Consider the following 56220-nt stretch of genomic DNA (forward strand, 5'->3'; position numbering starts at 1 on the left):
GGCGGGGGTCGGTGGTGCGGCAGATCGCGCACCTGGCCACCGGCCTGGACGACGACGACGCCTTCGTGATCTTCCCGGAGGGCGGCAACTTCACCCCGTCGCGGCGGCTGCGCGCGATCGACCGGCTGCGGTCGCTCGGCCTGGAACGGATGGCGCGGCGGGCCGAGCGGATGCAGCACGTGCTCGCCCCGCAGCCGGGCGGGCTGCTCGCCGCGCTCGACGCCGCGCCGGACGCCGGGGTGATCTTCGTGGCGCACACCGGCCTGGACCAGATGCTCACCGTCGCGGACGTGTGGCGCGAGCTGCCGATGGACAAGCGGATCGTGATGCGGTTCTGGTCGGTGCCGCCGGAGGAGGTCCCGGCCGGCGAGCAGGAACGCATCGACTGGCTGTTCGACTGGTGGGCCCGCATCGACACCTGGATCGCGGCCAACCGCAACGGCGCGGCCGACGACGCCTGAGCGGAATCGCCGCGCGTGTTCAGCGCGGTGCCAGGTCCGCCGCGTAGGGTGCGCTGGTGGACCAGATCTGCGTGGTGACGACTGTGGTGGACGCCCGCGGGGTGGCGGACGTGCTGGCGGCCGCGGCCGTCGCCGGCCGGCTCGCGGCCTGCGCCCAGGTCGGCGGCCCGGTGGACAGCACCTACTGGTGGCAGTCGGCGATCCAGACCACCGCCGAGTGGCAGGTACGGTTCAAGACCGCACCGGACCGGGTCGACGCCCTGGTCGACCAGCTCCGGGCCAACCACCCGTACGAGGTGCCGGAGATCCTGGTCAGCCGGGAGGACAGCGGCAACCCCGCGTACACGACCTGGGTACACGAGCAGACCCGGCCCTAGGTACTCCTACTCTGTCCGTCCGCCCCGCCGCTGACGAAGCTGGCGGGGTGGAGAACACCGGCTACCCCTGCCCCGGTTGCGGCGCCCCGGCCGACCTCGTCGCCGGATGCCGCACCTGCGGCCGTCCGCCCTACCCGCCCGCCGCCGAGGTGGTCCGGCTGGACCGGGAGATCACCGAGCTGGCGCCGCGCGTCGAGGCGGCCCGGCTCGCGTACCAGGATCTGTCCGGCCGGCTGGTCACGGCCCGGCAGCGGCGGGCGGCGCTGGCCACCCGGATCCGCCAGGAGATCCCCGCGCCGCGCGCCGCCGGTCCCGCGCCGCTGCCGGCACCGACGCCGCCGCGTCCGGTTCCGGTTCCACCCACCCCCGCGGTACGCCCCGGCGGTGCGGAGACCTCCACCCGCGCGGTCCAGGGCCTGCTGTTCGTCCTCGGTGGACTGCTGCTCGGCACCGCCGCCGTGGTGTTCACCGCCGTCGCGTGGGCCACGTTCGGGGTGGCCGGCCGGGCGCTGATCCTGCTGGCCGTCACCGCGCTCGCCCTGGTCGCGCCGCTCGTCGCCCGGGCGCGCGGGCTGCGCGGCACCGCCGAGACGCTCGCCTCGGTGGCGCTGCTCCTGGTGGTCCTGGACGGGTACGCCGCCTGGTCGGTGGACCTGTTCGGGGTGACCGGCCTGCCCGGCAGCCGGTACGCGGCGCTGGTGACGGCCGTCGGTGCGGCGGTGGGGGCCGGGTACGCCCTGGTCAGCCGCCTCACCGCGCCCTGGTTCGCGGCGTGGCTGCTCGCGCAGCCGGTGCTGCCGCTGGCCGCTGCGGCGTTCCGGCCGACTGCCGCCGGCTGGGCGCTGGTGCTGACCGCCGTGGCGCTCGGCGACCTCGCGGTGGTGGTCGCGCTGCGCCGCCGTACCTCCGGCACGCGCGCGGCGCTGGTGGCCGGGCGGGTGCTGGGCTGGACCGGGCACGGCGTGGCGCTGGTCCTGGCGGCCGGCTGCGCGCTGGTGCCGCTGGCGCTCGGCCGCGCGGCGGGCACCCCATTGCTGGCCGGCGGTCCGCTGCTGGTGGTGGCGCTGGCAGTGGTCGCCGGCGCGCTCGCCGCCGGTGGCCGCCTCTGGCGCGCGACGGCCGGCGGGCTGCTGGCGCCGGTGCTCGCGGTCGCGTTGGTCCGGCCGGTCGGCGAGCTGCGTCCCGGTCTGCTGCTGCTCGCCGCCGGCGTGGTGGTGGCGGTGCTCGCCGGTGCGGTCCGGGCACTGCCGGAGCCGGTCCGGACCGGCCCGCTCGTGGGCGCGCTCGCGGTGGCCGCCGCGCTGGGCCAGGTCGCGGTCGTGCTCACCGGCGTGGTCGGCGCGGCCACCGCGAGTGCCGGCTTCCCGGCCTGGCAGGGCGGCCGGGACGTGCCGGTGCCGTCCTGGAGCTGGCAGCTTCCGGTGGCCCTGCTGCTGACCGCCGGGGCGGTCGCGCTGCTGACGCCCCGGGCCGTCCGGCCGCTCGCCGGCGTGGCGGCCGCCGGGCTGGTCGCCCTCGCGGTGCCGGCCGTGACGGCGACGCCGTGGCCGCTGGTGCTGGTCGTGGACCTCGCGGCGGCCACCGCGCTGCTGCTGGCGGCGGTGGTCCGGCCGCGCGGGGGACGGGTCGTCGTGCCGGCCGCGGCGTCGGCCGGGGCGGTGCTGCTCGGGCACGCGCTGCTGGTCGGCTGCGCCGCCCCGGCCGGTGCCGTCGCCGTGCTCGCCGTCACGGTGGTGCTCGGCGCGGCGCTCGCCACGCTGGGCCGGCGCGGACAGGACGCGCAGCCGGTCGTCGGCGGCGTCGCGCTCGCGGTGGCGTTGCTCGCCGTACCGGCGGGCGTGGCGGTCGCGCTGCTCGGCCTCGGCGCGCCGGCCTGGTGGCAGCTGCGCGGTGCGACCGCCGCCGTCGTGGTGCCGGTGGTCGTCGTCCTCGCCGTCCGTCGCCCGTGGACCGACCTGAGCGGGTACGCCTCGACGGGGCTCGCCGTGGCGCTCGCCGGGGTCGGCCTCGGGCCGCTCGTCGCGCCGGGCGGGGAACCGGTGGCGCTGTACGCCGCGGTGGGGGTGCTGCTGGCGCTCGCCGCCGGTGCCGGCTCCCGGCCGGCGGCCGCGCCGCGCGCGGTGGGTGCCGCGCTTGCCGGACTGGCTCTGCTGGCCGGCGCGTGGACCGCGCTGCTGGTGCTCGCGAACCTGCCGGTGCGGCCCGGGGCCGGGGTGCCCGCCGCCGCGACGGCGTCCGCCGAGACCGCCCGCGCCGGGCTGGTGCTGCTGCTCCTGGGTGCCGCCGCCGGGACGTACGCCGCGACGGATCGCCGCGTCGCGTGGTGGCTCGCCGCGTCGCCGTTCGGCGCGGTGGCGCTGCCCGTGCTGGCGGAGGCGGCCGGGGCGCCGTGGCCGGTGGTGCCGGCTGTGGCGTTCGGGATCGGGCTGGCCGCCCTGCTGGCCGCCGCGCTCACCGGTGCGCACCGGGCGGTGCTCGTGCCGCTGGGCGTGGTGCTGGCCGTTCCCGGGTTCGGCGGCCTGCTCGCCACCCGCGCCGCGACGCTCGCCGCGCTCGGTGTGCTGGTGGTGGCCGGTGCGGTGACCGGGGTGGCCGGACGGCCGGCCGTGGTCCGGATCGTGGGGTGGCTGGGCGCCGTCACGGCGGCGACCGGGTTCGCTGTCGTCGCGTCGCTCACGGCCGGGCAGCCGCTGCGTACCGGAGCCTTCGCGGTCCTCGCCGTTGCGGCCGTGACGCTGCACGCGGCGCCACTGCTGCGCGTGGTCCGGTCGGGCGGCCCGGACGGCGCCGGCGCAGGGCGGGCCGGCGCGTGGGCGCTGGAGGCGTCGGCGCAGGCCGTGGCGCTGCTCGCGCTGCTGCTCGCGGGCGGCTCGTTGCGGCACGCGGCGGCGGTCTGCGTGCTGTGGGGCGTGGCCGTCGCGGTCCGGGTGCTGCGCCGGGGCGAGTCGCCGGCCGGGCGTCGCGCGCTGGCGGCGGTGGCCGCGGGCAGCGAGCTGGTCGGCGGCTGGCTGGTGCTCGCCGCGCGCGGGGTGGTCGTGCTGGAGGCGTACACGCTGCCGGCGGCGGCGCTCGCCCTGGGCGCCGGGGTGCTGGCGCTGCGGCACCGGCCCGGGCTGACCAGCTGGCTGGCGCTCGGCCCCGGGCTCGGCGCGGCGTTGCTGCCGAGCCTGGTGTCGGTGCTGGTCCTCGGTGAGCCGCAGCCGTGGCGGCGGCTGGCGCTCGGCGCGGCGGCAGTGGCAGTGGTGTTCGCCGGGGCGGCCCGGCGCTGGCAGGCGCCGGTGGTGCTGGGTGCGGCCACGCTGGTGCCGCTGGCGCTGCACGAGCTGGCCCGGGGCTGGGACCTGCTGCCGCGCTGGATCTTCCTGGGCCTCGGCGGGCTGCTGCTGATCGGGTTGGCCGCCACCTACGAGCGGCGCCGGCGCGACGTGGTCCGGCTGCGCGACGCCGTCGCCCGGCTCGGTTGAGCCGACCGGCGAAGCCCTCTCACCCACTGTGGTGAGAGGGCTTCGTTGCGCCAAAATTGATCGACGGCAATTATTGCTCCGCAACATCGAAGGTTGTTAGATTCCTTCCGGCACCCACGGGGGGCGCTGAACCGACTCGCTCACAGAGCTTGGTCGCGGTGTCGGCACACGCATGCGCGTGCGCGGATTCTCCTTCGCGGCAGTACGAACGGCACGTCACGTGCCGGGATTCGTCACGCCCTTTTCGCGCGCTCCGCATGGAGGACAACGCATGCGTCAACGTCATGCCCGCCGTCTGCTCGCGGCGGTGATCGGTGCCGTCCTGGTCGTTTCCGGCGCCCCGGCACAGGCCCGGCCGCCGAGCCAGGTGAAGCCGGAACCGCGCCCCGGCACGGTGCTCCGCCCGCCCGCGGTGAAGGGCCGGGACCTGCCGGCGACCCCACCTGGCCCGGGCAAGGTGCTGCCGGCGGTGGCCCGGCCGGTGCCCGCCGCCCCGTTACCCGCGCCCCGGCGGGTCCGCGAACTCACGGACCGTCGTACCGCCACCGGCAAGGTCTTCCGACTCGCCGACGGCCGGACGCAGGCCGAGGTCAGCCGCGAGCCGGTGCACTACCGGGACGGGAACGGCCGCTGGCAGGACATCCGGCCCACGATCGCGGCCGGCACCACGGCGGGATATCCGTACGCCGCCACCCGCAACGCGTTCGTCACCCGGTTCGGTGACCGCAGCGACCGGGTGCTGTCCTACTCCACCGGCACGCACGGACTGACGCTCGGGCTCGCCGGGGACCGGCGTGAGCTGCGGCCGACCGCGAGCGGTACGCGGGTCAGCTACCGGGGTGCGGTCGGCGGCGCCGACCTCGTTTACGAGGTGACCCGCTCGGCGGTCAAGGAACAGATCGTGCTGGCGGCTCCGCCGAGGGGACCGGCGACGTACTCGTTCACCCTGGACACGCAGAAGGTGCGGCCGGTCGCGCACGCCGACGGCTCGGTGTCGTTCTACGCGACCGACCGCGAGGGTCCGCCGCTGTTCACGATGCCGCGGCCGTACATGTACGACAGCGCCGACGACCCGGGCTCGGTGGTCGGCAAGCGGGTCAGCTACCAGGTCACGCAGCGCATCGAGCAGCAGGGCGGCCGCACCGTGGTGACGGTGAGCGCCGACGGTGCCTGGCTGCGCAGCCCGGACCGGAAGTACCCGGTGGTCATCGACCCGACCATCAAGATCCAGCCGACGCTCGGCCAAGCGCAGGACGTCATGCTCGCCTCCGGCGGCCCGGCAGAGAACTTCGACAGCACCTGGCGGCTGTCCGCCGGTGCCTCCAGCGGCGGCACCTTCCGGTCGTTGACGAAGTTCGACCTGTCGAAGGTCCCGGCGAACACGGTGCTGGACTCGGCGCAGCTCGAGATGTACTTCGACCAGACCCACGGCGGCGCCGACGACTACTCGATGGCGTTCGAGGCGCGCCGGGTGACGGCGGCGTGGAACGAGAGCACCGCGACGTGGGACAGCATGGGCGGCAAGTTCGCCGAGGTGGGCGAGAACCGCGAGCAGATCGACGAGGCGGACGCCGCGAAGGTCAGCGCGAGCGGTGAGTGGGCCGGAGCCACCGGCACCGACCGCACCCAGGCGCTCAACGGCGCCTACCGCTACAACGCCGACGCCACCACGGGACAGACGTTCACCTGGGTGCCCCGGCTCACCGAGACCGGCCAGTACGAGGTGTTCGTGCACTACGTGCCGGGCAGCAACCGGGCGACGAACGCGCCGTACACCGTCCACTACGACGGCGGGTCGGTGGTGAAGACGGTCAACCAGACCACCGGCTCCGGCAACGGCGCGTGGGTGTCGATCGGCTCGTACGCGTTCAAGGCCGGCACCACCCACAAGGTGGTCCTCGGCGACGTGGCCGGCAAGACGGTGGTGGCCGACGGGGTGCGCTTCGTCAAGCGCGCCGAGGTGACGAAGCCGGCGCACCAGACGAACGCCTGGCACAGCTACAGCGTCCGCTCGATCGTGCAGGGCTGGCTGGGGGACCCCGCGACCAACCACGGCTTCATGGTCAAGGGCAAGGACGAGTCGAACAAGAACGGCGGCCCGCGCTACGAGTCCGGCGACTTCTCCTACGGCGGTGAGGACGACCACGGCCCGAAGCTGGTGCTCACCTGGGGGCGTCCCGGGGTGGCCCTGAACCCGGTCACCACGGTGCGGGCGACGGGCGCCGACCTGTCCTGGTCGACCTACGCCGACCCGTCCTCGTCGCCCGACGACGACCTGCTCGAATACCAGGTGCACGCCAGCCGGACGCAGAACTTCATGCCGAGCGCGGCCACGCTCGTCGCGCCGGTACGGCCGGGTCGCACCAGCTACGCCGACACGCACGCGACGCCGACCCCGGCGAACTCGTCCGGCCAGTTCGGTGACGCCTACTTCTACATGGTCGCGGCCCGGCTGCGTGACGGCACGGTGCTACCGGCGCAGACCCAGATGGTCCGGCTCCCCAAGGCCGGCCAGGTGATCAAGTTCTTCACCGGCGCCGACGACAACACGCTGACCAGCGCCAAGCCCAACAACAACTGGGACACGCTGGATGCCGGCGGCGAACTTCAGGTCGGCAACAAGGGCTCGATCTACGGCACCAGCCGCGCCGTGCTGAAGTTCCCCAACGTCACGGGCCTGCCCGCCAAGACCAAGGTGATCAACGCCCAGGTCGGGCTCTGGGGCTGGTACAGCGAGGGTACGGGCGTCGGCCAGCAGCAGTTCCAGCTACGCGGGCTGACCCGCGACTTCAGCGAGACCACCTCGACGTGGAACAGCGCCCAGACCGGCACCGCCTGGACCACGCCGGGCGGTGACGCCGAGTCGACGGTCCGGTCCACGGTCGGCTCCCTGAACGGGGATCCGGGATGGACGAACTGGGAGGCCGGGCCGCTGGTGCAACGCTGGATTGACGACGCCGCCACGAACAAGGGCGTCCTGATCCGGCAGGCCGACGAGGCCGGCGCGGAGCAGCGGATGCTGTTCCTCTCCGCCGAGGCGGCCGAGCCGTCGCTGCGTCCCCGGCTCCGGGTCATCTTCACCGCGCCGACCAGCGACCGCACCTACTACGCGCCGACCACCCCGGGACGGATGGTCCCGGGCGACCAGTACCTGGTGCCGGTCACCGTCACGAACACCACGTCGGCGGTGTGGTCGCCGTCGGACTGGGTGCTGTCGTACCGGTGGACCCGGCAGGACGGCACCGCGGTGAGCGCGGACCCGATCGAGACCCCGCTGCCGTCCGCGCAGGCGCCCGGTGGCGTGGTTACCGTCACCGGCACGGTGAAGGCGCCGATGTCCGGCAGCGACGGTGACCGCCGGGAGCCGTACGTGCTGAAGTGGGAGCTGCGGAACAAGACCACGAACCAGTGGTTGTCGCAGACCGCCCAGATCGACCCCCTGGACCAGTCGGTGGCCGTGGAGGACCCGACCTCCGACCAGCTCGGGCTGGAGAAGTTCTACCAGTACACAGGCGGCAGTGCCGGATCCGGCGCCTCGCTGATGGTCAACCAGTTCTCCGGCAACGCGGTCGTCGGCTACAACCCGCTGTCCAACCCGAGCCGCGGGGTGTCGACCTTCGTGCGGCTGACCTACAACAGTCAGGACACGTCCACCTCGTCGACGGGGCAGGGCTGGTCGCTGTCGACGTCGAGCACGGTCCGGCTCGGTTCGCCGCTGCAGTTCCGCGGCGGCGACGTGACCTGGCCGCAGCAGGTGGCGATGACCGACGGGGACGGCACCACCCATCTGTTCAACCTCGACAAGCACAGCAGCGGCAATCCGGCCGACTGGCGGTACGTGCAGCCCGCCGGGGTCCACCTCTACCTGCAACGCACCAACAGCGGTGACACCAGCCAGGCGTGGACGATGACCCGGCCGGACCGCAGCCAGTTCGTCTTCGACGAGCAGGGCTACCAGAGCGCCGTACGGGACCGAAACGGCAACCAGCTCCTGTTCACCTACGAACGGATGCAGGTCGGCAACCGCAACACCGCGGTCCTGCGCTACCTGACCGACCCGGACAATCGGCGGACGCTGAGCCTGGACTACTACGCCGCCGGTGACAGCTACACCGCGTTCGTCAACGGCACGAAGCAGTCACTGACGAACCTGCAGAACGCGCGCATCATCGATCAGGTCAAGTCGATCACGGACGTCAGCGGGCGGACCCTGTCCTTCGTGTACAGCGACGGCGGTCTGCTGCGGGAGGTGACGGACGGCTCCGGCACGGCCGAGGCCAAGGTGTTCGGCTTCGCGTACGACGAGTCGCAGGGCCCGCAGAACGCTCGCCTGAACCGGATCACCGACCCGCGTGCCGCCAGCACGAAGGTCGCCTACAACGATGCCGGCGACGCCTTCCTCCAAGGCAAGGTGGCCACCGTCACCGATCGGCTGAACAAGACCACCTACGTCGACTACCAGGACCCGGACGGCGGCGCCAGCAACGCGGTGATCACCACGGTGACCGACGCCAAGGGGCGGGCCACCGAGAGCATGATCGACGGCTTCGGGCGGGCCACCCGGATCACCAACGCCAAGAACCAGGCGACCATCCTCGGTTGGGACGCCGACAACAACGTCACCCGGCTGGAGGAGGCCGGCGGCGCGGTCAGCACATGGCGGTTCGACCAGGTGACCGGCTACCCGCTGGAGATCAAGGATCCGGAGGCCAACAAAAACAACACCGCCGGTCTGCGGATGGACTACCGGTACGGGCTGTCCGGGCACACCGCCGAGCTGACCGACAAGTACTCGCCCGAGGGCCGGCACTGGAACTTCGGCTACGACGCGGTCGGCAACCTCACCTCGGTGACCGATCCGAAGGGCACCGCCACGGCGACCGCCGGTGACTACACGTCGAGCTACACGTACGACGCGGCCGGGCGGATGACCACGGCGACGGACGCCAACGACCACGTCACCCGCTACGCCGACTACGACCCGGTCGGCTACCCGAAAACGATTACCGACGCGCTGACCAAGGTCACGACGTACACCTATTCGTCGGTCGGCAGCGTGCTCACCGTCACCGACCCGAACCAGCGCACCGCGACCTACACGTACGACAGCCTTGCTCGGCCGCTGACCCAGCGGGTACCGAAGGACGCAGCGAGCGGCGTCTACATCACCACCCCGGCGCCGGTCTACGACAAGAACGACAACGTCACCCAGCAGACCACGCCCACCGGGGCGGTGACCACCGCCGTCTACGACGCGCTGGACCGGCCGAGCACTGTCACCACTCCGAAGGACACGGCGACCGCCGACGCGCCGACCACCAAGTACGAGTACGACCAGGTCGGCAACGTCATCAAGGTGACCGAGCCGAAGGGCATGCTGACTCCGGCCGACATCACGGACTACACGACCGTCTACGTCTACGACGAGCTGAACCGGCCGACCGAGGCCACCGACGCGCTCACCGGCCGGGTCAGCATCGAGTACGACCTGGCCGGCAACGTCAGGCAGCAGACCGACCAGCGTAAGAACGCGACCCCGCAGACCAACGACTGGACCGCCCAGTTCCTCTACGACCTCAACCACCGGATCAAGACGACCGTCGACGCCAAGGGCAACACCACAGGCGTCGAGTACGACCGGGACGGCAACCCGACCGTCTCGATCGACCAGGACGGCAACCGGGCGTTGATGACGTACGACGAGCGGTCGGCGCTGACCGAGGAGAAGGTGCCGTACCAGTCGGTCAACGGCGCGATCACCCATCGCACCACCAAGTACGAGTACGACGAGGTCGGCAACCTCACCCGGCAGGTCAGCCCGCGGGGGGTGGACACCACCGACGACCCCGACGACTTCGCGACCGTCACGCTCTACGACGCGTTGAACCGGGTCCGTGAGGTGCAGCAGCCGTACGACCGGGACGACGTGCGGTTCACCACGCCGCCGGTCACCACGTACAGCTACGACGCGGTGGGCAACCTCGAGCGCATCTCCGCCCCACCGTCGAACGGGCAGTCGACCCGCAACGACACCGTGCAGACGTTCTTCGACAACGGCTGGATCCGCACCTCGAAGGACGTCGGCTGGAACATCACCACCAGCTACGGCTATGACGACAACGGTGCACAGACGTCGCGGTCGGTCGCCGGTGCCAGCGGCACGCCGCGCCAGATGAGCTGGACGTACTTCCCCGACGGCAAGAAGAAGAGCCAGACCGACAACGGCGCCGGCTCCGGCACACCCAGTAAGAACTTCGCCTACGAGTACGACGTCAACGCCAACCTCGTCAAGATGCTGGACACCAGCACCGGGGCTGCCGTCGACAACTACGCCGTGTCCTACGACCCGCTCAACCGCGTCGCCAGCGTGGAGGAGAAGAACGGTACGACGGTCAAGAACACCACGACGTTCGCGTACGAACCGAACGACCTGCTCAAGAAGCGCACCCACGACACGCAGATCTCGGAGTACACGTACGAGGCCGAACGGGACCTGGCCACCGAGATCAAGAACATGACGTCGCCGACCGACCCGAAGCCCAAGCACACCCGCTACAGCTATACCAAGCGCGGGCAGACGGCGACGGAGACCAAGGGCAACGGCAACGTCGTCACGACCGACTACTTCCTCAACGGCTCGATGCAGAGCCAGGTGGAGAAGAAGTCCGGCGGCGCGGTGGTCAACCAGCACACCTACGAGTACACGGCCAACGGGCAGAAGTCGAAGGACGTGTCGCACAAGCAGAACGCGGACAACCGCACCGCGTACCTCGACACCACGAGCACCTTCGCCTACGACCCGCAGGACCGCATCCGGTCGGTGACCAAGACCGGCAGCGGCGCCGGCACCGAGAGCTACGTGCACGACGCCAACAGCAACGTGGTCACCCAGACCGTCGGAGGGATCCCCACCGAGTTCACCTACGACAAGAACCGGCTGACGACGGCCAAGGACACCGCCAGCGGCATCTCGGCGAGCTACGCCTACGACCCGTACGGCCGGCTCAAGACGGTCACCGCGGCCGGCACCACCGTGGAGAGCTACACCTACGACGGCTTCGACCACGTCGTCAGCAACACCAAGAACCCGGGCGGCAAGACCACCACCTACACGTACGACCCGCTGGACCGGCAGACGACCCGCACCTACGGCGGCAAGACGACCACGTACGCGTACCTCGGGCTGACCGGTGACATCTCCGCCGAGCTGGAGGGCACCAAGGTAGTCAAGTCCTACCAGCGGGGCCCGGGCGGCGATCTGCTGTCCCAGGTCAAGACCAACACCGACAACACCCAGGAGGACTCGTACGCCGGTTACGACGGGTCCTCCGACATCGGGCAGATCACCGACGACAAGGGCGACGGCCGGGCCACCTACGGCTACACCGCGTACGGCAAGAACGACGCCGGTCAGTTCACCGGAGTGGACAAGCCGGACGCGGGCAACCCGGAGAACCCGGACAAGGTGCCTTACAACTCCTACCGATTCCAGTCCAAGCGGTTCGACCAGTCCACGGGCGACTACGACATGGGCTTCCGCGACTACGACCCGGGGATCAACCAGTTCCTGTCCCGGGACTCGTACAACGGCGCGCTGGACGACCTGGGGCTGGCCGTCGATCCGTACACCGGCAACCGGTACGCGTTCGCCGGCGGCAACCCGATCAGCAATGTGGAGCTGGACGGTCACAACTGGCTCTCGGATGCCGCCGACGAGGTCGGTGACTTCGTCAAGGACGCCGCCTCGGCGATCAGCTCGGACGTCAAGGGGGCTGCCGAGACCATCGCGCAGGTCGGTTACGACACCGCGGTCGGCGGCAACCCGCTGGTCGACAAGGACACCAGCGAGGCGGCCAAGAGCCGTGGCAAGGCCCGCGGCGACGCCGCGAAGAAGACGTTCAGCAACCCGGGCCAGGCCGTCCAGGACTGGGCGGACGGGCTGACCAACGACGTGAAGTCGGGGCATCCCGGCAGGGCGGCCGGTCACCTGCTGTTCGACGCCTTCAGCATCGCGGCCGGCGGTCGTGGGGCCGGCGGGGCCAAGGGCGCCGGGGGAGCGGGCGCGAGCGACGTGGCCAAGGGTGGTGCACGTACCGGAGGAGCCGACGCGGGGAAAGCCGGCACGAGTTCACGGGGAGCGAGCGGGCCCCAGGTCGGCCCGTACACGTCAAAGGGATCCGGCCCGGACCTTCGGCGATCCGCCATGGTCGGTAATGACCAGTGGCACTTCAATACCGGCCACGGGTTCAACCGTGCGCACACCGGCCCGGGGGGAGTGAAGAACGACCTTCGGACAACGACCTTGACGCCCGACCAGATCGAGTCCGCTATCGTCGGGGACGTTTACAAGTTCAAGTCGGAGGGCGGTGCTGTGCCGAGGGCGGGGTCGCCAGGTTTCGCGGGGCCCCTGCAGCGGAATGTCGACGTAGGCGGGGCCAAGATCGGCTACCGGGTGTCCCAATCACCGGACGGCGCCTTCCGGGTAGCTACTTACTGGAACAATAGTTGGTGAGGGAAGAGATGGCGGTTCCCGATCTGATCGACATTGCCGAAAACTTGATCCGGGCTACTGATGATGCCGATGCTCAGCGTATGCCTGTCGCGGCGCGCGAGTACATCGAGCGGGTGACCTTTGCGACGAGTGACGAGATAATAGCGATGTTGCGGAAGGTGCTCGAGGACGACTGGATGGCGCTGGCCCCATGGGCTCGCAACTTGGCGTACCGTCTTGCTTGTCTCCAGAGACCGGACGATCCTCAGCTCTTGCGCGAGGCGGCGGCGGATCTACTCTCATTCGGCCCTGACTGGGACGAACACGCGGAGCGACTCAGGGCTCAGGCAGATGAAGTAACGAAATAGGGCTTTGTCGCGGCGGGGTGGTCTGTTTTCGGCAGGCCGTCCCGCCGCTTGCCCGCGCGGGCAAGCGGCGGCCGATCGACCGCGCTCGCCTGTCCTACGAACGCCCATATCCCTCTCATCGAAGGGCGAGGCCGGTGGCCGTGGAGCCAGCCATGAGTGAGGTCCGGTTCCCCGACTTGAGGAACGAGATGGTTCGGGCCGTCAAAGCCCTGGCAGACCCGGCTCATCAGTGGTCGGCATGGGTTCGAAGGGAACTGCCGCCCGGCGGATACGACGAGTTCACCCATCGCATCCACATTTTTTACGGCGACACGCAGGTCCTGGAGGATCCGGACGCAGCGATCGGCATATACCTGAGATCTCAGGAGGAAGCTGATGCACTGCGGGGATTGGCCCAGGCGCTCGATTCGCTCTTCCACGAGTGTGGCACCGAGCTTCCTGACGAGCCTATCTGCGGGCACCTGGTTGGCCGGCAGTGGTGGAGGCTGCGAACAGGGCGTTGTCCAGCTTCGACGGATAGCGCGTAGCAGGAGAGTTCGCGGTGGCTCGCGGGCCGGGTGGCGTCTGAACGAGACGCCACCCGGCGTCCGCGACCGGGAACCGGGCTCGGATGGCACCGGTGCGTCTCACCTGATCGGCGAACCACCGTCGACCGGGATGGTGTGGCCGTGGATGAAGGACGCGTCGTCGCTGGCGAGGAAGCAGACCGCCCGGGCGATCTCGTGCGGCTCGCCGTACCGGCCGGCGGGCGCCTGCATGGTCAGGTCGTAGAACGGGAAGTCGCTGGTGATCTCCGCGCCCTCGAAGGCGGCGGTCTTGATCACGCCGGGACCGATGCCGACCGCGCGGATGCCCTGGTGGCCGTAGTCGTAGGCGATCTGCTTGGTGAGCCCGATGACGCCGTGCTTGGCGGTGGTGTACTCCGCGCCGACCTCGCTGGCGACCACGCCGGACGCCGACGACACGTTGATCACGACACCCTTGCCGCGCTCCAGCATGTGCGGCAGCGTGGCCTTCGTGGCGAGGAAGACGCCCTTCAGGTCGACTTCCATGACGCGGTCCCACTGGTCGTTCTCGATCTCCAGCAGCGGCACGTACGCGCCGAACACGCCGGCGTTGTTCACCAGCACGTCGATGCGCCCGTACGCGTCGAGGGCGGCGCTCACCATGGCGCGTACCGAGTCCTCGTCGGTGACGTCGGCCGCCACCGCCACCGCGTCGCCGCCGGCTTCCCTGACGCGCGTGACTGTCGCCTCGGCGCGCTCCAGGGAGAGGTCGGAGACGACCACCTTCGCGCCCTCGGCGGCCAGTTCGACGCACATGGACATGCCGAGTCCGGAGCCGACCTGGTCCGGGCTGAAGCCGCCGCCCGTCACCAACACCACCTTGTCTGTCAATCCACGCACCGCGCTGTCTCCCGTCTGTCGATGTCCGTGCGCCCGGCACGGCTGACCGTTCGGATGAATGGCCCTCATCCTTACGTACAGATTAGCTGGTCAGAGGGGGTGCGCCCACCGGCGGCAGGGTTCGCGGCGATGTGACGAAGATCGTTTTCGCCGCTCCGGCCCGCAGGGGTAGGGACAGCACCACCCCGTAGCCGGGGGTCTGCGGGATTACCCACGGCGACGATCATCGCCAGAATCGGTGACGGAGAGTCGCGTGCGAGGGCGTGGCTCGTGGGCATCGGGGGCGACATGACTACATCCACGTCGACGGAACCCGCGGCCCGGCGGGGCAGCGACTACGCGCGGCTGTCCCGCCGGATCGCCGAGGCGGGGCTGTTCGAGCGACGACCCGGCCGCTACGCGCTGCGGATCGCGCTCACGCTCGGCGCGTTCGTGGCCGGCTGGGTCGTGGTGGCGCTCGTCGGCGACTCGTGGTGGCAGGTGCCGCTGGCGGTGGTGATGGCGGTGGCCACCACGCAGGTGGCGTTCCTCGGCCACGACGCCGGGCACCGGCAGATGTTCCGCCGGCGCGGGCCGAGCGAGGCGGCCGGACTGGTCGCCGGCAACCTGGCGGTCGGGCTCAGCTACGGCTGGTGGGTGGACAAGCACAATCGGCACCACGCCAACCCGAACCACACCGACGAGGATCCGGACGTCGGCGCGGGCGCGCTGGTCTGGACGTACGAGCAGGCCACGGCGACGCGTGGTCTGAGCCGGTGGATGGCCCGGCGCCAGGCGTGGCTGTTCTTCCCGCTGCTCCTGCTGGAAGGGCTGGCGCTGCACGTGGCGAGCGTGCAGGCACTGGTCGGCCGGGAGCCGGACGGACGGTGGCGGGTGCCGATGCGGCACCGGGCGGTGGAGGCGCTGCTGCTCGCCGCGCACGCCGCCGGCTACCTCGGTCTGCTGTTCGCGGTCATGTCCCCGGCCAAGGTGCTGCTGTTCGTCGCCGTGCACCAGGGGCTCTGGGGGCTCTACATGGGCTGCTCGTTCGCCCCGAACCACAAGGGCATGCCGATGCCCACCGCCGACGACGACGAGCTGGACTACCTGCGCAAGCAGGTGCTGACCTCGCGCAACGTCCGCGGCGGCCGGTTCGTCGACCTGGCGCTGGGCGGGCTCAACTACCAGATCGAGCACCACCTGTTCCCGAACATGCCGCGCGCCAACCTGCGCCGGGCCCGGCCGCTCGTCATGGCGTACTGCGCCGAGCAGGGCGTCCCGTACGCGGAGACCGGGCTGTTCGAGTCGTACCGGCAGGCTCTGGCGCACCTGCACGACGTGGGCCGGCCGCTGCGCGCGGCCTGAGCCGGGCGGGCCGGGCGGGGGCGAGTGGGGGCGCCTCCGCCCGGCGTCAGGTCAGGACCGGGTGCCCGAGAAGGCCGCGGCGACCGCCGCCGGCGCCTCCTCCGCCGCGCTGGGCGCGGGCGGGCTCAGCCGCACCGGCGTGCCGAACTCGGAGTAGGTGACCGACATCTGGCCGAGCGACGCGTCGATGGGCGTCATGTCCATCGTGAAGGTGCTGAGGTGCCCCTGCTCGTCCACCGTCGCGGTGAACGGCAGGGCCTTCGCCTTGTCGCCCGCCGCCATGAGCGCCTTCCCGTTGGCGCCGCTGCGCGTGTAGTCGAGCGTCCCGGCGTACGAGCGGTCGCCTGACCGGCGGACATCGACCACTGCCGCGAGCAGCTTCTTCACCCCGCCCGGGTCGTCCACCGGCATCACGCCGTTGCCGGTGTCCATACGCAGCCACTTCCGGGAACCGCCGAACTGCTCGCCCAGCTCGCCGTCGAACTTGACCCAGGTGTCGGCGCCGATGACCAGCATGCGCACCTCACCGAACGCGGCCATCGTCAGGGTGGTCTGCATGGTGCGGGCCCGCGGATCGGTCACACCGTGCGCGCTGAGCATGGCCGAGTCCAGCTTGACCCGCAGCGTCTGCTCGTTGAGCTTCTCGATGGCGGCGGTCAGTTCGTCACGCGGCGTCGTCGCGGGGCTCGCGGAGCCCGTAGCGGCGGCCCGTTCGGCTGGCGCGTCCGCTCCGGTCCGGTCGCCGCACCCGGTCAGACCGAGGCCGAGCACCGCGACGAGCGCGACCCCCGTGGTCGCCAGCCGTCGTTTCGTCATCAGTGATGTTCCTCCGCAAAAAGGGCCCCCACCGGGGCCGGACGATCAATGTAACGGCACCCGCCGGGTGGCGTGCGCCCCTTTTCCGGAGTGCGCCGCGAGGCCGCCGGCGGGGGTGGCCGGTAGGGTCGTCGCATGGTGGAGGGCGCGCCACGGTGGTGGCGCGCGGCGCGGCGGGCCGACCGGCCCCGGCCGCGTCACGGGACGACATCGTGCGGAGCTGCGGCATGAGATTCGAGATCAGCAAGGTGCTCGACGCCATCGAGGGTCGGGTCTGCACCGACCCGTCGCTGGCCCGGGCCGTGGTCGACCTGGCCGAGGTCATCCGCTGGCAGAACCTGGACGGCGGCCGTCCGGCCAGCCTGCTGCGGCTCGGCATGGTGATCGACGCGCTGTCCCGGCAGATCGGCGAGGACAGCGTCCCGGTCTACGCGATCGTGCACCGGGCGCTGCTGTCCGACGCCGACCTGACCTCCAACGAGCGGATGGTGGTGCGCCGGTGGGCCGACGACGGCCTGGTGGAGGTGCTCGACCAGCCCGGTGACCGGATGCTGGAGGTGGCCGACCTGCTCGGCCTTCCGGTGCTCACCCGGGCGCGGCTGGACGGGCTCGTCGGGCGGTACCCGTGGATCGGGCAGGCGGGCCGGGTGCTCGCCCCGGTGCCCGGCGCCGGCGGGCCGGTCTTCATCGCGCACGTCGGCGGCGGCCAGGACCCGGCCACCGGCAGCCGATCGCCGGCCGGGGTCAAGGTGCTCTCCCGGAAGTGGCGCTGCCCCGAGCCGGGCTGCGCGCTGTTCGGCGGCGGCGGCGGCGGCGGAGCGTTCGCCGACCTGGCCGCCGTGGACCGGGTGCCGGCCGAGCAGCCGCCGCCCACGTTGCGTACCGGCGCGCCGACCTGCCCCCGGCACGGCGCGCGGCTCTCCGACGCCGGCCCGCGCCCGCGTACCGCTGTGCTCGCCGTGCGCATCGGCGGGCTGGTCCGCAAGCGGTTCGCGCTCACCGAGACCGAGCCGGTGGCGGTCGGCCGGGCGCCGGACGGACCGGGCGGGGTGACGCTGGGCCAGTGGCTCAACGACGAGGCCCGGCGCTGGATCAGCCGCAGCCACATCCGCCTGGAGTTGCGGGTGGGCGAGGTGGTGGTCACCGACACCAGCACCAACGGCTCCGGCGTGCGCCCGGGTGGCTCGATGGCCGAACAGGAGCGGCTCGCGCTGGCGCCGCAGCAGTCCCGGGTGCTCGCCGAGGGGGACCTGATCGAGCTGTACCCGGGCGTGCAGGTGGGCCGCGCCGACGACATGAGCAGCGACGCGAAGTACGCCCCGAACTCGGTGATGGCCGAGGCGCCGACCATGGCGATGCGGCTGCCGCGTCCCTGACCGCACGTGCGAAGGCGCCGGGACCGTCGCGGTCCCGGCGCCTTCTCGCGTACGGAGTGAGCCTCGTCGCGTACGGCCTCAGCCGGCCAGCACGGCGGCGAGCTGCGCCACCGCGTGGTCGATCTCGTCGGCGGTGATCACCAGCGGCGGGGCGAGCCGGATGGTCGAGCCGTGCGTGTCCTTGGCGAGCACGCCCCGCTCCATCAGCCGCTCGCACGCCTGCCGGCCGGTCATCAGCGCCGGGTCGATGTCCAGCCCGGCCCACAGCCCGCGACCGCGTACCGCCACCAGGCCCTTGCCGATCAGGCCGCGCAGCCCGGCGTGCAGCCGCTCGCCCAGTTCGGCCGAACGGCGCTGGAACTCGCCGGTGGCGAGCAGCCGGACCACCTCGGTCGCGACCGCGCAGGCCAACGGGTTGCCGCCGAACGTCGAGCCGTGCTGACCCGGCTGGAGCACACCCAGCACGTCGCGGTTCGCGGCCACCGCCGACACCGGCACGATGCCGCCGCCGAGCGCCTTGCCCAGCAGGTACATGTCCGGCTCGACGCCCTCGTGCTCGCAGGCGAACGTCGCGCCGGTACGCCCCAGGCCCGACTGGATCTCGTCGGCGACGAACAGCACGTTGCGCTCGGTGCAGACCCGGCGCACGCCCGGCAGGTAGCCCTCCGGCGGCACCACGACGCCCTGCTCACCCTGGATCGGCTCCAGCAGCACGGCCACCGTGTTCTCGTCGATCGCCGCGGTGAGCGCGTCCAGGTCGCCGTAGGGGACCACTGTGAAACCCGGGGTGTACGGCCCGAAGTCGGCGCGCGCGTCCTCGTCGGTGGAGAAGCTGACGATCGTGGTCGTACGGCCGTGGAAGTTGCCCTCCGCCACCACGATGTTGGCCTGGCCCGGCGTGACGCCCTTGACCTGGTAGCCCCACTTGCGGGCGACCTTGATGCCGGTCTCGACCGCCTCGGCGCCGGTGTTCATCGGCAGCACCAGGTCCTTGCCGCACAGCGCGGCCAGCTCGCGGCAGAAGTCGGCGAACTGGTCGTGGATGAACGCGCGGCTGGTCAGCGTGAGCCGGTCGAGCTGCGCGTGCGCGGCCTCGATCAGCTTCGGGTGCCGGTGGCCGAAGTTCAGCGCCGAGTATCCCGCCAGGCAGTCCAGGTAGCGGCGGCCGTCCACGTCGGTCAGCCAGGCGCCCTCCGCCGACGAGATCACCACGGGCAGCGGGTGGTAGTTGTGCGCCGTGTGACGCTCCGCGTCCCGGACCGCGGACGGAGTCCGCAGCATGTCGTCGATGATCACTTGCTCGCCTTTCCCTGACGGAGTCGCAACGTGCAGCACTTCGGTCCGCCGCCGGCCTTGCGCAGCTCGGACAGGTCGATCCCGATGGTCTCGTAGCCCCGGTCGCGCAGCTTCGCGGCCAGGTCGGTGGCCTGCGCGGGCAGCACCACGTGCCGCCCGTCGCTCACCGCGTTCAGGCCCAGCACCTCGGCGTCGGCCATGGTGGCGTGGATCGCGTCCGGGAACAGCCGGCGCAGCACCGCCCGGCTGCCGGGGGAGAACGCCTCCGGCAGGTACGCCACGGTGCGCTCGTCGAGCACCGTCAGCGCGGTGTCCAGGTGGTAGAAGCGGGGGTCCACGAGCTGCATGGTGATCACCGGGTAGCCGAAGACCTCCTGGAGCTGCGCGTGCGACGCGTGCGCGGTGCGGAACCCGGTGCCGGCGAGCAGGTGGTCGCCGGCCAGCAGGACGTCGCCCTCGCCCTCGTTGACGTGCTTCGGGTCGTACATCTCGAAGCCGGCGCCCTCGAACCAGGCCCGGTACGCGGGCGCCTCGTCGGCGCGCTGCGGGTCGCGGAACTGCACCGCCATGGCCTTGCCGTCGATCACGGTGCCGCCGTTCGCGGCGAAGACCATGTCCGGCAGGCCGGCGACCGGCTCGATCAGGTCGACCTCGTGGCCCAGGTCGAGGTACGTGCGCCGAAGCTGCTCCCACTGCCGGACCGCCAGGTCGGCGTCGACCGGGGCGGTGGGGTCCATCCACGGGTTGATCGCGTAGTCGACGGCGAAGTACGTCGGCCGGCACATCAGAAAGCGCTGGCGGATGGCGTCCATCGTCATGTCGTGCTCCCAGTGTCGGGCGCGCCCGGCCACGGTCGGCCCACGGGCTGGCGCCGTGGTCCAACGTTATGCGGCCCGGGTAGACGACATCCACCGCGAGAAGTTGCGTTGAGCAGCGAATCGTTGCGTTGAATCGGTCAGCGGTGAGCGATCATTGCGTCGACGCCGGACACACTTCGGGGGCGGCGAACCGCCGCCCCCGAAAGAGGTGTTGCCCGGCCGGTGAACCACCGGAGCTGATCAGGCTGCCGACGCCCCGCGTCGGCGATCGGGACAGTGCCCGTCAGAACCAGTTGCCAAACTGTGAGTCAAGCCACTCGCGGAACCGGCCCACCCAGTCGCCGTCGGTGGTGGGCCAGTCGAACTGGCCGGTCATCGCCACGATGCCGAGCACCACGGCGGCCAGGCCGACCGCGATGCCGATGAGCGCGTCGGTCTTGCCCGCCACGTGCCGGCGGCGGGTGGCGATCAGGCCCAGCACGGCCAGCACGGCACCGGCCGCGCCGACGCCGATGCCGTACCCGGCGAGCGTGCCGGAGAGCACGAACAACGCCCCGACCACCGAGACGATCAGGCCGAGCGTGGCGAGCAGGCTGGCCCGGGGACGCTTGGTGGTGTAGGGCTCCGGCCGGTCCACCCGGCCGTCGCGGTCGGCGTCCGTACCGTCGGGCCGGCCGTCCCGGTCCAGGTCGGTGCGGCCGTCGCGGTCGAGGTCGGTGCGGTCCGGGCGGCCGTCGCGGTCCAGGTCGACGGTGCGCTCGGCGGCGGGCGTCGCGCCGACGGTCCGCGCGTCGGTCACCGGAGCGGTCCGCGTGTCGGCGTCGGCCCGCCGGCCGGTGACCGCGCGCGCCGCCGCGCCCCGGTCCGCAGCCCTTCGCCGCGCCTCCGCGTCCGGCTCGTCCACGGCCGTCGCGTTCCGGCCACCGGTCGTCGTGGCCGCCGTCCGGCCGTCGGTCGCCGTCGCCGCGCCGGGGTCGCGCGCCTCCCGGTCGGCCGCCGCGTCCCGGGCGCGCTCGTCGTCGGTCGCCGTGGCGGCGCTGCGGTACGTGGTCCGCTCCTCGTCGCGGTCGGTGACCACCGGCCGGTCGGCCGGCTGCTCGGCGGTCCGGTCGCGCTCGTCGACCACGCCGTCGCCGTTGGTATCGGTCGCCGGGGAGTTCCGGCGGGACAGGATCTTCACGATGGCACCTCCTGATCCAGGCGCGGAGGCCGCGCATGACACGCAGGAAGTACCCAGGTGTGCCGAAATCGACACCCGCGGCCCGCTCCGCACGCTCCGACGACCGGCATCGGAGCGTGCGGAGATCGTCGCCGGTCAGGACACGGTGCGTGACCACTGCTGGTTGGTGCCCGCACCGCAGGTGTACTGCTGGACGTCCGCGCCGTCGCCGGTGCCGGCGTTCACCACGTCCAGGCACTTCCCGCTGTGCCGGGCCCGCAGCTGGAACCAGCCGCCCAGCGCGGCCCACTGCCACTGCTGATTGGCGCCGCTGCCGCAGGTGTACTGGATGATGTTGGCGCCGTCGGCGGTGGACGCGTTCGCGACGTCGAGGCACTTGCCGCTCGCGGCGTTGACGAGGCGGAACCAGCCGCCGCCGGCGTCCTGGAACTCCCACCGCTGGTTGCCGCCGCCGTTCCAGCTCCACTGCTTGACCTCGGCGTTGTTGGCGGTGGAACCGTTGATCACGTCGAGCACCCGGCCGCTGTGCCGGGCCGTGACGCGGTGGTACGTGGGCGAGTTGCCGGTGACGGTGCCCGCCGCCGTGTCGACTGTGACGGACGGATACCAGGTCAGGCTCATGCTGGTGGCGGTCGGGAAGCTGATCGGCAGCCACACGTACTGGGAGTCGTTGGCCGGGCCGCCCCAGGCACCCGCCCACCGGTCACCCAGATAGAGGTAGCCGGTGCCGGACGTGCCCTGGATCGGCAGCACGAAGGCCGGCTGGGAGTTGAACGTGGTGCCGTTGCCCACGTCGGTCCAGCCGCTCCACGGTCCCGAGATGCTCGGCGCGGTGGCGTACCGGGCCTGGTTCGGGCTCCAGCCCGTCGCCCCCGAGGTCAGCAGGAAGTAGGTGCTGCCCCGCTTGAACATCGCCGGCGCCTCCCGGTGCGCGCCGTCCCAGAAGTTGCCCACCAGAGCGGCGACGTTCAGGTAGTCCGAGGTGAGCCGGTAGATGTGCAGGTCGTAGTTGTCGTCGGCGGCCGAGATCATGTACGCGGTGCCGTTGTCGTCGTAGAGCGTGATGTCGCGGGACATGTGCTGCCCGAGCGGGCGGAAGCTGCCGTGGTAGGTGTAGTTGCCGTCCACAGTGGCCGACGAGGCGACGGCGGCCCGCGCCTCGTTGTAGTCCGACCCGTTCTCCTTGTGCATCCACATCACGAACCGGCCGGTGCCGGCGTTGTAGACGACCTTCGGACGCTCGATGTTGGCGACCCGCAGTTCGGCGGCCGACGACTGGGTGAGCACGTTGTTGCGGAACTCCCAGGTGCGCAGATCCGTCGAGCGGTAGACGGAGACCGCCCGGAACGTGTTGTCCGGGTTGCGGTTCTCGCCGAACCAGTAGTAGTAGTCGCCGACCTTGAGCACGCCGCCGCCGTGGGCGTGCACCACCGCGCCGGTGGTGTCGGTGAACTGGGTGCCGTTGGTGACCGTCACCGGCGCCGCAAGCGCACCCGCCGGCGGCCCCAGCACCGTCGCCGCGAGGGCCACGGCGAGCGCCAGCCCTGCCGCGAGGAGGCGGCCGGTGCCGCCGTGCCGTGCCGTCCACCGCATGCCGGTCACCGCCCGCAGACCGGCGTGATCGCGGCGGGCGTCGCGCTGCTCGCCACGAGCAGGCCGAACGTCGCCGAAGCGCCCGGCGCCAGCGTCCCGTTCCAGGAGGCGTTGCGGACCGCGACGTCCTGGCCGGCGCCCTCGGCCACCCCGCCCCAGACCGACTGGACGCGCTCGTCACCGGACCAGCGCCACGAGACGAGCCAGCCCGGTACCGGCTCGGTGCCGCCGTTGCGCACCGTCACCGTGGCGACGAAGCCGCCGCCCCACCTGCTGTCGATCGTGGCCGTCGCGGAGCAGAGCGACAGCGTGCGCGCCGGTCCGCCGATCACGTACGGATCCCGCGTGCCCTTGGTGTCGCCGAACCGGAACCAGTACTCGGTACCAGGGGCCAGGCCGCCGATGGTCACCGTCCCGGACCGTTCCGGCCCGGTGACCGCCTCGGCCACCGGATCGCGCCACCCGGTGGCGTCCTCGCGGCTGGCGAAGAGGCTGATGAGGAGCGGCGGGTCGTAGCCGCAGGGCGGGCTGAGCACCATCCAGTAGGTGATGGTGACGCTGGTGGTGGTGGCCCCCGTCACCTGGCCGGTGACCGGCAGCGCCGGCGGGCACGCGAACGTGGGCGTCGGGGTGGGCATCGCCGTGGTGGCGAGCGTCATCGTCGTGGTGGCGGGGGACCGGTCGGCGCCGGCCGAGGCGGCCAGGCCGGTGAGGGCGAGGGCGGCGGCCAGTGCCGCGCCGAGCGTACGGAGCATCTGTCTCTCCCGAGCTGGGGGCGCCGGGGGCGGTCGGCGCCGGAGTGGTGGACCGCGATGTCGCCGCCGTGGCGGCACGGCGGAGCGCCGGAGGCGACTGCCCGGCAGCGGGGTGGCGCATCACCCCGCGCTTGTCCCTCCGGCGAGATCGAGCTGCTCGCACTGGCTCCCGAGCGCTACCGCCGCCAGTCTTTCAGTCGACGGACATCGATTCAATGTCGTCCCAGCGCCCGAAGTCGCCGACGGTGCCGTCCGCTGACTACGCTTGGCGGTCGTGCCAGAGGGACACTCCATCCACCGCCTCGCCGCCCGGCATGCCGAGCTGTTCGCGGGCGACAAGGTGCACGCCGACAGCCCGCAGGGCCGCTTCGCCGAGGGCGCGGCCCGCCTGAGCGGCACCGTCCTGGACGGCACCGAGGCGTACGGCAAGCACCTGCTGCACCACTACGCGGGCGAGCTGACGCTGCACGTACACCTCGGCCTGTACGGGAAGTTCGCGGACGGGCCGGGGGAGCCGCCGGCCCCGGTCGGGCAGGTGCGGCTGCGGCTGCACAGCGACCGGCACTGGCTGGAACTGCGCGGCCCGACCGCCTGCGAGCTGCTGACCCCGCCCGAGGTGGCGGCGCTGCGCGACCGGCTCGGGCCCGATCCGCTGCGCGCGGACGCCGACCCGGACCGGGCGTACGCGCGGATCCGCCGCAGCCCCACCCCGCTGGCCGCGCTGCTGCTCGACCAGTCGGTGGTGGCCGGCACCGGCCTGATCTTCGTGACCGAGGCGCTGTTCCGGGCCTGCCTGCCGCCGCTGCTGCCGGGGCGGGAGCTGACGCCGGGCGGCTGGGCCGAACTCTGGGCGGACCTGGTCGCGCTGATGACCCGCGCGGTCGAGCGGGGCCGGATCGACACGGTGCGCGACGCCGACCTGCCGGAGGTGACCGGCCGCGCGCCGCGCGTGGACCGGCACGGCGGCGAGGTGTACGTCTACCGCCGCCCCGGCGCGCCCTGCCACATCTGCGGCACGGCGGTCAGCCGGGGCGCGCTCGCTGGGCGCAACCTCTACTGGTGCCCCACCTGCCAGGCGGGCTGAGTCACATCTCGTCGAGCAGCCAGCGGGCCGCCTCGACGTTGCCGGGAAAGACCTGGTCGCCGCCGATGCTCCAGGCCACCGTCTGCCCGATCGCCCAGCCGCGTACCCGCTCCCGGTCCAGGCCCAGCTCGGCGCTGAGCCGGTCGAGCCGGTGCCGGACCGCCGCCGGGGAGTGACCCAGCTCCGCGCCGCGCACGAGCGGCACCACAGCGAACTCCCGCTCGCCGACGAGCGGCTTCGGGTCGATCACCAGCCACGGCTCGCGTCCGGCCGCCAGGACGTTGCCGGCGTGCAGGTCCTGGTTGACCAGCACCTGCTCGCCCTGGCCCGGTGCCAGGTCGGCGAGCAGCCCGAGCGCGGCGTCGAGCAGGCGCCGCTCGTACGGGCGGCCGGCCCGCCGCCAGTTGCCAGGCATCCGCTCCGCCCAGCCGGCCGCCTCCTCGGCCAGCGGCGTGAACGGCGCACCGGCCGGGACCGCGAGCCCCGGCAGCAGGCCGATCGCGACGTCGAGCGCCGCGTCGGCCGTCAGGGAGTGCAGCGGCGTGCCGGGGTCGCACCGCTCGACGAGCAGCGCGCGCCGATCGGCGTCGTGCCCGAGCAGCCGGATCGCGCCGCGCCCGTCCCAGTGCGCCAGCGCGGTGGCCTCGTGGACGCTGTCGTCGTCCGGGTACTGGAGCTTCAGGACCGCCCGGGTGCCGTCCGGCAGCGTCGCGGGCAACGCCAGCGAGGCGAACGCGTACGCGAACGGCGGGCCGACCGTCAGCTCCCACCGCGCGACGCAGTGGGCCAGCCGGCCGGGCAGCTCCGCGAGCCACGCCCGGCCGGCCTCGGTCCGCTCGACCCAGCGCAGCCCTTCGGGAATGTCGCACCGCATCCGGACATCCTGACCGGTGCGGCGACGATCCGTTGTCCCGGGCCGGGTCTCGCCGGTCTGCGGTCAGCCCAGCCGGCGGATGTCCCCGTACGCCCGGTAGAAGCCGCCCCGGCCGGACTCGCGCACCTCGGTGACCAGGTAACGCGCGCCCGGCTCGCGGATGCCCTTGGGGAACTGCACCGACCAGTCCCGCCGGTAGCCGTCGGCGAGGACGTGGACGCGCAGTCGGCCGCCCTGCTCGACACACTGCACCAGCACGCCGTCGCGGTCGTCGGTGGTCACCTCGACCGACGTCCAGGCGGCCGTCTCGGGCATCCGGGCCGGTGCCTTGACGTCGACCACGTCGGGCACGCTGCCCGCCTCGGCCGCCCGGATCGCCGCCTCGCTCGCGTCGATGCAGGCCAGGTAGCCGCTCGTGGTGACCACGTAGAGCCGGTTGTCGTGGTACTGCATCGAGTACGCCGAGCCGCAGCCGGTGCCGAGCTTCCACAGCCGGTTGCCGGCCTGGTCGAAGCAGTAGATCGAGGAGGCGCTGTCGCCCGCGAACACGTACCGGCCGCCCTCGGCGGTGGCGCAGGAGAAGACCGCGGCGTCGCAGCGGTAGACCTGCTCGGCCCGGCCGTCCTTGCGCAGGCGCACCACCTCGCGGGTGCCGGTGCCGGCGAAGACGGCGTCCCGCTCCTGCCAGCCGAACAGGACCGCCCCGGTGCCGGTGTGCCACAGCTCGCGGCCGGTACGCCAGTCGTAGCCGGTGACCCCCTGCGAGTGGCCGTGGTAGAGCGCGTCGGCGTCGCAGCGCACCATCCACGCCGACCGGCCCCGCCCCGGCCGGCGCCAGAGGAACTCGTCCTCGTGGTCGATCGCCGAGATGCCGCCGTCGCGGTCGGACACGCCCAGCACGCCGTCGTGGATGTCCAGCCAGTAGATGTCGATCTCCGGTGCGATCGCGTACGCCGCGCGGGGCACCTTGCCGGACAGGTCGTAGACGTTGCCGTCGTCGCAGCCGGCGTAGACCCAGGCGTCGTCGGCGACGATGCACTTCACCCCGTCGGGGAGCCGGACCTGGTTGACCAGCCGGGCGTCGTGGTCGAGCGTGGTGATCACGCCGTGCTCGTTGCCGACCATGCAGTGCCGGTCGTCGACGAAGATGCCGAAGGCGGGCGCGCCCGAGGCGTACCGCCAGAGGACCGGGGCGGTGCGGGCGGTCGAGCGGGTGCTGACGATCTGCCGGCGCGACACGGTCCGCTTCTGGCGTACGCCGGGCACGGCCGGGGCGTACCCCTTGCGGACCTTCTCGCCGATCTTCTTCGCGGCGGCGGCGCGGGCGCGGGTGTTGTCCGGGTAGGTGCTCGTCTTCACCTGGCCCTGGTCGCCGATCCGCCCGTAGCGCACTGTCATCGCGGTGTCGTCGACCACCACCTCGTAGAACTTGTGTGCTCCACCGTCCACTTCGGACAGTTCGAGGTAGGTCGTCTCCTGCGACATGGGGGGTTACCTCCGAGGGGAAGTGCCGGACCGGCAACGCGACAGCGCGCACACGCTAACGCCGGCCACCGACACTTCTCATCTGCCGCCCGCGGCGAGCGCGTCGACGGCCTTGCGGGCGGCGATGAGCACCGGATCCCAGACCGGGGCGTACGGCGGCGCGTAGCCCAGGTCGAGCGCTGTCATCTCGTCCACTGTCATGCCGTTCCACAGCGCCACGGCCAGCGCGTCGATCCGCTTGGCCGCCTCGGACCAGCCGACGATCTGCGCCCCGAGCAGCCGCCCGCTGGGCCGCTCGGCGATCAGCTTGACCGTCATCGGCCGGGAGCCCGGGTAGTAGCCGGCCCGGTTCGTCGACTGGGCCAGCACTGTGACGAACTCGAAGCCGGCCTCCCGCGCGTCCCGCTCGCGCAGCCCGGTGCGGCCCACCTCCAGCTCGCAGACCTTGGTGACGGCGGTGCCGATGACGCCGGGAAAGGTGGCGTACCCGCCGCCGATGTTGATGCCCGCCACCCGGCCCTGCTTGTTGGCGTGCGTGCCGAGCGGGATGTGCACCGGCATGCCGCTGACCCGGTGCAGCGACTCCACGCAGTCGCCCGCCGCCCAGACGCCGGGCACGCCCGGCACCCGCATCCGGCGGTCGGTCCGGACCGCGCCGGAGGGACCGATCGGCAGGCCGGCGGCCTCGGCGAGCCCGGTGTTGGGGCGTACCCCGAGGCCCAGCACCACGACGTCGGCCGGGATCGGCCCCTCGTCGGTGACCACCGCGGAGATCCGGCCGTCCCGCTCCTCCAACCCGGTGACGGTGAGGCCGGTGCGGACGGCGATGCCGGTGCCGCGCATCGCGTCGGCCACCAGCTCGCCCATGTCCGGGTCCACTGTCGACATGGGCTGGTCGGCCTGCTCCACCAGCTGGACGGAGAGCCCGCGCTGCACCAGCGCCTCGGCCATCTCGACGCCGACGTAGCCGCCGCCGACCACCACCGCGTGCCGGGGCCGGGGCTCGCGTTCCAGCCAGCCGATCAGCGCCGCGCCGTCGTCCAGCGTCTGCACGCCGAACACGCCCGACACGTCGTCGCGCGCCCACTCCGGCTGCACCGGGGACGCGCCGGTGGCGTACACCAGGGTGTCGAAACCGGCGCGGACCTCGCCGCCGCCGTCCAGGTCCCGCGCGGTCACCTCGCGGCGGTCCAGGTCGATGGCGGTGACCTCGTGCCGGGTACGGACCTCGATGCCGAACTCGTCGCGGAAGGTCTGCGGATCGCGGCTGATCAACTCGTCCCGGTCCTCCACCAGGCCACTCACCCAGTAGGGGATGCCGCAGGCCGAGTAGGAGGTGAAGTGCCCCCGCTCGAACGCGACGATCTCCAGGTCGGTCCGGTCGCGGCGGCGGCGCCGCGCCTGCGACGCCGCCGACATGCCGGCGGCGTCGCCGCCGATGACGATCATGCGCTCGGCCACGTCGCCCATCATGTCACGCCGGGCCACGGCCGCGTGGCCGCTCAGCCACGGGTCTGCCGCGCCACGTCCGCGACCACGTCGACGAGGTTGCCGGTACGCGCGAACACCGCCCGCTGCCGCGCCGCGCCGCTGCCGTGCCGGCGCAGCCCGCCGAGCAGATCGGTCACCCGGTCCAGGTCGCCGTGCCGCTCCAGTTCCGGGCGCAGCCGGTCCACCAGCCGGTCCAGCAGCTCCCAGGCCGGGCGCAGCTCACCGTCGGTGAGGTCGACGCCCTCGCCCTCCAGCCCGTCGTGCGCCGCGCGCCAGTGCGCCGCCACCAGCAGGTGGTGGTCGGTGTTGACGGCCGGGCGACCGGCGGCGATGTCGGTGAGCGCGGTGGCGACGAGCGCGCGGACCAGCGCCGCCACCAGCACCGCGTCGTCCACGGACGGGCAGACGTCGCCGATGCGGATCTCCACCGTGGGGTACTTGGCGGAGAGCCGGGCGTACCAGTAGAGCATTCCCTCGTCCAGCATCACGCCGCTGGCGATGAGCTGCCGGATCAGCCGCTCGTAGTGCTCGTGCGACTCCAGGAACGGGGTGGGCGCGACCGACGGCCAGCGTTCCCACTCCACCGAGCGCCAGCTCGCGTACCCGGTGTCCTCGCCCCGGGAGAACGGGGAGTTCGCGGTGACCGCCTGCAGGATCGGCAGCCACGGCCGGACGTGGTTGAGCACCTGCACGCCGGTGTCCGGGTCGGGGATGCCGACGTGGATGTGCATGCCGTTGTTGCCGGGGCCGGGCACCAGCAGCCGGAACCGCTCGATCATCCGGTCGAAGCGCGGCTTGTCCACCACCGGCGGCACCGGCCCGTCGACCGGCCCGGTGCCGATCGCGAGCAGCCGTACGCCCGCCCGCTCGGCCGCGTCGGCCAGCTCGGCGCGCAGCATCGACAGCGAGTGCCGGATCGAGGACAGCTCCAGCCCGGGCGGGCTGCCGATCTCGATCTGGCTGGTCTGGAACTCGCGTTCCACCTGACCGCGCAGCTCGGCCGGTACCTGCTCCATCACGAGGTCGACGGCGGGTACGGCGGTCCCGGTGTGCGGGTCGGCGAGCAGGAACTCCTCCTCGACGCCGACTGTCAGCAGGTCGGTTCCGCCCGGTGCGGCGCTCCGCTCCCGCTCCGCCACTGAGCCACTCATCGTCACCACCGTCTCTCCGGACCGCTCACGGCACCGTGCCGCGTGGTCGAGATCCTGTTACCCACCGTGTCCGTTTCGGGAAACGTGCCGACGGGCGTGTCGGCACCGGTTCGCCCGATCGGGTCGGCCGGGCGCGTTCGCGCATGGGCCCGCCGGGCGTGACAACGCGGGCTAGGGTGGTCGCGTGGCGGGGATGCTGGCGGTGCTGACGGGAGCGTGGGCCTACGCCCTCGCCCTGTTCGCCGACCGGCCGGCCGGGCTGCTCGCCGGTGCGGCGGTCGTCGCCGCGCTGCTGCTCGCCACCCTGCTCGCGCTGCGGGTCCGCGCCCTGCCCACGCCGCCCGGCACCCGGTTCGCCGCCGCTCTGCGTGCCCGCGCCCGCCGTCGCGGGGTGCCCCGGCAGGTCGACCCGGACGCGCCGGGGCGTCCGCGCCCCCGCGCACCCGGCCTGCACCCCTCGGCCGCGTAGCCACCTCCCGGCCCGCGTCGGCGGGCCTCCGTTCCAGGCTTCGCGGCCGATTCCGTCGTCATCCGTCCCGCCGCGCGGCACGTCGCCGCCCGGGACACCCGGAATCGCCGTCGAGGGGTCCACCCATGCTCGCCTTCGCACCGTTGCACTCCGCGGCCTCGGCCGCGGCCGCAGTCGTCACCTGGCTCGCCGACGTGCTCGCCCCGCTCACCGGCGGCGCCGCGACGGCCGCCGCCATCGTCCTGTTCACGGTCGGCGTCCGGCTGCTGATCTCGCCGCTGACGGTGGCCCAGGTCCGCGGGGAGCGGCGTCGCACCGCGCTCGCCCCCGAGGTACGGGAACTCCAGCGCCGGTACGCCGACGATCCGGCGCGCCTCCAGAGCGAGGTGTTCGCGCTCTACCGCAACGCCGGGGCCAGCCCGGTCGCGGGCTGCCTGCCGGCCCTGTTGCAGGCGCCGTTCTTCCTGGTCATGTACCGCCTGTTCGCCACCGGCGACGGCGCGCCGGAGCTGCTGGGGGAGCGGCTCGCCGGCGTACCTCTGGGCTGGCACCTCGGCGACGGGCTGGCCGGCCCGGTCCCGCTGGTGTTCGGGGTGCTGCTGGCCGCGCTGCTCGCGCTGGCCTGGTGGTCGTCGCGGCGGATGCGCCGGGCGGCGGCCGCCACCGGCACGGTGGCCGGGACGCCGACCGAGGGTCCGGGCGCGGCGGTGCTCGGGCGGCTGCTGCCGCTGCTGCCGTACGCCACTGTGCTCGTCGCGCTCGTGGTGCCGCTGGCGGCGGTGCTCTATCTGGTCACCACCACGGCGTGGACGGCGCTGGAGCAGGTGGTGCTGCGCCGGCCGCAGCCGGCGGCGGCCATCGACAAGCGTTGACAAGTGTGGGGGCGGGCGCGTAGAAATCGCCTCAGAGAGCGCTCTCCCGGACCCGTCCCCGCAGAGAGGCACCCCGAATGAACCCGATCCCGGCGGCCCCGGCCGCCTCCGCCACCGTGCCCCGATCACGCCGCCGGCTCGCCCTGGCCGCCGGCGTCCTCGCGCTCACCACAGCCCTCGCGGGCGTCTCGATGACCGCCCAGGCGGCGGTGCCCCCGACGCCGTCCGGCTGGAACCTGGTGTGGAGCGACGACTTCACCGGCCCTTCCGGCACGCTGCCCTCGTCCGCCAACTGGATCATCGACACCGGCACCGGCTACCCGGGCGGCCCGGCCAACTGGGGCACCGGCGAGATCCAGACCTACACGTCCAGCACCGCCAACCTGGCCCACGACGGCTCGGGCAACCTGCGCATCACGCCGCTGCGGGACTCGGCCGGACGCTGGACCTCGGCCCGGATCGAGACGGTGCGTTCCAACTTCAAGGCGCCGTCGGGCGGCGTGCTGGCCCTGGAGGGCCGGATCCAGATGCCGAACGTGACAGGCGCGGCGGCGTCCGGGTACTGGCCGGCGTTCTGGGCGCTCGGCTCGCCGTACCGGGGCAACTACCAGAACTGGCCGGGCATCGGCGAGTTCGACGTGATGGAGAACGTCAACGGGATCAACTCGGTCTGGGGCGTGCTGCACTGCGGCGTCGCGCCGGGCGGCCCGTGCGGGGAGTTCAACGGCATCGGCGCGTCCCGGGCCTGCCCGGGCAGCACCTGCCAGTCGGCGTTCCACACCTACCGGTTCGAGTGGGACGCCTCGGTGAGCCCGCAGCAGCTGCGCTGGTACGTCGACGGCCAGCTCTTCCACACCGTCGGGCAGAACCAGGTCGGTGAGCCGTACTGGAGTCAGATGACCAACCACGCCGGCTACTTCCTGCTGCTCAACGTGGCGATGGGCGGCGGATTCCCGGACGGCGTGGCCGGCTCGGCGACGCCCACCGCCTCGACCGTGCCCGGCCGGTCAATGCTCGTCGACTACGTGGCCGTCTACACCCGCGGTGGCGGGAGCAACCCGTCGCCCACGCCGACCACGCCGCCGCCGGGCGGGGTGCGGGACGCGTACGCGACGATCCAGGCCGAGTCGTTCAACGCGCAGAACGGCGTGCAGGTGGAGACGTGCGCCGAGGGTGGCCAGGACATCGGCTGGCTCGCCAACGGTGACTGGGCCCGCTACGACAACGTCGACTTCGGCTCGACGCCGCCGCGCGACTTCGTGGCCCGGGTCGCCTCCGGCGCGGCGTCCGGGGTGAGCGGGCTGGTGGAGGTCCGGGTGGACAGCCCGACCGCGCCGCCGATCGGCAGTTTCGCGGTCGGCAACACCGGCGGCTGGCAGACCTGGCGCTCGGTGCCGGGCAACGTCGGCGCGGTGACCGGGCGGCACACCGTCTACCTGACGTTCAGCAGCGGCCAGCCGTCCGACTTCGTCAACGTCAACTGGTTCACCTTCCGCCGCTGAGGCGCGGCCGGGGCGCGGCCCGGACCCCCGGTCCGGGCCGCGTCGAACCGGTGCTGGACAGAAACAGTTAACACTCCTAATAATAGGCGCACGTCGACGGTTGTGAATTCCTCTCCACCCCCGCCCGTCCCCTGGAGGACGCCGTGAGACTCCGCCCCCGCCTGGCGACGCTCGCCGCCGCGCTGACCACCGCCGTGGTCGCCGGTGCCCTGCTCGCCGCGCCGCCCGCCTCCGCTGCCACCGCCGCCTTCGTCCGCACCTCCAGCTGGAGCAGCGGGTACGAGGCACGGTTCACCGTCACCAACGACAGCTCCGCCGCGATCTCCTCGTGGAACGTCCAGTTCGACCTGCCGTCCGGCAGCACGCTCGGCTCCTTCTGGGACGCCCGGCTGACCACCTCCGGCCAGCACGTCACCGCTGTCAACCAGTCCTGGAACGGCGCGCTCGCCCCGGGCGCCAGCGCCAGCTTCGGCTTCGTCGTCAGCGGCACCGGCGACCCGGTGAACTGCACAGTCAACGGCGCCTCCTGCACCGGCGGCGGCAACCCCGGCAACCCGGGCGCACCGGCCACGCCGGGCGGGCTGCGGGTCACCGGCACCACCGCGTCGGCGGTCTCGCTCGCCTGGAACGCGGTCTCCGGCACCGTCACCGGCTACCGGGTGTACGAGGGCACGACCGTCAAGGCCACAGTCACCGGCACGTCGGCCACCGTCTCCGGGCTGGCCGCGTGCAGCGGGCACAACTACACGGTGACCGCGTACAACGGCGCCGGCGAGTCGGCGAAGTCGGCGGCGGTCGCGGCCACCACCAGCGGCTGCACCGGTGGCGGCGGTGGCGCGATGGCGGCCGCGCCCTACCTCTACCCGGGCTGGGGCGACCCGCCCGCGCCCGCCACGGTGATGGGCGCGACCGGGATCAAGTGGTTCACCATCGCGTTCGTGCTCTCCGGCGGCGGCTGCACCCCGGCCTGGGACGGCAACGGCCCGCTGACCGGCGGCACGCACGCCGCCACCATCGCCGCGATCAAGGCGGCCGGCGGCGACGTCATCCCGTCCTTCGGCGGCTGGAGCGGCAACAAGCTCGGCCCGAACTGCTCGACCGCCGCCGCCCTGGCCGGCGCGTACCAGCAGGTCATCAACGCGTACGGGCTGAAGGCGATCGACATCGACATCGAGAACAGCGACGAGTTCGAGAACGAGGTGGTGCAGGACCGCATCCTGGACGCCCTGAAGATCGTCAAGCAGAACAACCCGGGCATCAAGACGATCATCACGTTCGGCACCTCGACCACCGGCCCGTCGTACTACGGCACCCGGCTGATCAACCAGGCCGCGGCCAAGGGCGCCGGGATCGACGTGTTCACGATCATGCCGTTCGACTTCGGCGGCGGCGCGAACATGTACCAGAACACCGTGAACGCGGCCGAGGGCCTCAAGACCGCGCTGCGCAACGCGTTCGGCTGGTCCGACGCCACCGCGTACGCCCACATGGGCCTGTCCGGGATGAACGGCCTCTCCGACCAGCAGGAGCTGACCTCGCCCGCCACCTGGACGCAGATCCGCGACTGGGCCAAGGCGCGCGGCCTGGCCCGGTTCACGTTCTGGTCGGTCAACCGGGACCGGCCCTGCCCGGGCGGCGGCGTGGTCGCCAACTGCTCCGGCATCGCGCAGAACACCTGGGAGTTCACCGGTATCACCGCCGGCTTCTGAGCCCGCGGTGACGGTCAGCGCCCGGCGGTCACCGACTGCCGGGCGCGCCGCCGGCGCACCTTCTTCACCGCCCAGCTCACGATCATGAAACCGAAGACGGCGAAGATCGCGTAGTTGAACCACTGGCTGTACCTGTCGACGTCCTCCCACCGCGAGCCGAGGACGTAGCCGGCGCCGACGATCAGGGCGTTCCAGACCCCGCTGCCCAGCGTGGTGAGCAGGATGAACTCGCCCAGCGGCATCCGGTTGGCGCCGGCCGGGATCGAGACCAGGCTGCGGACCACCGGCACCACCCGGCCGATCAGCACCGCCCACCGGCCGTGCCGCTCGAACCAGCGGTCGGCCTTCTCCAGATCCTCCAGGTCGACCAGCGGGATGTGGTCCAGCCAGCGCTTGAGCCGCTCCTCGCCCAGCGCCGCGCCGAGCCAGTAGAGCACCAGCGCGCCGAGCAGCGAGCCGGCGGTCGCGGCGACCACGATCAGCACGAGGTTGAACCGGCCCTCGGCGGCCAGGTAGCCGGCCATCGCCAGCACGATCTCGCTCGGGATCGGCGGGATGATGCTCTCCAGCGCCACCAGCAGCGCCACGCCGACCGCGCCGAGCGAGTCGATCACACTCGCCACCCACCCGGTCAGCCCGGTGAACTGGTTCGGGTCGACGTCCTGGGCCAGGGCCATGGCGGTCCTTCCACGCGAGAGCCGGAGATCCGAAGGTGTTACCCGGACCGGCGGCCGTCACACCTGTGACTCAGCCCTCCGGGTGCAGCGCGGCGTCCGCCGGACCCCGCCGCCAGCCGGTGAAGCGGACCAGCAGGCCGCCCCGGCTGGGCGAGCAGCAGTACGGCCCGGCCGAAGCCGTCGCCGCCGGATCGAGCGGTGCGACGCGGACCAGCCGCCACGGCTCGTCCTCGCACCGGGCGCGCACGGTCAGCGCGTCGCCGGCCCGGCTCACCCGGACCGTCACCTCCCGGCCCGACCAGTCCGGCACCGGCGCCACCGACCAGTCGGAGAACTCGTCGGTGACCACGGCGCCCACCTGCGGCGAACCGTCGCTCACCTCGACCCCGGCCTTGATCCACCGCCGCTCGTCCACCCGCACCAGCACGCCGGCCTGGTCGAACTGGACCGAGTAGTCGAGCCGGAACGACACCTCCACGGCGCCGCCCACCGGAAACGGCGCGAGCAGCGCCGATCCGTCGTCGTGCACGAATCCGTAGCTGGTGCGCCGCCAGAAGTCGCTGCCGCCGCGCGGCTGCACCAGCAGGCCGCCGCCGTCTACCGGCTCGGCCCGCTCGGGCGGGTTCAGCCAGGTGCCTGCCGACCACTCGTACGCCTCCTGCATCCCGGCACCGTACCGGGTTTGCCGCCGCGCGCGATCGGAGAAGTAGTAGCCGCATGGGTGACAGGTGGTATCAGGAGGCGGTCGTCTACTGCCTCGACGTCGACACGTACGCGGACTCCGACGGCGACGGGGTGGGTGACTTCCAAGGGCTGATCGGCCGGCTCGACTACCTGGCCCGGCTCGGCGTGACCTGCCTGTGGCTCAACCCGATCAACCCCTCGCCGAACAAGGACGACGGGTACGACGCCACCGACTTCTACAACGTGGACCCGCGGCTGGGCACGCTCGGCGACTTCGCCGAACTGCTGCACCAGGCGAGCAACAGGGGCATCCGGGTGATCATCGACCTGGTCGTCAACCACACCTCCGACCAGCACCCGTGGTTCCAGTCCGCCCGGTCCTCGCCCGACTCGCCGTACCGGGACTGGTACGTCTGGGCCGACCACGAGCCGGACGACCGCCACCAGGGCATGGTCTTCCCGGGCGAGCAGCACGAGACCTGGACCTACGACCGGACCGCCAAGGCGTGGTACTACCACCGCTTCTACAAGTTCCAGCCGGACCTGAACATCGAGAACCCGCGGGTCCGGGCGGAGATCAAGAAGATCACCTCGTTCTGGCTCCAGCTCGGCGTCTCCGGTTTCCGGATGGACGCGGTGCCGTTCATCATCGAGCGCACCGAGCCGGGCAACCCGAACTCGCCGAAGGACTTCGACTTCCTCACCGACCTGCGCCAGCACGTGCAGTGGCGGCGCGGCGACGCGGTCCTGCTGGCCGAGGCGAACGTCGAGCCGGACGAGCTGCCGGTCTACTTCGGCGACGGCAGCGGCTCGGGCAACCGGATCCACATGCTGTTCGACTTCATGCTCAACGGCCGGCTGATGCTCGCCCTGGCCCGGGAGGACCCGGAGGTGATCATCGAGGCGTTGCGCGACACCCCGAAGCTGCCCACCGGCGGCCAGTGGGCCACGTTCCTGCGCAACCACGACGAGATCGACCTGTCCCGGCTCACCGCCGACCAGCGCAACGACGTGCTGGCGAAGTTCGGTCCGGACGAGAACATGCAGCTCTACGGCCGGGGCATCCGCCGCCGCCTCGCGCCCATGCTCGGCAACGACCGCCGGCACATGGAGCTGGCGTACTCGTTGCAGTTCTCGCTGCGCGGCACGCCGGTGCTGCGCTACGGCGAGGAGATCGGCATGGGGGAGGACCTGTCGCTGGACGGGCGCGACGCGATCCGTACCCCGATGCAGTGGTCCTACGCCGACAACGCCGGCTTCTCCACGGCCGAGCCGGAGAAGCTGGTCCGCCCGGTGATCGACAAGGGCGAGTACGGCTACCAGAAGGTCAACGTCACCGCCCAGCGCAAGGACCCGCGCTCGCTGCTCGGCTGGTTCGAGCGGATGATCCGGACGCTGCGCGAGGCGCCGGAGACCGGCTCCGGCAGCACCACCCACATCGACGTGCCGATGCCGCCGGGCGTGCTCGCGCACCGCGCCGACGGGCGTACCGGGACCATGGTGTTCCTGCACAACCTCGGCACCGAGGACGTCGAGGTGGACCTGAGCACGCTGGCGCCGGAGGCGGACCTGCCGATCGACGTGCTGAGCGACCGCAACTACGAGGACGTGGGCAAGCTCGACCGGCTCAAGCTCGGCGGGTACGGCTACCGGTGGATCCGGCTCTGCCGGGGCCACGAGCGGTAGGGGGCGGCGTACCGGCGGGTTAAGCTCCTTCGATCGAGCCACAAGTTACCGGGAGGTAAGCATGTCGGAGGAGCCCCGCGTCGCCATCGTCACCGGAGCCGCGCGCGGCATCGGGGCCGCGACCGCCCGCCGGCTGGCGGCCGACGGCATGGCCGTCGCCGTGGTCGACATCGACGAGTCCGCCACCAAGGAGACGGTGGACGCCATCGGCTCGGCCGGCGGACGGGCGCTCGGCGTCGGCGCCGACGTGTCCGACCGGGCCCAGGTCGAGGCCGCCGTGGAACGGATCGCCGCCGAACTGGGCGCACCGACAGTGCTGGTCAACAACGCGGGTGTGCTGCGCGACAACCTGCTGTTCAAGATGACCGAGGGCGACTGGGACACGGTCATGGGCGTGCACCTGCGCGGGGCGTTCCTGTTCAGTCAGGCCGCGCAGAAGCACATGGTCGAGGCGAAGTGGGGCCGGATCGTCAACCTGTCCAGCACGTCCGCGCTCGGCAACCGGGGCCAGGCGAACTACTCGGCGGCCAAGGCCGGCCTCCAGGGCTTCACCAAGACGCTGGCGATCGAGCTGGGCCCGTTCGGGGTGACTGTCAACGCGGTCGCGCCGGGCTTCATCGTCACCGACATGACCGCTGCCACCGCGGCGCGGATGAAGGTCGACTTCGACGACCTGCAGAAGCACGCCGCCGCCGAGATCCCGGTACGCCGTCCCGGTCGCCCGGAGGACGTCGCGCACACCATCTCGTTCCTGGCCAGTGAAGGCGCGTCCTTCGTCTCCGGCCAGGTCATCTACGTCGCCGGCGGTCCGAAGGACTGACCGGCCCAACCCGGCGCGGGCCTGCTCAGGCGGGGTCGCGCCGGGTGCGCCAGAGCCAGAACAGGCCGAGCACCGGCAGCACCAGCGGTACGTAGCCGTAGCCGCTGCCGAAGTCGGACCAGACCGTCTCGTCCGGGAACAGCTCCTTGTCGGCGATGCTCAGCACGCCCACCCCGAGCACCCCGACGAGTTCGACGGTGCAGCACGCGAGCGCGATCCGGCGGCCGGCGTGCCCGGCCCGGGCCAGCCCGACCGCCGCCACGATGTAGATCAGCGCGGCGAGCGCGGAGAGCAGGTACGCCACCGGCGCCTCGTCGAACTTCGTGGCGATCTGCAACCCGGCCCGCGAGGTGGCGGCGATGGCGAAGACGATGTAGACGGCGATCAGCAACCGGCCCGGCCCGCGGTTGGTGGCGCGCTGCTCGGTCGTGGTCTCAGCCACCGAGGGCCTCCCAGGTCTGCTGGAGCCGTACCGCCACCACGGGCGTGACCAGACAGATCGCGCAGACGATGCCCGAGCCCCAGCGGGTCGGCTCCATCCGGGCCAGCACCCAGGCCAGCGGCGGCAGGCAGACCAGCGTCGCCAGGTAGCCGAAGAACGCGCCCGGCTCGCCCGGCCGGTCCCCGCCGCCGAGCGCGACGAGCGCCGTCACGGTGAGCGCGAGCAGCGCCACCTCCAGCACGGCCAGGCCGATGAACTGGATCCGGTCCGGCGGCCGGTGGCGTACCGCCGCCACCAGGGCCCAGACGGCGACCGCCAGCGAGATCACGATCGCGACCGTGGCGAGCGGCCCGTCCACCGGAGAGGCTGCTGCCGCGCTGGTCGTCGACACGGTGTCGTTCACCGGCACAGCCTACTAACCGGTGTAGTAGCGGCTCGCCCGCCGGGTCGTGGCGCGCCGGACGGGCCGGGGGACTAGCGTGGATCACGGTCCCGGCGTACGCCGGTGGCGGACGTCGACGGCAGGGGGCCGGGGTGCGGTTCGGGTTGTTCGGCACGGGTTACTGGGCGGCGCAGACGCACGCCGCGGCCATCGAGGCACACCCGCGGGCCCGGCTCGCCGGCGTGTGGGGGCGCAACCCCGCGAAGGCGGAGGAACTGGCGACCCGGCACGGTGTGCCGGCCTTCACCGACGTCGACGCGCTCATCGACGCCTGCGACGCGGTCGCCGTGGCGCTCCCGCCGGACGTGCAGGCCGACATCGCCGTCCGGGCCGCCACCGCCGGGCGGCACCTGCTGCTGGACAAGCCGCTGGCGCTCGACGTCGCCGACGCCGACCGGGTGGTCGCCGCGGCGCAGGCGTCCGGGGTGGCCTCGGTGGTCTTCTTCACCCAGCGCTTCCACCCGAACGTCACCGGCTTCCTCGCCTCGACCGCGGCGGCCGGCGGCTGGCAGCACGCCCGCGCCACCATGTTCGCGTCGATCTTCCAGCCCGGGAACCCGTACGGCGACTCGGGCTGGCGGCGGGAGCGCGGCGCGCTCTGGGACATCGGCCCGCACGCGTTGTCGCTGATCCTGCCGGTGCTCGGCCGGGTCACCCGGGTCGCCGCGATGGACGGCCCGAGCGGCCTGGTGCACCTGCTGCTCACCCACGACGGCGGCGCGACCAGCTCGCTGTCGCTCACCCTGGACGCGCCGTCCGAGGCGGTCACCCGGGACTTCGTCTTCTTCGGCGAGAACGGCACCGAGACGGTGCCGCCCGGCGACGGCAGCGCGCTCCAGGCGTTCGGCGCCGCGCTCGACCAGTTGCTGGAGGAGGTCGACGCCGGCACCCGCGACCACCGCTGCGACGTGCGGTTCGGCCGCGAGGTGGTGGCGGTGCTGGACGCCGCGCAGACCGCCCGGGCGCAGGGACGCACAGTCGACCTGTAGGGAAGGGGCCGGGTCACGAGCCGGGACGGCCGCGGTAGCCGATGGGTCCTTCCCCGGTGCGCTGGTACGTGCCCAGGAATCCGTCGTCGGCGAAAGCGACGGTGCCGTTGTTGCCGTTGCCGTGGCGCCAGCTCATCCTGGTGACCGCGTGCCCGGGCACACCCACCGCGACGAGCAGGTCCCCGGAGCGGTGCCACCCACCGCCCCAGCCCTCCTCCGTGGTGAACCGCCGAGCCTGCTCGGCCCGGGAGCCGCGCCCGGCGAGCCGGCCGCGGAACTCCCTCGGCCGCTGACCCGGCTGCCGGCGCCAGCCGTAGAAGGCGGCCTGCTGCTTTTCGAACGTGATCGCGTACTCCGCGCCGGACGCGTCCGCCCACGCCACCTGGTCGAGAAGGGCTTGTTCACCGCGATCGATGAGAATGGTGACCTCGCCGGCGTCGGTCGCGTACCGCAGCACGGGCTCGGCGACGGCCTGCCGTGCCAGCGCCAGGCCCGCCTGGTCGTGCGCGTGCATCGGATCGATCGTCACCCGGTACAACCACAGCATGCTGCGGGCGTCGGCGCCGCTGTCGATCCGCAACGTGTTCCGGCCGGCGACCAGGTCCTCGGCGGGGACCGCGAAGACCAGACGCTGCGGCAGACCGCCGCCATTCGGGATCCGCATCCGGTCGGCCAGCGGTCTGCCGTTGAGGCGAACGGTGAGCGGGGCGTATCCGGGCTCGCGGGAGAACATCGACGTGAGCGCCCGCAGGGCGACACAGGCCTCCCGGACGACGACCGGGTCAGGCACGTCGAACTCCAGCTCGACCGATCCGCCGGCGCCGATCGCCAGGTGGTCGCCGGCAGCCGAGGATCGCTCGACACCGGTGATCGTGACGTTCCCGGTACGTGGCGGTTCGGAGCCGAAGTCGGCGTAGGTCGGTTCCATCTGGACCTCGACATATTTGTACATTCCACAAAGGATAGATCAACAGGCGTCGGCCGGCGCACCGTCGAGCGGGAGAAAACCGGTCGCCCGGGCCCGACCCGGTCGTTAGCGTGGCGGCATGTTCACGCATGCCCTGATCCGTGTGGCCGTCGCGCCGGCCGCGTGTGGGCTCCTCCTGGACGCCCGTCCGCGGTTCCGGCGCCCGGCCCTGGCCGGCCGGTACGCCGCCCGCGTCTGACCTGACCGCCGGTTCCCGACCCGCCCCGAGGGGCGCCGGTCGTGCCACCTCGCCGAGGTGGCGGTACCCGTGGTTCGTCCACGCCACCTCGCCGAGGTGGCGTCTCCGGCATGCGCCGCGTCCCGGCCACTGTCCAGGGTCGTCCGAGTCCCGATCCGCTCGGACCGCCCGCCCGATCCGCCCCACGCCGCCTCGACGGCGGGGGACACCCGCGCAGCGGTCCGTACCCGTCGCCGTCCGGCGACAGACAGGACGAACCCGTGGCGCCCCGCCGAAACACCGCACGCGACCGGTCCCGTCGCGTACTGTCCCAGAACTTCCTCGCCGACCCGGCCGTCGTCGCGCGGATGGTCCGCGCGGTCCGGCCCGGCCCGGACGACCTGCTGCTGGAGGTCGGCGCCGGTCGCGGCCGGCTGACCCGGCCGCTCGCCGCGCGGTGCGGGCGGCTGATCGCGTACGAGGTCGACCCGGCCGTGCTGCCCGAGCTGACAGCGGCCTGCGCTCCGCTGCCGAACGTCGAGGTACGGGCGGCCGACTTCCTGACCGCGTCCCCGCCCGCCGGGCCGTTCTCGGTGGCGGGCAACATCCCCTGGTCGCTCACCGCGGCGGTGGTCCGCTGGTGCCTGGCCGCACCAGGGTTGCGTACCGCGACGCTGCTCACCCAGCTCGACTACGCCCGCAAGCGCACCGGCGACCACGGCCGGTGGAGCCGGCTCACCGTGCTCACCTGGCCCGAGTACCACTGGCGGCTGGCCGGGCGGGTACCCCGGACCGCGTTCCGGCCGGTGCCGGGCGTGGACGGGGGCATCCTGCGGCTGGAACGCCGGACGACGCCACTCGTGGCGCCGGCCGCGCTGCCCGCGTACCGGCGGATGGTGGAGCTGGGCTTCGGCGGAGTCGGCGGCTCGCTCGCGGCCTCGCTGCGCGCGGGCCATCCCCGGCCGCGGGTCGACGGCGCGTTGCGGGCCGCACGGATCGCGCCGGACACCCCGGTCGGGCTGGTCTGGCCGGAACAGTGGCTGGTGCTGTTCCGGCTGCTGCACGCGCCGCTCAACCGGCGAGCGTGACCAGCGCCTCGACCAGTTCGGCCGGGGTGTCGAACTCCTCGGCCGGCAGCGTGCGCAGCCGCTGGAGCGTCTCGGTGCTGGCGCCGTTCTCCTGGCCCCAGCGGACCAGGTCCTCCCGGGAGACCGGGTAGTCCAGCCCGGCCAGGAACTCCTGCAACTGCGCGCCGGTGACGGTCATGCCGCCCGGCTACCCGCTGGGCCCGGCGGCATGCCCGCCGCCGGGCCGCGGCGGCGGTTTGTCCCGGCGGGCCCCGGGTAGCCGCGGACATGCTGGTACAGCGGCTCGGCGCGCCGAGCGACTTCGACCCCTTGCTCGACCGCGTGCGGGACGCCCGGGTGGTGATGATCGGCGAGGCGACGCACGGCAGCTACGACTACTACCGGCTGCGGGAACAGTTGACCCGGCGGCTCATCGCCGAACAGGGGTTCGACTTCGTGGCGGTGGAGGGGGACTGGCCGGACTGCGACCGGGTGCACCGGTCGGTGGTCGGCGCGCCGGACGGGCCGGCCGATCCGCTCGTCGCGCTGGAACGGTTCGAACGCTGGCCCACCTGGATGTGGGCGAACGCCGAGGTGGCCCGCTTCTGCCGCTGGCTGCGGGCGTGGAACCTGGAACGCCCCGAGGGGGAGCGGGCCGGCTTCCACGGGCTGGACGTGTATTCCCTCTGGGAGTCGATGCAGGCCATCTTCGACTACCTCGGCGAGGAGGACCCGGCCTCGCTGGAGGCGGCCCAGGAGGCGTACCGCTGCTTCGAGCCGTACGGCAAGCGGCCCGAGGAGTACGGGATGGCCAGCCGGTTCGTCTCCGCCCGGTGCGAGGAGGAGGTGGTCCGGCTGCTGGCGCGTACCCGGGAACAGGCCGCCGCGGACGGCCCGGACCGCTTCTCGGCCTGGCAGAACGCGGAGGTGGTGGCCGGTGCGGAACGGTACTACCGGGCCATGGTCGGCGGCGGTCCCGAGTCGTGGAACGTCCGCGACGTCCACATGGCCGACACGCTCGACCGGCTGCTCGACCGGTACGGTCCGGGCTCGCGGGGCATCGTGTGGGCGCACAACACGCACGTCGGCGACGCCCGGGCCACCGACATGGCGGCGGACGGCATGGTCAACATCGGGCAGCTCGGCCGGGAACGGCACGGCCGGGACGCGGTGGCGCTGATCGGCTTCGGCAGCTGGCGCGGCAGCGTGGTGGCCGCGCCGCGCTGGGGCTCACCGGCCGAGACGATGGTGGTGCCGCCGGCCCGGGAGGGTTCGGTGGAACACCGGCTGCACGAGCTGATGCCGGAGCGGGCGGTGCTGGTCTTCGGCGGCGACGACCAGCCGGAGTGGGTGACCGGCGAGGCGGACCACCGGGCCATCGGGGTGGTGTACGACCCGAGCTTCGAGTCCTGGGGCAACTACGTGCCGACCCGGCTGGGTGAGCGCTACGACGCGTTCATCTGGTGCGACGAGACGACGGCGCTGCACCCGCTGCCGGCGTGCGTCACACCCGGCGAGATGGAGACGTATCCGGCGGGTGTGTGACGGGTGGGGCCCCGCGGGGCCCCACCCGTGCCGATCACACGTTCGCGTGCTGCTTCTCGGCGAGGTGGGCGCGCAGGCCCTCACCCTCGACGTCCACGTTGGGCAGGATCTTGTTCAGCCAGCGCGGCAGCCACCAGGCGGCGTTGTTCAGCAGCGACATCACCGCCGGCACGATCGTCATCCGGACCACGAACGCGTCGATGGCGACACCGATGGCGAGCGCGAAGCCCATCGACTTGATGATCGGGTCCTCCAGGAACACGAAGCCGCCGAACACCGAGATCATGATGAGCGCGGCGGCGGTGACCACCCGGGCGCCGTGCCCCATGCCGTTGATGGTGGCCTGCTGGGCGGTGTCGCCGTGCACGAAGTCCTCGCGCATCCGGGAGACCAGGAAGACCTCGTAGTCCATGGCCAGGCCGAACAGGATGCCGATGAGCAGGATCGGCAGGAAGCTGACCAGCGGGGCCGGCGTGTCCAGGCCGACCAGGTCGGCCAGGTGGCCCTGCTGGAACACCGCGACGGTGATGCCGAACGTGGCCGCCACGGTGAGCAGGAAGCCCAGCGCCGCCTTGACCGGCACCAGGATCGACCGGAACACCAGCATCAGCAGCAGGATCGACAGGCCCACCACCAGCAGCAGGTAGACCGGCAGCGCGTCGGAGAGCTTCTCCGACACGTCGATGCCGACCGCTGTGACGCCGGTGAGCAGCACGTCGGCGTTCTGGATGCCCGAGACCTGCTTGCGGATGTCGTGCACCACGGTCTCGGTGGCCTCGTCGGTCGGCCCGGTCTTCGGGATCACCCCGATCAGCGCGGTACGCCCCGACGGGTCGACCTGCGGCGGGGCCACCGCCAGCACCCCGTCGGTCTTCTGCACCAGCGCGGTCACCTGCGGGATGGCGGCCTGGGTGTCCTGCGGCGAGTCGGCGGTCACCACGACGGCGAGCCGGCCGGTGAAGCCGGGGCCGAAGCCTTCCCGGATCAGGTCGCTGCTGACCCGGGCCGGGGTGCCCTCGGCGGCGGCGGAGGCGTCCGGCAGCGCCAGGCGCATGTCCTGGGCCGGGATGGCGAGCAGGCCGAGGCCGAGCAGCCCGACCAGGATCACCGGGACGCGCAGCTTGGTCACCCACCGCGCCCAGCGGAAGCCGAAGCCGGAGCGGTCCTCGGAGCCGGTGGTCGGGTCCTCGACCGCCTTGCGGTCACGCAGCTTGCGCGGCAGCACCTTGTGGCCGGCGAAGCCGAGCAGCGCCGGGGCCAGCGTGATCGCCACCAGCACGGCGATCGTGACGGTGCCGGCCGCGGCCAGGCCCATCACGGTCAGGAACGGGATGCCCACCACGGCCAGGCCGGCGAGCGCCACCACCACGGTGGCGCCGGCGAAGACCACTGCCGAGCCGGCGGTGCCGACCGCCCGGCCGACCGCCTCCTCCGGGGAGAGCCCGTCGAGCAGGTTCTGCCGGTGCCGGGAGGTGATGAACAGCGAGTAGTCGATGCCGACCGCGAGGCCGAGCATCAGCGCCAGGATCGGCGCGGTGCTGGTCAGCTCGACCGCACCGCTGAGCGCGAACAGACCGGCCATGCCGACACCCACGCCGATCAGCGCGTTCAGCATGGTCATGCCGGCCGCCACGAGCGAGCCGAACGTGATCACCAGGACGATCGCCGCGACCAGCACGCCGATCGCCTCGGTCGAGCCGACCTCCGGCTCGGCGTTGAGCACCTCACCGCCGGGGGCGATCTGCCAGCCCTGCGCCTCGGCCTGCTTGCCGACCTTCTCGTACGCGTCGCGCTGCTCGTCGGTGACGTCGTCGGCACCGCCGGCGAACTGCACCTGGACCAGCGCGTACCGGCCGTCCGGGGTGAGCGCCTGCGCCTGGTACGGGTCGACCGCGCCGACCACGCCGGGCAGCGTGGCCGCCTCCTGCGTGACCTGCTTGACCACCGCCTGACCGGCGGGCGTGGTCAGGGCGCCGTCCTGTGGCGCCTTGACCACGATCGTGCCGGTGGCGCCGCTGGCCGCCGGGAAGCGGTCGGCGAGCAGGTCGATCGCCTTCTGCGACTCGGTGCCCGGCATGGTGAAGTTGCTCGCCGTCGGGCCCCGCAGCGTGGCCGCGGCCAGGCCGAGGCCGACGAGTACGACGAGCCAGACGACGGCGACGAGTCGCCGCCGGCGCAGGGATGCCCGGCCGAGCCGGTACAGCAGGGTCGCCATGGACCTTCCTTGTCCTCGCAGAAACGGATCAGGTGGTGACTTCGAGCGCGCGGTACGCCACGGCGAGCAGTGCGGGTCGCAGCTGTTCGTCGGGGATGTCCAGGAACTCGCCGCAGGTCTCGGCGATGCCGGCGAGCACGACGAGCGCCGCGACGCGTGCCTCCGGACGGTCGGAGAAGCCGGCGAACGCGGCGACGAGCCGTTCGGAGATCTGCTGGATGTGGGCGAACGCGGGCTGCTGGAGCAGGTCGGGGAACTCTCCCCGGAGCAGGGCGATCTCCCGGCGGAAGCGGACCGCCAGGTCGACGAAGCCGTCCGCGGCGACGCGCTGGGCCTCTGCGCCGGTGTGCGCCGCGATCCGGGCGTCCAGCTCCTCCAGCACGGTGATGGCCGGGGCCATCAGCTCGCAGAGCAGGGCGTCCTTGCTGGCGAAGTGGTAGAGCACCGTCGCCTTGGAGCAGCCCACGTCGCGGGCGATGTCCTGGAGAGAGGTGCCCTTGTACCCGGTGACGGCGAACCGGCGAGCGGCCGCGGCCAGCAGCTCGTCGTGGGTGGCGGTGGTGGGTCGCGCCATGTCCTCCAGCATGCCTGACCGATCGGTCAGGTGCTGACCGATCGGTCAGATCCGCCGCGTGGCGTTCACCACAACGGCCTGTTTCCGCAGGTCAGACCGGTGGGCCGCCGTGCCGCCGGTCGTACTCGGCCCGGGCCGCGCTGATCGCCTCCCGGTGCCGCTCCGCCCAGCTCGTCAGCGCCACCAGCGACTCGTACAGCTCCCGGGCCATCGGCGTCGCGGTGTACTCCACCTTCGGCGGCACCGTGGGATGCACGTGCCGGTCCAGCAGCCCGTCGCGCTCCAGGTTGCGCAACGTCAGCGTGAGCATCCGCCGGCTGATCCCCTCCACCCGGCGTTCCAGCTCGGTGAAGCGGACCGGCCCGGCCGAGGCGGCGATCAGGATGCCGATGGCCCACTTGCCGCCGACCCGGTCCAGCGCCTCCCGCACGGTGCACGCGCTGGCCTGCCCGGCCGCGCCGGCCCCGCACTCGTCCGCCTCTGCCTCACCCACGCCCCGATCGTCGCAGGTGCGGGCCGGCGAGGCGCGCCGGGCACCGTGTCGGGGTTGCCGAGCCGGGCCCGGCCCGGGATGGTGGTCCGATGGGTGCCGCCGACGAGACCCGGGCCGGAGTGTCGCTGACCAACCTCGACCAGCCGCTGTTCGACGGCGCCGGGGCGACCAAACGCGACCTGGTCGACTACCTCGACGCGATGAGCGACCGGATCCTGCCGGAACTGCGCGACCGGCCGCTGTCGGTGCTGCGGGTGCGGCCCGGCCAGGAGCCGTTCATGCAGAAGAACCTGCCGAAGTACACGCCCGACTGGGTGCGCCGCACCGAGGTCTGGGCGGAGGCGTCGCACCGGCGGATCTCGTACGCCCTCTGCGACGACCGGCGGACGCTGCTCTGGTTCGCCAACCAGCGGGCGGTGGAGTACCACCCGACGCTCGCCCGCGCCGGGCAGCCCGAGCATCCGACCCACCTGGTGCTCGACCTGGACCCGCCGGAGGGGGACGCGTTCGGCGCCGTGGTGCGGGTCGCGCTGCTGGTGCGGCAGGCGCTCGCCGACGCCGGGCTGGCCGGCGCGGTGAAGACGAGCGGGGCGAAGGGGCTGCACGTGATCGTGCCGGTCGACCCCGCCACCACGGCCGAGGAGGCCGCCGCGGCGACCCGGGCGCTCGCCGCCCGTACCGAACGGCTCGACCCGGCGGCCGCGACCACCGCGTTCATCGTCGCCGACCGCGGCGGCCGCGTCTTCGTCGACTCCACCCGCGCGTACGGGGCGACTGTGGTGGCCGCCTACAGCCCTCGGATCCGGCCCGGCACCCCGGTGTCGTACCCGGTGGGCTGGACCGACCTGGAGAGCGCGAGCCCGGCCGACTTCACCGTGCGGACCGTGCCCGCGCTGCTGGGCGACCGGGATCCCTGGGCGGAGGCGCTGCCCGCGCCGCAGCGCCTGCCAACGGAGCTGGTCGAGCAGGGGCGGACCATCCCGGTGGCCCGGGTCCAGGCGATGCACGAGGGCAAACGCCGCGCCAAGGCCCGCCGCGAGGCCGGGTGACGCCGGTCCGCGTCAGCGGCGCCGGGTCGCCGTCGCCGGCGGGCGCTTGCCCCAGGTGAGCGCGATCAGCACCACGGCCAGGGCCCAGGTGATGATCATCGTCCAGATCGGGCGGGTCTCGGTGGCCGCGCCGACGAACCCGCCGATCGCGTAGCTGACCAGGCAGAGCAGGCCGGTCGCGGCGAGCCGCCCGGCCGCGCTGCGGCCCTCCGGTTCGAACACCCAGTCGGCGATGCCCTTCGTGGTGCGCAGCACGGTGCCGGTCTGGTACGACGTGGCGGTCTGCACGCCGAACGTGCGGACGATCAACCCGCCGAGGATGCCGACCGGGAACGCCAGCAGCGCGGTCAGGATCGTGCGCTCGGTCAGCGAGTCGCGCCCCGAGTCGAGGGAGCGGTCCACCAGGCCCCAGAGCACGAGCAGCGCCAGCATGGCGAGCAGTTCCATGCCCGGCGGGGTGAGCGGGCCGGCCGGGCGCAGGCGGCGGATCCCGGCGCCGAGCAGGCCGCCGAGGCCGAACGCGACAAGCGACGCCACCGCGGCCGGCCAGGGCGGAAAGTGATCGGCGGCACCCATTCCGACGAACGCCACATTGCCGGTCTGGATACCCACGAACACCTTGTACTTGAGGAACGAGAATGCGTCGACAACACCGGCGAGGCCGGTGGCGAGCGCGAGTGCCAGAAACGGTACGTGGAAGTCGTATTCCCCCACCCGCCAGCGATCCTCCGCGTTGTTGGACATCGCCCTCCCTACCCTTCGTTGTACCCGTGAAACCGGTGCGGCGTGCGGTGCGCGGAAGTGCCGGGAAAAGGGTTTCCCGCCCGTTCCGGTGAATGGCGCGATCGCGTTATTCACCGGGGGGATCCGATTCGGCAGCATCGCAATTGCGTCTCGACGGCGAGACTCGAAGCCGAAGGAGGCCGAGCGCATGTTCGTGCTCCCCGTCGCCAGAATCCGCGTCACGTTCTATTCGATCGCGGCCCTGGCCGTCGCCGGAGTCGCCACGGATGCTCCGGTCTGGAGCATCGCGGCGTCGCTGTTCCTCTGTGTCGCGATTCCGCTCGCGGTGGCCTTTCAGAGCCCGGAACACCTGCGGGCGTTGTTCGTCCCGTCCCGGGCCGCCGAGTCGGCGGCCCTCACCCGGAAGGACATCCGTCATGCCCAGATCCACTGACCCCGTCGGCAAGAATCCGCCGAAGGACACCGCGATGGTCGGTACGGTCCCGCGCAACCCGGCGATCGACGACACCCACCCGGACCTGGTGAACCCGCCGTCGACCGACCACGGCCTCATGCCGAACCTGGTGTTCCCGTTCTCGCTGGCGCACACCCGCCGGGAGAGCGGCGGCTGGACCCGGGAGGTCACGAACCGCCTGCTGCCGATCGCCCACGACCTGGCAATCGTGAACATGAAGCTCGATCCCGGCGCCTACCGGGAACTGCACTGGCACATCCAGTCCGAGTGGGCCTTCATCCTGTCCGGCAGTTGCCGGATCGCGGCCGTGGACCAGGAGGGACGCAACTTCCTGGAGGACGTCAAGGCGGGTGACCTCTGGTATTTCCCGGCCGGCATTCCGCACCACATCCAGGCGTTCGAGGAGGGCGTCGAGTTCCTGCTCGTCTTCGACGACGGGTGCTACTCCGAGGACGGGACGTTCCAGGTGACCGACTTCTTCGCGCACGTGCCGCGGGAGGTCATCGCCAAGAACTTCGGCTGGACCATGCAGCAGATGGCGAACTTCCCGGCGGAGTCCGAGCGGTACATCTTCCCGGGGCAGGTGCCGCCGCCGCTGGCCGAGGACCGGGTCTTCAGTCCGACCGGCGACGTGCCCCGCACGTTCAAGCACAGCCTGCTCGCCCAGACGCCGGAGAAGTTCGAGGGCGGCAGCGTACGGATCGCCGACTCGAGCAACTTCGCCGCGGCGGTCACCACCACCGCCGCGCTGGTGGAGATCGAGCCCGGCGCGATGCGGGAACTGCACTGGCATCCCAACGGCGCGGAGATGCAGTACGTCATCTCGGGCAAGGGGCGGATGGGCGTCTTCGCCAACCACGCCACGGCCCGTACCTACAACATGGAGACCGGCGACGTGGGCTACGTGCCGATCTCCATGGGCCACTACATCGAGAACATCGGCGACAAGCCCTTCGTCTACCTGGAGCTGTTCCGGACCGCGAAGTTCGAGGACGTGTCGCTCGCGCAGTGGCTGGCGAACATCCCGCCGGAGGTGGTCGCCGACACGATCAACGTGCCGCGCGAGCTGGTCGAGGCGCTTCCGAAGACGAAGAGCCCGCTGCAACGGCACTGAGGACGCGGTGCTGAGCGCGGACGCCACAGGGTCGTGGCGTCCGCGCTCAGCCTTCGTCCCGCGACTCCCAGACCAGCGCCAGCTCCACCCGGTTGTGCACACCGAGCTTCGCGTAGATCGACCGCAGGTGGGTGTCGACGGTGTGGAACGAGACGAACAGGTCCCGGGCCGCCTCCTGCTTCGTCATGCCGACCGCGAGCAGTTCGGCCACCCGTACCTCGGCGGGCGTCAGCGCGGCCACGGCCGGACGGCAGACCTCGTCGCCCGCCGGGCCGTCGTGCTCCCGTGTCCCGCCGGCACCCATCCGGGTGTACATCGCGGCGCACTCGGCGAGCAGGCCGGCCACCTCCGCTGGCGGCAGCCCGGGCGACCGCGCCAGGTCGTGCAGCGCGTCGGCCAGGGCCGGCCGGGCGGAGGTGGTGCGGAGCAGCCGTACCGCCGCGCGCAGCGCCGCCGGATCGCCGGTCAGCAGCCCGTCGGCCTGGTGCGCCACCCCGCGCCAGAGCGCGTTGTTGGTCATGCCGGCGGCCCGCTTCAGGTGGTCGGCGAGGATCCCGGCCCGCTGCCGGTCGCCGAGCGCCAGCGCCGCGCGAACCAGTCGCGGGCCGTGGTGCGGCACCAGCAGCAGGGGAGCCGTCGAGCGGTCCGGCATGGCGAAGGCGGCCCTCAGGAGCGCGGCGTGCCGGCCCGGTTCCGGATCGCCCGCGGCGGCGCAGCCGAGCCGGAACCACTGCATGTCGTCGGGCCAGCCCACCGCGGGACGTTCGTCGGCCATCAGATCCCGGGCCGCGGCCACCTCACCCCGGCGCAGCAGCACCTCCACGACCGTGGCGAGCAGGTCCACCCGCGCCTGCGCCGGCAGGGCGCCACCGCGTTCGGTCAACGCGAGCCGGGCCCGGACCTCGGCCTCGGCCAGCTCACCGGTGGTCAGCCGCAGGACGCAGTCCAACGCGGTCACCAGCGGCTGCCCCACCGTGCCGAGCGTGTCGATCTCCGCGGAGACGCTGTCGAGCGCGGTCGCCGCGTCGACGTACCGGCCGAGCGCGATCTGGTTCGCCACCCGGTCGACGCGCAGGAAGACCGCCTGGGTGCGGGCGGTGGGCTCGCCCGCGTCCACCTCCCGCAGGATCCGCGCGGCGCGGGGCAGATCGCCGGCCGCGGTGGCCCGGGACGCGTGCGCCAGGGCCAGGCGGATACCGCCGCCGGGGGAGGGGCTGCGTTCGTGGGCCCGCTCCGCCGCCGCCACCAGCTCCGCGGCGTCCGGGTGCCCGAACCGGGCCGCCAGCGACGCCAGCATGGTGAGCGTCCAGCTCCGCCCGGCGGCGTCCAGCTCCTGGTTGAGCGCCTGCCCGAGGTACGTCAGGGACAGCGAGGGACGCTGCGTCGCGTAGTAGGCGCCGAGCCGCCCGAGCAGCTTCGTCCGCTGCCGTGGCCCGTACCGGTCGGCGGCGACCTCCCGGTGCAGCATCCGCAGCGTCTCGTCCACCCGGCCGGCCAGGTAGAGGTTGTCGGCCACGTCGACCAGCCGGGCCAGGCGCTCGTCGGCCGGGCCGGGCGCGGGGGTGGCCAGCAGCAGGTCCGCGGCGAGGCTCGGGCCGACCGCCGGGTCGCCGGCCAGCCGCGCGGCGAGCGCCCGGGCGGACCGGCTCACCGCCGGGAGCACCCGGAGGAGCTGCCGGGCCGCCTGGGCCGGGCGCCCGGCGTCGGCGAGCACCTCGGCCGCCGCCTCGCGCAACGCCTGGCGTACCGACGGCGGGGTGTCCCGCAGGACGTCGTCGCGCAGCGCGATCGAGGCCAGCCGCAGCCCGGCGGCGGTGTCGACGAGGAACCCGCGCGAGATCAGCTCCTCCACCGTCGCGTCGACCGGCTCGTCCGGTGCGGTGCCGGTGCGTGTGGCCACCGCTTCGAGGAACCACAGGCCGCAGGGGGCGTCGGCGACGGCGATGCCGCGCAGGACCCACCGTTGCGTGGTGGTCAGCGAGGAGGGAACGCCCGTGTGCATCTTGGGACGGTTGGTCAACGGCGTCTCGGGCAACTGGCTCACCTTCGCAGGTGCTGTGGTTCGACCCGTTCACCGCGAGGTTAGCCAGCTCACGACCGGTCCATCCGCGAATCGGGGGACAAAGGTGAGGGTGGCTCACTAGAGCACGCGGCGCCGGACCCGCCACACCACCACACCGACCAGGATCGCCGCGACGGCGACGAACACTGCCGCCTCGATGAGCTGGAACGTCCAGAACCGGTCGGCCGGGTGGTAGACCCCGAACTGCTGGATGCCCCGCGCGTGCAGGAACTGGTTGACGTTGGCGCCGGCCCGGTTGGCGGCGTCCTCCAGCTCGTAGTACTCGACGCTGCTCAGCCTGTGCCCGGTGGCGTCCGCGTAGCCGCGTTCGATCACCCAGTCGGCGACACCGGGCACGAAGCGGTGCCCCGCCTGGTCCGTCGCGCCGCCGGCGGGGACCGGCTCCATGGCCGTGAGCGGCGTGGCGTACGCGGGGCGGGCCAGCAGCGCGACCGACATCCGGGCGGCGAGGAACGCCCCGAACGCGACGCCGAACGCGGGCAGGCTGCGCCGCAGGATCGCCCCCGCCGCGGTGGCCACGCCGAACGCGAACAGCGCGTACGCCACCGGCACAAGCCCCTCCAGGTCGAAGGCGTCGTACTGGAACCGCCCCTCCCACGCGTCGAACGGCTGACGGAACCAGGTGAGCACCGCGGTGAACATCCCGGTGAGCAGGACTGTGACGCCGGCCAGCGCCACGAGCTTGGCCGCCAGCCAGCGCATCCGCGGCACGGCCTGGGTCCAGGCGAGCTGCCAGGTGCCGTCCTCCAGCTCGCGCGCGAGCAGCGGCGCACCGAGGAACGCACCGATGACGACGGGGACCAGATAGAAGGCCGCCAGGAGGTTCTCGACGTACCCGTACTCGTCGTCGAGCCGGCGGAAGGAGGCCGCGCAGGCGTCGCCGACACCTGCCTCTCCCGCACAGCGGGCGGGACCGCCGGGGAACAGGTCGTGGGCCTGCGTCCCGAGCACGAGCAGGGCGATGCCGAACACGCCGACGAGCAGGCCCAGGACGCAGACCTCGGTCCGGTGCTGGCGCCAGATCAACCACGTCACGCCGCCACCCCCGACGGGACACCGGCGCTCGGCTCGGACGGCCGGCGCAGGTACGCCAGCACCAGGTCCTCCAGCGCGACCGGCCGGGCCTGCCATCCCGGCGCGGCCGGGATACCGCCGTCGCGTACCAGCAGGGTCGTGTGCCGGTCGCTGTGGACGGCCTCCACGACGGCGGCGGCCCGGTCGAGGTCGTTGGCCGTGCGCGGGCCGACGAGCAGCCGGTGCTCGGCGAGGAGGGTGTCGATGTCACCGGCGAGCGTGACCCGGCCCTGGTTGAGCACGACCAGGTGGTCGCAGACGCGCTCCAGCTCGTGCACGACGTGGGAGGAGAACAGGACTGTCACCCCGCCCTCGGCCACCGCGCCCATGAGGACCTGGAGGAACTCGTGCCGGGCCAGCGGGTCGAGGCTGGCCACCGGCTCGTCGAGGACGAGCAGCTCCGGCCGCTTCGCCAGGGCCAGAGCCAACGCGACCTGGGCCTGCTGCCCGCCGGAGAGCGAACCGGCCCTGCGGTCGAGCGGGATGCCCAGCTTCGCCAGCCGGCGCTCGGCCAGCCCCTGGTCGAACCGCAGGTTGCAGGCCCGGCCGAAGCGGAGCATCTCGGCGACGGTGAAGCGCTTGTACAGCGGGTGGTCCTGGGCCAGGAACCCGACCCGGGACAGGGTCTGCGGGGTGCTCGCAGTGACGTCCCGGCCGAGGACCTCCACCGTGCCGGTGCTCGGTGCCAGCAACCCGACGACCATGCGCAGCAGCGTGGTCTTGCCCGCGCCGTTCGGCCCGACCAGGGCGATCACGCCGCCCGCAGGCAGGGCCAGGGTGCAGTCGCGCAGCGCCCAGCCCTTCCGGTACCGCTTGCCCACACCGTCGGTGCGTAGCGCCAACCCGGTCGCTGTCACGCCACGTCCTCGTTCCTGGTCTGCTGGTGGACGGAGGTGAAGAGCGCGTCCACCGCCTGCTCGTCGAGGCCGGCCGCGTAGGCGCGGCGCAACCAGGTCTCCAGGCCGCGGCGCAGCGACGTGTACGTGGACGCCGACATCGCGGCCGACTGCTGCGCGGTGACGAACGTGCCCTGGCCGGGCCGGCCGGTGACCAGGTTCTCCTGCTCCATCTGCCGGTACGCCTTGGCCACGGTGTTCGGATTGATCGCCAGGTCCTCGACCACCTCGCGGATGAGCGGCAGGCGGTCACCGGGCTGGAGGAAGCCCAGCAGCACCGCCTGGCGGACCTGCTGGACGAGCTGCAGGTACGGCGGCACGCCGGAGTGGGTGTCGAGCCGGAAGACGAACACGATGCTCCTCGCTGCTTTACTAGTAACGTAGTAAAGCAGCGGGTCGGTGGTCAAGGAGGCCGGCTCGCCCGGAAACGGAACGAGCCCGGCAGCCAAGGTGGCTGTCGGGCTCGTGAAGGTCTTCTGTGAGGTGCCCCCGGCAGGATTCGAACCTGCGCTCCCGCCTCCGGAGGGCGGTGCTCTATCCCCTGAGCTACGGGGGCTCAGCGACCCGAGAAGAGTAGCAAACCCCCTCCCGGATCACCGAATCGGTACCCCCGCGAGTCGATCTTCGTCGGATCAGGCCGCGGCGACGGCGCGACCGCAGCTCGGCAGCGGGTGCAGCACGACCCGGCGGGGCAGCCGGCGGGGCCACTCGTTGCGCGGCCACGAGCCGTCCACGATCAGGTGCACGGTGCGCTCCTCGGCGCCGCTGAGCCGCAGCACGAAGTCCCGGGGCAGCGGCGGGTCCACCGACGGCGTGGTCACCATGAACCGCACCCGCCCCCGCGAGGACACCGCCGAGACCACGTCGGCGGCGGGCATGGTGCCGCGCAGACGTACCCGGCCGATCCAGTAGACCTCCGCGGCGTGCTCCTGGGCCGCCCGCGTGATTGCCGGGTACTCGCTGCGTACCCAGCGCTCGACCGCGCCGACGCACAGGCCGCAGGCCCGCTCGCGCGGCTCGCGCGGCCCGAGACCCCAGGCCCGGAGGTACGCCCCGACGGTGCCGGCGTCCATCGCCAGCCCGAACCGCCGCTCGATGAGAGCGGTCAGGCTCTGCCGTGTCCACAGCTCCTCGTCGAGGCCGAACTCGTCGGGGTGGACGCCCCGGAGCACGTCGATGAGTTCGAGTTCCTGTTCGCGGCTGAGCGTTCCCGGCTCGCCCTGCCGCAGTCCGCGACGGACGGCTGCCACCGCTCCGTCACCGCCGATGGTGTGGCGTCGGCACCAGCTGGTCACCGACCGCCCTGCGTCTCTGAGTGCAACCCCCACGTCTTGGGCAACGAGCCCGAATCGCAACTGGTCACGATATGTGGGTAGAAAACTCTCCAACCCCCTCAATGACCCGTTAACCCCAAACCGTTACAAACCCCCATACCGAACATTCCGGACAGCCCGCAGCCCTCCGAAGTCAAGATCTTGGTACGAAACGGCCCTCCCAGGGCCCCCTTCGTACCAAGATCTCCGCACCGCGACCCCCCCGTGCGCGATCTTGCAGTTGTGGCCCCTCGATAACGGGGCGAATCCGGCATCACCGGGGCAGTAACTGCAAGATCGCCGACGCGGGGCGGCGCGGGGCGGGGCGGGGG

Annotated in this window: 46 protein-coding genes, 1 tRNA gene and 1 pseudogene; 21 read left to right on the forward strand and 27 right to left on the reverse strand. The window is 72.6% G+C overall.

The features are described from left to right. From EAD96_RS08070 to EAD96_RS08095, 6 genes and pseudogenes are all read left to right on the forward strand, one after another. A pseudogene (locus tag EAD96_RS08070) lies at positions 1-461 on the forward strand (1-acyl-sn-glycerol-3-phosphate acyltransferase); the annotation flags it as partial. Positions 462-517: 56 nt separating this feature from the next. Beyond that, positions 518-838 carry a divalent-cation tolerance protein CutA gene (gene cutA, locus EAD96_RS08075; protein WP_104114519.1) on the forward strand — a complete coding sequence of 107 codons (321 nt, stop codon included), beginning with the start codon at positions 518-520 and terminating at the stop codon, positions 836-838. 47 nt (positions 839-885) lie between these two features. Further along, positions 886-4302 carry an SCO7613 C-terminal domain-containing membrane protein gene (locus EAD96_RS08080; protein WP_121683798.1) on the forward strand — a complete coding sequence of 1139 codons (3417 nt, stop codon included), beginning with the start codon at positions 886-888 and terminating at the stop codon, positions 4300-4302. 271 nt (positions 4303-4573) lie between these two features. Further along, positions 4574-12814 (forward strand): DNRLRE domain-containing protein, encoded by an 8241-nt coding sequence (locus EAD96_RS08085; protein ID WP_158614780.1) that lies wholly within the window; start codon positions 4574-4576, stop codon positions 12812-12814. Continuing rightward, positions 12811-13161, forward strand: coding sequence for a hypothetical protein (locus EAD96_RS08090; RefSeq protein WP_233585535.1), 351 nt, complete (start codon positions 12811-12813; stop codon positions 13159-13161). Before EAD96_RS08085 ends, EAD96_RS08090 begins: the two co-directional genes overlap by 4 nt. 152 nt (positions 13162-13313) lie before the next feature. Next, the gene (locus EAD96_RS08095) at positions 13314-13688 is read left to right on the forward strand and encodes a hypothetical protein (protein ID WP_233585537.1); all 375 of its coding nucleotides are present in this window, start codon (positions 13314-13316) and stop codon (positions 13686-13688) included. A gap of 99 nt (positions 13689-13787) precedes the next feature. On the opposite strand, the gene EAD96_RS08100 is transcribed toward EAD96_RS08095, so the two are convergent. Next, positions 13788-14567 (reverse strand): SDR family NAD(P)-dependent oxidoreductase, encoded by a 780-nt coding sequence (locus EAD96_RS08100; RefSeq protein WP_120573308.1) that lies wholly within the window; start codon positions 14565-14567, stop codon positions 13788-13790. Positions 14568-14855: 288 nt separating this feature from the next. Here EAD96_RS08100 and EAD96_RS08105 point away from each other — a divergent pair, with 288 nt between their 5' ends. Then, positions 14856-15911: an acyl-CoA desaturase gene (locus EAD96_RS08105; protein WP_121683826.1), complete on the forward strand. Its 1056-nt coding sequence runs from the start codon at positions 14856-14858 to the stop codon at positions 15909-15911. 51 nt (positions 15912-15962) lie between these two features. Here EAD96_RS08105 and EAD96_RS08110 read toward each other — a convergent pair whose 3' ends face one another. Continuing rightward, positions 15963-16727, reverse strand: a complete 765-nt coding sequence (locus EAD96_RS08110; RefSeq protein WP_121683800.1) for a hypothetical protein — start codon at positions 16725-16727, stop codon at positions 15963-15965. Between the two features lie 227 nt (positions 16728-16954). Here EAD96_RS08110 and EAD96_RS08115 point away from each other — a divergent pair, with 227 nt between their 5' ends. Further along, positions 16955-18103, forward strand: a complete 1149-nt coding sequence (locus tag EAD96_RS08115) for an FHA domain-containing protein (RefSeq protein WP_121683827.1) — start codon at positions 16955-16957, stop codon at positions 18101-18103. 78 nt (positions 18104-18181) lie between these two features. Here the strand turns inward: EAD96_RS08115 and rocD are convergent, their stop codons facing one another. From rocD to EAD96_RS08140, 5 genes are all read right to left on the reverse strand, one after another. Next, the gene (gene rocD, locus EAD96_RS08120) at positions 18182-19396 is read right to left on the reverse strand and encodes an ornithine--oxo-acid transaminase (RefSeq protein WP_199733096.1); all 1215 of its coding nucleotides are present in this window, start codon (positions 19394-19396) and stop codon (positions 18182-18184) included. Then, positions 19396-20211: a dimethylargininase gene (gene ddaH, locus EAD96_RS08125; RefSeq protein ID WP_199733097.1), complete on the reverse strand. Its 816-nt coding sequence runs from the start codon at positions 20209-20211 to the stop codon at positions 19396-19398. The genes rocD and ddaH overlap by 1 nt, the downstream gene beginning before the upstream one ends. A 289-nt stretch (positions 20212-20500) precedes the next feature. Continuing rightward, a complete protein-coding gene (locus tag EAD96_RS08130; RefSeq protein WP_121683801.1) occupies positions 20501-21397 on the reverse strand; it encodes a DUF4190 domain-containing protein in 897 nt (298 codons plus the stop codon). A gap of 135 nt (positions 21398-21532) precedes the next feature. Further along, positions 21533-22990, reverse strand: a complete 1458-nt coding sequence (locus tag EAD96_RS08135) for an RICIN domain-containing protein (RefSeq protein ID WP_121683829.1) — start codon at positions 22988-22990, stop codon at positions 21533-21535. Positions 22991-22995: 5 nt separating this feature from the next. Next, positions 22996-23745 (reverse strand): cellulose binding domain-containing protein, encoded by a 750-nt coding sequence (locus tag EAD96_RS08140; RefSeq protein ID WP_121683802.1) that lies wholly within the window; start codon positions 23743-23745, stop codon positions 22996-22998. 274 nt (positions 23746-24019) lie between these two features. Here EAD96_RS08140 and EAD96_RS08145 point away from each other — a divergent pair, with 274 nt between their 5' ends. Next, positions 24020-24829 carry an Fpg/Nei family DNA glycosylase gene (locus EAD96_RS08145; RefSeq protein WP_121683830.1) on the forward strand — a complete coding sequence of 270 codons (810 nt, stop codon included), beginning with the start codon at positions 24020-24022 and terminating at the stop codon, positions 24827-24829. 1 nt (position 24830) lies between these two features. Here EAD96_RS08145 and EAD96_RS08150 read toward each other — a convergent pair whose 3' ends face one another. From EAD96_RS08150 to EAD96_RS08165, 4 genes are all read right to left on the reverse strand, one after another. Further along, positions 24831-25703: an aminoglycoside phosphotransferase family protein gene (locus tag EAD96_RS08150; RefSeq protein ID WP_121683803.1), complete on the reverse strand. Its 873-nt coding sequence runs from the start codon at positions 25701-25703 to the stop codon at positions 24831-24833. A gap of 63 nt (positions 25704-25766) precedes the next feature. Next, positions 25767-27188: a WGR domain-containing protein gene (locus tag EAD96_RS08155; protein ID WP_121683804.1), complete on the reverse strand. Its 1422-nt coding sequence runs from the start codon at positions 27186-27188 to the stop codon at positions 25767-25769. Between the two features lie 78 nt (positions 27189-27266). Then, entirely contained in the window at positions 27267-28649 is a 1383-nt protein-coding gene (locus tag EAD96_RS08160) for an FAD-dependent oxidoreductase (protein WP_121683831.1), read from the reverse strand. A 41-nt stretch (positions 28650-28690) separates the two neighbouring features. After that, a complete protein-coding gene (locus tag EAD96_RS08165; protein ID WP_121683805.1) occupies positions 28691-29839 on the reverse strand; it encodes a glutamate--cysteine ligase in 1149 nt (382 codons plus the stop codon). Positions 29840-30023: 184 nt separating this feature from the next. Between EAD96_RS08165 and EAD96_RS08170 the strand changes: the two genes are divergently transcribed. From EAD96_RS08170 to EAD96_RS08185, 4 genes are all read left to right on the forward strand, one after another. Further along, a complete protein-coding gene (locus EAD96_RS08170) occupies positions 30024-30299 on the forward strand; it encodes a DUF6412 domain-containing protein (RefSeq protein ID WP_091422448.1) in 276 nt (91 codons plus the stop codon). A 125-nt stretch (positions 30300-30424) separates the two neighbouring features. Next, the gene (locus tag EAD96_RS08175) at positions 30425-31171 is read left to right on the forward strand and encodes a membrane protein insertase YidC (protein ID WP_121683806.1); all 747 of its coding nucleotides are present in this window, start codon (positions 30425-30427) and stop codon (positions 31169-31171) included. A gap of 77 nt (positions 31172-31248) precedes the next feature. Further along, complete coding sequence (locus EAD96_RS08180; protein ID WP_121683807.1) at positions 31249-32673, forward strand: carbohydrate-binding protein; 1425 nt, start codon at positions 31249-31251, stop codon at positions 32671-32673. Positions 32674-32816: 143 nt separating this feature from the next. Beyond that, entirely contained in the window at positions 32817-34382 is a 1566-nt protein-coding gene (locus EAD96_RS08185) for a cellulose binding domain-containing protein (RefSeq protein WP_121683808.1), read from the forward strand. Positions 34383-34396: 14 nt separating this feature from the next. On the opposite strand, the gene EAD96_RS08190 is transcribed toward EAD96_RS08185, so the two are convergent. Continuing rightward, positions 34397-35059, reverse strand: coding sequence for a DedA family protein (locus EAD96_RS08190; protein ID WP_121683809.1), 663 nt, complete (start codon positions 35057-35059; stop codon positions 34397-34399). 70 nt (positions 35060-35129) lie between these two features. Beyond that, entirely contained in the window at positions 35130-35723 is a 594-nt protein-coding gene (locus EAD96_RS08195) for a DUF1349 domain-containing protein (RefSeq protein WP_121683810.1), read from the reverse strand. Between the two features lie 53 nt (positions 35724-35776). On the opposite strand from EAD96_RS08195, the gene EAD96_RS08200 reads away from it, so the two are divergent. After that, entirely contained in the window at positions 35777-37429 is a 1653-nt protein-coding gene (locus tag EAD96_RS08200; protein ID WP_121683811.1) for an alpha-amylase family protein, read from the forward strand. A 61-nt stretch (positions 37430-37490) separates the two neighbouring features. Next, positions 37491-38249: a 3-oxoacyl-ACP reductase FabG gene (fabG, locus tag EAD96_RS08205; RefSeq protein WP_013288301.1), complete on the forward strand. Its 759-nt coding sequence runs from the start codon at positions 37491-37493 to the stop codon at positions 38247-38249. 25 nt (positions 38250-38274) lie between these two features. Here the strand turns inward: fabG and EAD96_RS08210 are convergent, their stop codons facing one another. Together EAD96_RS08210 and EAD96_RS08215 are read right to left on the reverse strand one after the other, a co-directional pair. Continuing rightward, the gene (locus tag EAD96_RS08210) at positions 38275-38691 is read right to left on the reverse strand and encodes a hypothetical protein (protein ID WP_091422474.1); all 417 of its coding nucleotides are present in this window, start codon (positions 38689-38691) and stop codon (positions 38275-38277) included. Then, a complete protein-coding gene (locus EAD96_RS08215; protein WP_181726513.1) occupies positions 38684-39100 on the reverse strand; it encodes a hypothetical protein in 417 nt (138 codons plus the stop codon). Before EAD96_RS08215 ends, EAD96_RS08210 begins: the two co-directional genes overlap by 8 nt. Positions 39101-39225: 125 nt before the next feature. On the opposite strand from EAD96_RS08215, the gene EAD96_RS08220 reads away from it, so the two are divergent. Further along, a complete protein-coding gene (locus EAD96_RS08220; RefSeq protein WP_121683812.1) occupies positions 39226-40122 on the forward strand; it encodes a Gfo/Idh/MocA family protein in 897 nt (298 codons plus the stop codon). 13 nt (positions 40123-40135) lie between these two features. Here EAD96_RS08220 and EAD96_RS08225 read toward each other — a convergent pair whose 3' ends face one another. Beyond that, positions 40136-41074 (reverse strand): hypothetical protein, encoded by a 939-nt coding sequence (locus EAD96_RS08225; protein ID WP_147457854.1) that lies wholly within the window; start codon positions 41072-41074, stop codon positions 40136-40138. Between the two features lie 474 nt (positions 41075-41548). Between EAD96_RS08225 and erm the strand changes: the two genes are divergently transcribed. Further along, positions 41549-42355 carry an ErmE/ErmH/ErmO/ErmR family 23S rRNA (adenine(2058)-N(6))-methyltransferase gene (erm, locus tag EAD96_RS08230; RefSeq protein WP_121683814.1) on the forward strand — a complete coding sequence of 269 codons (807 nt, stop codon included), beginning with the start codon at positions 41549-41551 and terminating at the stop codon, positions 42353-42355. Here the strand turns inward: erm and EAD96_RS08235 are convergent. Next, positions 42339-42533 carry a DUF2795 domain-containing protein gene (locus tag EAD96_RS08235; RefSeq protein ID WP_091422483.1) on the reverse strand — a complete coding sequence of 65 codons (195 nt, stop codon included), beginning with the start codon at positions 42531-42533 and terminating at the stop codon, positions 42339-42341. The two genes, erm and EAD96_RS08235, sit on opposite strands and share 17 nt — an antisense overlap. An 89-nt stretch (positions 42534-42622) precedes the next feature. Between EAD96_RS08235 and EAD96_RS08240 the strand changes: the two genes are divergently transcribed. Beyond that, positions 42623-43879, forward strand: a complete 1257-nt coding sequence (locus EAD96_RS08240) for an erythromycin esterase family protein (protein WP_121683815.1) — start codon at positions 42623-42625, stop codon at positions 43877-43879. Between the two features lie 34 nt (positions 43880-43913). Here the strand turns inward: EAD96_RS08240 and EAD96_RS08245 are convergent, their stop codons facing one another. From EAD96_RS08245 to EAD96_RS08255, 3 genes are all read right to left on the reverse strand, one after another. Beyond that, the gene (locus tag EAD96_RS08245; RefSeq protein WP_121683816.1) at positions 43914-46094 is read right to left on the reverse strand and encodes an MMPL family transporter; all 2181 of its coding nucleotides are present in this window, start codon (positions 46092-46094) and stop codon (positions 43914-43916) included. A gap of 28 nt (positions 46095-46122) precedes the next feature. After that, a complete protein-coding gene (locus EAD96_RS08250) occupies positions 46123-46668 on the reverse strand; it encodes a TetR/AcrR family transcriptional regulator (RefSeq protein ID WP_120574154.1) in 546 nt (181 codons plus the stop codon). Positions 46669-46759: 91 nt separating this feature from the next. Beyond that, entirely contained in the window at positions 46760-47161 is a 402-nt protein-coding gene (locus EAD96_RS08255) for a helix-turn-helix domain-containing protein (RefSeq protein WP_121683817.1), read from the reverse strand. An 89-nt stretch (positions 47162-47250) separates the two neighbouring features. On the opposite strand from EAD96_RS08255, the gene ligD reads away from it, so the two are divergent. Beyond that, positions 47251-48210 (forward strand): non-homologous end-joining DNA ligase, encoded by a 960-nt coding sequence (ligD, locus tag EAD96_RS08260; RefSeq protein WP_121683818.1) that lies wholly within the window; start codon positions 47251-47253, stop codon positions 48208-48210. 12 nt (positions 48211-48222) lie between these two features. Here the strand turns inward: ligD and EAD96_RS08265 are convergent, their stop codons facing one another. Beyond that, on the reverse strand, positions 48223-48954 hold the full coding sequence (locus tag EAD96_RS08265) for a DUF1275 family protein (RefSeq protein ID WP_121683819.1): 732 nt from the start codon (positions 48952-48954) through the stop codon (positions 48223-48225). Between the two features lie 187 nt (positions 48955-49141). Here EAD96_RS08265 and EAD96_RS08270 point away from each other — a divergent pair, with 187 nt between their 5' ends. Both EAD96_RS08270 and EAD96_RS08275 read left to right on the forward strand, forming a co-directional pair. Beyond that, positions 49142-49387 (forward strand): hypothetical protein, encoded by a 246-nt coding sequence (locus EAD96_RS08270; RefSeq protein WP_121683833.1) that lies wholly within the window; start codon positions 49142-49144, stop codon positions 49385-49387. Next, positions 49371-50522: a cupin domain-containing protein gene (locus EAD96_RS08275; RefSeq protein WP_233585546.1), complete on the forward strand. Its 1152-nt coding sequence runs from the start codon at positions 49371-49373 to the stop codon at positions 50520-50522. The genes EAD96_RS08270 and EAD96_RS08275 overlap by 17 nt, the downstream gene beginning before the upstream one ends. 46 nt (positions 50523-50568) lie before the next feature. On the opposite strand, the gene EAD96_RS08280 is transcribed toward EAD96_RS08275, so the two are convergent. The 6 genes from EAD96_RS08280 to EAD96_RS08305 all read right to left on the reverse strand — a co-directional run bounded on the left by EAD96_RS08280 (position 50569) and on the right by EAD96_RS08305 (position 55903). Then, positions 50569-52524, reverse strand: coding sequence for a LuxR family transcriptional regulator (locus EAD96_RS08280; protein WP_233585548.1), 1956 nt, complete (start codon positions 52522-52524; stop codon positions 50569-50571). 138 nt (positions 52525-52662) lie between these two features. Continuing rightward, positions 52663-53640 (reverse strand): ABC transporter permease subunit, encoded by a 978-nt coding sequence (locus EAD96_RS08285; RefSeq protein ID WP_121683822.1) that lies wholly within the window; start codon positions 53638-53640, stop codon positions 52663-52665. Then, positions 53637-54536 carry an ABC transporter ATP-binding protein gene (locus tag EAD96_RS08290; protein WP_121683823.1) on the reverse strand — a complete coding sequence of 300 codons (900 nt, stop codon included), beginning with the start codon at positions 54534-54536 and terminating at the stop codon, positions 53637-53639. The genes EAD96_RS08285 and EAD96_RS08290 overlap by 4 nt, the downstream gene beginning before the upstream one ends. After that, a complete protein-coding gene (locus tag EAD96_RS08295; protein WP_121683824.1) occupies positions 54533-54928 on the reverse strand; it encodes a GntR family transcriptional regulator in 396 nt (131 codons plus the stop codon). Before EAD96_RS08295 ends, EAD96_RS08290 begins: the two co-directional genes overlap by 4 nt. A gap of 131 nt (positions 54929-55059) precedes the next feature. Further along, positions 55060-55131 (reverse strand) — tRNA-Arg (locus tag EAD96_RS08300). A gap of 76 nt (positions 55132-55207) precedes the next feature. Further along, entirely contained in the window at positions 55208-55903 is a 696-nt protein-coding gene (locus tag EAD96_RS08305; protein WP_026267749.1) for a winged helix-turn-helix domain-containing protein, read from the reverse strand. Positions 55904-56220: the final 317 nt, after the last annotated feature.

The sequence above is a fragment of the Micromonospora sp. BL1 genome (assembly GCF_003667485.1).
Taxonomy (GTDB): domain Bacteria; phylum Actinomycetota; class Actinomycetes; order Mycobacteriales; family Micromonosporaceae; genus Micromonospora; species Micromonospora tulbaghiae.

Bases quoted from the DNA above. Each gene is read 5' to 3' on its own strand.
- EAD96_RS08085 (WP_158614780.1), top strand. From the start codon at position 4,574: ATGCGTCAACGTCATGCCCGCCGTCTGCTCGCGGCGGTGATCGGTGCC.
- EAD96_RS08095 (WP_233585537.1), top strand. From the start codon at position 13,314: ATGAGTGAGGTCCGGTTCCCCGACTTGAGGAACGAGATGGTTCGGGCC.
- EAD96_RS08105 (WP_121683826.1), top strand. From the start codon at position 14,856: ATGACTACATCCACGTCGACGGAACCCGCGGCCCGGCGGGGCAGCGAC.
- EAD96_RS08110 (WP_121683800.1), bottom strand. From the start codon at position 16,727: ATGACGAAACGACGGCTGGCGACCACGGGGGTCGCGCTCGTCGCGGTG.
- EAD96_RS08115 (WP_121683827.1), top strand. From the start codon at position 16,955: ATGAGATTCGAGATCAGCAAGGTGCTCGACGCCATCGAGGGTCGGGTC.
- ddaH (WP_199733097.1), bottom strand. From the start codon at position 20,211: ATGGACGCCATCCGCCAGCGCTTTCTGATGTGCCGGCCGACGTACTTC.
- EAD96_RS08135 (WP_121683829.1), bottom strand. From the start codon at position 22,990: ATGCGGTGGACGGCACGGCACGGCGGCACCGGCCGCCTCCTCGCGGCA.
- EAD96_RS08140 (WP_121683802.1), bottom strand. From the start codon at position 23,745: ATGCTCCGTACGCTCGGCGCGGCACTGGCCGCCGCCCTCGCCCTCACC.
- EAD96_RS08150 (WP_121683803.1), bottom strand. From the start codon at position 25,703: ATGCGGTGCGACATTCCCGAAGGGCTGCGCTGGGTCGAGCGGACCGAG.
- EAD96_RS08155 (WP_121683804.1), bottom strand. From the start codon at position 27,188: ATGTCGCAGGAGACGACCTACCTCGAACTGTCCGAAGTGGACGGTGGA.
- EAD96_RS08170 (WP_091422448.1), top strand. From the start codon at position 30,024: ATGCTGGCGGTGCTGACGGGAGCGTGGGCCTACGCCCTCGCCCTGTTC.
- EAD96_RS08175 (WP_121683806.1), top strand. From the start codon at position 30,425: ATGCTCGCCTTCGCACCGTTGCACTCCGCGGCCTCGGCCGCGGCCGCA.
- EAD96_RS08180 (WP_121683807.1), top strand. From the start codon at position 31,249: ATGAACCCGATCCCGGCGGCCCCGGCCGCCTCCGCCACCGTGCCCCGA.
- EAD96_RS08190 (WP_121683809.1), bottom strand. From the start codon at position 35,059: ATGGCCCTGGCCCAGGACGTCGACCCGAACCAGTTCACCGGGCTGACC.
- EAD96_RS08195 (WP_121683810.1), bottom strand. From the start codon at position 35,723: ATGCAGGAGGCGTACGAGTGGTCGGCAGGCACCTGGCTGAACCCGCCC.
- EAD96_RS08200 (WP_121683811.1), top strand. From the start codon at position 35,777: ATGGGTGACAGGTGGTATCAGGAGGCGGTCGTCTACTGCCTCGACGTC.
- fabG (WP_013288301.1), top strand. From the start codon at position 37,491: ATGTCGGAGGAGCCCCGCGTCGCCATCGTCACCGGAGCCGCGCGCGGC.
- EAD96_RS08225 (WP_147457854.1), bottom strand. From the start codon at position 41,074: ATGTACAAATATGTCGAGGTCCAGATGGAACCGACCTACGCCGACTTC.
- EAD96_RS08235 (WP_091422483.1), bottom strand. From the start codon at position 42,533: ATGACCGTCACCGGCGCGCAGTTGCAGGAGTTCCTGGCCGGGCTGGAC.
- EAD96_RS08240 (WP_121683815.1), top strand. From the start codon at position 42,623: ATGCTGGTACAGCGGCTCGGCGCGCCGAGCGACTTCGACCCCTTGCTC.
- EAD96_RS08245 (WP_121683816.1), bottom strand. From the start codon at position 46,094: ATGGCGACCCTGCTGTACCGGCTCGGCCGGGCATCCCTGCGCCGGCGG.
- EAD96_RS08250 (WP_120574154.1), bottom strand. From the start codon at position 46,668: ATGGCGCGACCCACCACCGCCACCCACGACGAGCTGCTGGCCGCGGCC.
- ligD (WP_121683818.1), top strand. From the start codon at position 47,251: ATGGGTGCCGCCGACGAGACCCGGGCCGGAGTGTCGCTGACCAACCTC.
- EAD96_RS08265 (WP_121683819.1), bottom strand. From the start codon at position 48,954: ATGTCCAACAACGCGGAGGATCGCTGGCGGGTGGGGGAATACGACTTC.
- EAD96_RS08270 (WP_121683833.1), top strand. From the start codon at position 49,142: ATGTTCGTGCTCCCCGTCGCCAGAATCCGCGTCACGTTCTATTCGATC.
- EAD96_RS08275 (WP_233585546.1), top strand. From the start codon at position 49,371: ATGCCCAGATCCACTGACCCCGTCGGCAAGAATCCGCCGAAGGACACC.
- EAD96_RS08280 (WP_233585548.1), bottom strand. From the start codon at position 52,524: ATGCACACGGGCGTTCCCTCCTCGCTGACCACCACGCAACGGTGGGTC.